This is a genomic window from Actinomadura sp. NTSP31, from assembly GCF_041951385.1.
Lineage (GTDB): Bacteria > Actinomycetota > Actinomycetes > Streptosporangiales > Streptosporangiaceae > Spirillospora > Spirillospora napierensis.
The window spans coordinates 55,368-112,353 of the sequence record NZ_JBGNUT010000015.1; the positions used below are offsets into that span (position 1 = coordinate 55,368).

The 56,986-nt window shown below is 72.6% G+C and carries 49 protein-coding genes; 29 read left to right on the top strand and 20 right to left on the bottom strand.

Going from position 1 to position 56,986, the window contains the following annotated elements:
- The first annotated feature begins 11 nt into the window (after window positions 1–11).
- Complete coding sequence (locus ACA514_RS25010) at window positions 12–926, top strand: tyrosine recombinase XerC (RefSeq protein ID WP_375043647.1); 915 nt, start codon at window positions 12–14, stop codon at window positions 924–926.
- A gap of 240 nt (window positions 927–1,166) precedes the next feature.
- Here ACA514_RS25010 and ACA514_RS25015 read toward each other — a convergent pair whose 3' ends face one another.
- The gene (locus ACA514_RS25015; protein ID WP_375043648.1) at window positions 1,167–1,883 is read right to left on the bottom strand and encodes a murein hydrolase activator EnvC family protein; all 717 of its coding nucleotides are present in this window, start codon (window positions 1,881–1,883) and stop codon (window positions 1,167–1,169) included.
- 400 nt (window positions 1,884–2,283) lie between these two features.
- Between ACA514_RS25015 and rpsB the strand changes: the two genes are divergently transcribed.
- The 5 genes from rpsB (at window position 2,284) to ACA514_RS25040 (ending at window position 6,733) form a co-directional block, all read left to right on the top strand.
- A complete protein-coding gene (rpsB, locus tag ACA514_RS25020) occupies window positions 2,284–3,288 on the top strand; it encodes a 30S ribosomal protein S2 (RefSeq protein WP_375043649.1) in 1,005 nt (334 codons plus the stop codon).
- A gap of 82 nt (window positions 3,289–3,370) precedes the next feature.
- On the top strand, window positions 3,371–4,207 hold the full coding sequence (gene tsf, locus ACA514_RS25025; protein WP_375043650.1) for a translation elongation factor Ts: 837 nt from the start codon (window positions 3,371–3,373) through the stop codon (window positions 4,205–4,207).
- 134 nt (window positions 4,208–4,341) lie between these two features.
- Window positions 4,342–5,043, top strand: coding sequence for a UMP kinase (gene pyrH / locus ACA514_RS25030; RefSeq protein ID WP_344278829.1), 702 nt, complete (start codon window positions 4,342–4,344; stop codon window positions 5,041–5,043).
- 50 nt (window positions 5,044–5,093) lie between these two features.
- On the top strand, window positions 5,094–5,651 hold the full coding sequence (gene frr / locus ACA514_RS25035) for a ribosome recycling factor (RefSeq protein WP_375043651.1): 558 nt from the start codon (window positions 5,094–5,096) through the stop codon (window positions 5,649–5,651).
- Window positions 5,652–5,707: 56 nt separating this feature from the next.
- Window positions 5,708–6,733 carry a phosphatidate cytidylyltransferase gene (locus tag ACA514_RS25040; protein ID WP_375043652.1) on the top strand — a complete coding sequence of 342 codons (1,026 nt, stop codon included), beginning with the start codon at window positions 5,708–5,710 and terminating at the stop codon, window positions 6,731–6,733.
- A 10-nt stretch (window positions 6,734–6,743) separates the two neighbouring features.
- Here ACA514_RS25040 and ACA514_RS25045 read toward each other — a convergent pair whose 3' ends face one another.
- Window positions 6,744–7,889 (bottom strand): suppressor of fused domain protein, encoded by a 1,146-nt coding sequence (locus tag ACA514_RS25045; protein ID WP_375043653.1) that lies wholly within the window; start codon window positions 7,887–7,889, stop codon window positions 6,744–6,746.
- Between the two features lie 129 nt (window positions 7,890–8,018).
- On the opposite strand from ACA514_RS25045, the gene rlmN reads away from it, so the two are divergent.
- The 3 genes from rlmN (at window position 8,019) to ACA514_RS25060 (ending at window position 10,667) form a co-directional block, all read left to right on the top strand.
- A complete protein-coding gene (gene rlmN / locus ACA514_RS25050) occupies window positions 8,019–9,167 on the top strand; it encodes a 23S rRNA (adenine(2503)-C(2))-methyltransferase RlmN (RefSeq protein ID WP_344278779.1) in 1,149 nt (382 codons plus the stop codon).
- A 66-nt stretch (window positions 9,168–9,233) separates the two neighbouring features.
- Window positions 9,234–9,734, top strand: a complete 501-nt coding sequence (locus tag ACA514_RS25055; protein WP_375043654.1) for a DivIVA domain-containing protein — start codon at window positions 9,234–9,236, stop codon at window positions 9,732–9,734.
- Window positions 9,735–9,851: 117 nt separating this feature from the next.
- Window positions 9,852–10,667 carry a DUF1963 domain-containing protein gene (locus ACA514_RS25060; RefSeq protein WP_375043655.1) on the top strand — a complete coding sequence of 272 codons (816 nt, stop codon included), beginning with the start codon at window positions 9,852–9,854 and terminating at the stop codon, window positions 10,665–10,667.
- Window positions 10,668–10,711: 44 nt separating this feature from the next.
- Here the strand turns inward: ACA514_RS25060 and ACA514_RS25065 are convergent, their stop codons facing one another.
- Entirely contained in the window at window positions 10,712–11,401 is a 690-nt protein-coding gene (locus ACA514_RS25065; RefSeq protein ID WP_375043656.1) for a hypothetical protein, read from the bottom strand.
- A gap of 49 nt (window positions 11,402–11,450) precedes the next feature.
- The gene (locus ACA514_RS25070) at window positions 11,451–12,128 is read right to left on the bottom strand and encodes an ATP-binding cassette domain-containing protein (RefSeq protein WP_375043657.1); all 678 of its coding nucleotides are present in this window, start codon (window positions 12,126–12,128) and stop codon (window positions 11,451–11,453) included.
- Window positions 12,129–12,262: 134 nt separating this feature from the next.
- Here ACA514_RS25070 and ACA514_RS25075 point away from each other — a divergent pair, with 134 nt between their 5' ends.
- On the top strand, window positions 12,263–12,703 hold the full coding sequence (locus tag ACA514_RS25075) for an HIT family protein (RefSeq protein WP_375043658.1): 441 nt from the start codon (window positions 12,263–12,265) through the stop codon (window positions 12,701–12,703).
- Window positions 12,704–12,880: 177 nt separating this feature from the next.
- On the opposite strand, the gene ACA514_RS25080 is transcribed toward ACA514_RS25075, so the two are convergent.
- Both ACA514_RS25080 and ACA514_RS25085 read right to left on the bottom strand, forming a co-directional pair.
- Complete coding sequence (locus tag ACA514_RS25080; RefSeq protein ID WP_375043659.1) at window positions 12,881–13,150, bottom strand: DUF1778 domain-containing protein; 270 nt, start codon at window positions 13,148–13,150, stop codon at window positions 12,881–12,883.
- Between the two features lie 115 nt (window positions 13,151–13,265).
- On the bottom strand, window positions 13,266–13,757 hold the full coding sequence (locus ACA514_RS25085; protein ID WP_344278800.1) for an Lrp/AsnC family transcriptional regulator: 492 nt from the start codon (window positions 13,755–13,757) through the stop codon (window positions 13,266–13,268).
- Window positions 13,758–13,921: 164 nt separating this feature from the next.
- Here ACA514_RS25085 and ACA514_RS25090 point away from each other — a divergent pair, with 164 nt between their 5' ends.
- The 6 genes from ACA514_RS25090 to ACA514_RS25115 all read left to right on the top strand — a co-directional run bounded on the left by ACA514_RS25090 (window position 13,922) and on the right by ACA514_RS25115 (window position 20,993).
- Window positions 13,922–15,355, top strand: coding sequence for a gamma-aminobutyraldehyde dehydrogenase (locus ACA514_RS25090; RefSeq protein WP_375043660.1), 1,434 nt, complete (start codon window positions 13,922–13,924; stop codon window positions 15,353–15,355).
- Between the two features lie 115 nt (window positions 15,356–15,470).
- Entirely contained in the window at window positions 15,471–16,622 is a 1,152-nt protein-coding gene (locus tag ACA514_RS25095; RefSeq protein ID WP_375043661.1) for an ABC transporter ATP-binding protein, read from the top strand.
- The gene (locus ACA514_RS25100) at window positions 16,619–17,863 is read left to right on the top strand and encodes a spermidine/putrescine ABC transporter substrate-binding protein (RefSeq protein WP_375043662.1); all 1,245 of its coding nucleotides are present in this window, start codon (window positions 16,619–16,621) and stop codon (window positions 17,861–17,863) included. The genes ACA514_RS25095 and ACA514_RS25100 overlap by 4 nt, the downstream gene beginning before the upstream one ends.
- A complete protein-coding gene (locus ACA514_RS25105) occupies window positions 17,863–18,732 on the top strand; it encodes an ABC transporter permease (RefSeq protein ID WP_375043663.1) in 870 nt (289 codons plus the stop codon). Before ACA514_RS25100 ends, ACA514_RS25105 begins: the two co-directional genes overlap by 1 nt.
- Complete coding sequence (locus ACA514_RS25110) at window positions 18,729–19,556, top strand: ABC transporter permease (RefSeq protein WP_375043664.1); 828 nt, start codon at window positions 18,729–18,731, stop codon at window positions 19,554–19,556. The genes ACA514_RS25105 and ACA514_RS25110 overlap by 4 nt, the downstream gene beginning before the upstream one ends.
- A gap of 18 nt (window positions 19,557–19,574) precedes the next feature.
- A complete protein-coding gene (locus ACA514_RS25115; protein WP_375043665.1) occupies window positions 19,575–20,993 on the top strand; it encodes an FAD-dependent oxidoreductase in 1,419 nt (472 codons plus the stop codon).
- Window positions 20,994–21,039: 46 nt separating this feature from the next.
- Here the strand turns inward: ACA514_RS25115 and ACA514_RS25120 are convergent, their stop codons facing one another.
- Window positions 21,040–21,543, bottom strand: a complete 504-nt coding sequence (locus ACA514_RS25120; RefSeq protein WP_375043813.1) for a PH domain-containing protein — start codon at window positions 21,541–21,543, stop codon at window positions 21,040–21,042.
- A gap of 161 nt (window positions 21,544–21,704) precedes the next feature.
- On the opposite strand from ACA514_RS25120, the gene ACA514_RS25125 reads away from it, so the two are divergent.
- Window positions 21,705–22,376, top strand: coding sequence for a hypothetical protein (locus ACA514_RS25125; protein WP_375043666.1), 672 nt, complete (start codon window positions 21,705–21,707; stop codon window positions 22,374–22,376).
- Here ACA514_RS25125 and ACA514_RS25130 read toward each other — a convergent pair.
- The 8 genes from ACA514_RS25130 to ACA514_RS25165 all read right to left on the bottom strand — a co-directional run bounded on the left by ACA514_RS25130 (window position 22,337) and on the right by ACA514_RS25165 (window position 33,359).
- Window positions 22,337–23,545 carry a hypothetical protein gene (locus tag ACA514_RS25130; protein ID WP_375043667.1) on the bottom strand — a complete coding sequence of 403 codons (1,209 nt, stop codon included), beginning with the start codon at window positions 23,543–23,545 and terminating at the stop codon, window positions 22,337–22,339. The genes ACA514_RS25125 and ACA514_RS25130 overlap by 40 nt on opposite strands.
- A gap of 166 nt (window positions 23,546–23,711) precedes the next feature.
- Window positions 23,712–24,584 (bottom strand): glutamate ABC transporter substrate-binding protein, encoded by an 873-nt coding sequence (locus ACA514_RS25135; RefSeq protein ID WP_375043668.1) that lies wholly within the window; start codon window positions 24,582–24,584, stop codon window positions 23,712–23,714.
- Window positions 24,585–24,604: 20 nt separating this feature from the next.
- Entirely contained in the window at window positions 24,605–26,146 is a 1,542-nt protein-coding gene (locus tag ACA514_RS25140; RefSeq protein ID WP_375043669.1) for a hypothetical protein, read from the bottom strand.
- On the bottom strand, window positions 26,143–26,934 hold the full coding sequence (locus tag ACA514_RS25145; protein ID WP_375043670.1) for an FHA domain-containing protein: 792 nt from the start codon (window positions 26,932–26,934) through the stop codon (window positions 26,143–26,145). Before ACA514_RS25145 ends, ACA514_RS25140 begins: the two co-directional genes overlap by 4 nt.
- Before the next feature lie 2 nt (window positions 26,935–26,936).
- Entirely contained in the window at window positions 26,937–28,292 is a 1,356-nt protein-coding gene (locus ACA514_RS25150; protein ID WP_375043671.1) for a VWA domain-containing protein, read from the bottom strand.
- Window positions 28,289–29,659: a protein phosphatase 2C domain-containing protein gene (locus tag ACA514_RS25155; protein WP_375043672.1), complete on the bottom strand. Its 1,371-nt coding sequence runs from the start codon at window positions 29,657–29,659 to the stop codon at window positions 28,289–28,291. The genes ACA514_RS25150 and ACA514_RS25155 overlap by 4 nt, the downstream gene beginning before the upstream one ends.
- Window positions 29,656–32,034 carry a tetratricopeptide repeat protein gene (locus tag ACA514_RS25160; RefSeq protein ID WP_375043673.1) on the bottom strand — a complete coding sequence of 793 codons (2,379 nt, stop codon included), beginning with the start codon at window positions 32,032–32,034 and terminating at the stop codon, window positions 29,656–29,658. Before ACA514_RS25160 ends, ACA514_RS25155 begins: the two co-directional genes overlap by 4 nt.
- Window positions 32,035–32,096: 62 nt before the next feature.
- The gene (locus tag ACA514_RS25165) at window positions 32,097–33,359 is read right to left on the bottom strand and encodes a hypothetical protein (protein ID WP_375043674.1); all 1,263 of its coding nucleotides are present in this window, start codon (window positions 33,357–33,359) and stop codon (window positions 32,097–32,099) included.
- A gap of 199 nt (window positions 33,360–33,558) precedes the next feature.
- On the opposite strand from ACA514_RS25165, the gene ACA514_RS25170 reads away from it, so the two are divergent.
- Entirely contained in the window at window positions 33,559–34,089 is a 531-nt protein-coding gene (locus tag ACA514_RS25170) for a helix-turn-helix transcriptional regulator (RefSeq protein WP_375043675.1), read from the top strand.
- A 169-nt stretch (window positions 34,090–34,258) separates the two neighbouring features.
- Here ACA514_RS25170 and ACA514_RS25175 read toward each other — a convergent pair whose 3' ends face one another.
- Window positions 34,259–35,140, bottom strand: coding sequence for a lysophospholipid acyltransferase family protein (locus ACA514_RS25175; RefSeq protein ID WP_375043676.1), 882 nt, complete (start codon window positions 35,138–35,140; stop codon window positions 34,259–34,261).
- Between the two features lie 151 nt (window positions 35,141–35,291).
- On the opposite strand from ACA514_RS25175, the gene ACA514_RS25180 reads away from it, so the two are divergent.
- Window positions 35,292–36,125: a TrmB family transcriptional regulator gene (locus ACA514_RS25180; RefSeq protein WP_375043677.1), complete on the top strand. Its 834-nt coding sequence runs from the start codon at window positions 35,292–35,294 to the stop codon at window positions 36,123–36,125.
- A 13-nt stretch (window positions 36,126–36,138) separates the two neighbouring features.
- On the opposite strand, the gene ACA514_RS25185 is transcribed toward ACA514_RS25180, so the two are convergent.
- The 3 genes from ACA514_RS25185 to ACA514_RS25195 form a co-directional block, all read right to left on the bottom strand.
- Window positions 36,139–37,257 carry a glutamate--cysteine ligase gene (locus ACA514_RS25185; protein ID WP_375043678.1) on the bottom strand — a complete coding sequence of 373 codons (1,119 nt, stop codon included), beginning with the start codon at window positions 37,255–37,257 and terminating at the stop codon, window positions 36,139–36,141.
- Window positions 37,258–37,406: 149 nt separating this feature from the next.
- Window positions 37,407–38,186 carry an alpha/beta fold hydrolase gene (locus ACA514_RS25190; protein WP_375043679.1) on the bottom strand — a complete coding sequence of 260 codons (780 nt, stop codon included), beginning with the start codon at window positions 38,184–38,186 and terminating at the stop codon, window positions 37,407–37,409.
- 81 nt (window positions 38,187–38,267) lie between these two features.
- Window positions 38,268–39,887, bottom strand: coding sequence for a PucR family transcriptional regulator (locus ACA514_RS25195; RefSeq protein ID WP_375043680.1), 1,620 nt, complete (start codon window positions 39,885–39,887; stop codon window positions 38,268–38,270).
- A gap of 171 nt (window positions 39,888–40,058) precedes the next feature.
- Between ACA514_RS25195 and ACA514_RS25200 the strand changes: the two genes are divergently transcribed.
- A complete protein-coding gene (locus tag ACA514_RS25200; RefSeq protein WP_375043681.1) occupies window positions 40,059–41,390 on the top strand; it encodes an aspartate aminotransferase family protein in 1,332 nt (443 codons plus the stop codon).
- On the top strand, window positions 41,390–42,895 hold the full coding sequence (locus ACA514_RS25205; protein WP_375043682.1) for a CoA-acylating methylmalonate-semialdehyde dehydrogenase: 1,506 nt from the start codon (window positions 41,390–41,392) through the stop codon (window positions 42,893–42,895). Before ACA514_RS25200 ends, ACA514_RS25205 begins: the two co-directional genes overlap by 1 nt.
- On the opposite strand, the gene ACA514_RS25210 is transcribed toward ACA514_RS25205, so the two are convergent.
- Window positions 42,831–44,381: a phospholipid carrier-dependent glycosyltransferase gene (locus ACA514_RS25210; RefSeq protein WP_375043683.1), complete on the bottom strand. Its 1,551-nt coding sequence runs from the start codon at window positions 44,379–44,381 to the stop codon at window positions 42,831–42,833. The genes ACA514_RS25205 and ACA514_RS25210 overlap by 65 nt on opposite strands.
- Window positions 44,382–44,741: 360 nt before the next feature.
- On the opposite strand from ACA514_RS25210, the gene ACA514_RS25215 reads away from it, so the two are divergent.
- From ACA514_RS25215 to ACA514_RS25250, 8 genes are all read left to right on the top strand, one after another.
- The gene (locus tag ACA514_RS25215; protein WP_375043684.1) at window positions 44,742–45,089 is read left to right on the top strand and encodes a hypothetical protein; all 348 of its coding nucleotides are present in this window, start codon (window positions 44,742–44,744) and stop codon (window positions 45,087–45,089) included.
- A 418-nt stretch (window positions 45,090–45,507) separates the two neighbouring features.
- Window positions 45,508–46,782, top strand: coding sequence for an extracellular solute-binding protein (locus tag ACA514_RS25220; protein ID WP_375043685.1), 1,275 nt, complete (start codon window positions 45,508–45,510; stop codon window positions 46,780–46,782).
- Between the two features lie 622 nt (window positions 46,783–47,404).
- Window positions 47,405–48,625 carry a 1-deoxy-D-xylulose-5-phosphate reductoisomerase gene (dxr, locus tag ACA514_RS25225; RefSeq protein WP_375043686.1) on the top strand — a complete coding sequence of 407 codons (1,221 nt, stop codon included), beginning with the start codon at window positions 47,405–47,407 and terminating at the stop codon, window positions 48,623–48,625.
- A gap of 108 nt (window positions 48,626–48,733) precedes the next feature.
- Window positions 48,734–49,933 carry an RIP metalloprotease gene (locus tag ACA514_RS25230; RefSeq protein WP_375043687.1) on the top strand — a complete coding sequence of 400 codons (1,200 nt, stop codon included), beginning with the start codon at window positions 48,734–48,736 and terminating at the stop codon, window positions 49,931–49,933.
- A gap of 109 nt (window positions 49,934–50,042) precedes the next feature.
- Window positions 50,043–51,236 (top strand): flavodoxin-dependent (E)-4-hydroxy-3-methylbut-2-enyl-diphosphate synthase, encoded by a 1,194-nt coding sequence (gene ispG / locus ACA514_RS25235; RefSeq protein ID WP_375043688.1) that lies wholly within the window; start codon window positions 50,043–50,045, stop codon window positions 51,234–51,236.
- A gap of 350 nt (window positions 51,237–51,586) precedes the next feature.
- Complete coding sequence (locus ACA514_RS25240; protein WP_375043689.1) at window positions 51,587–53,239, top strand: alpha/beta hydrolase; 1,653 nt, start codon at window positions 51,587–51,589, stop codon at window positions 53,237–53,239.
- Between the two features lie 297 nt (window positions 53,240–53,536).
- A complete protein-coding gene (locus tag ACA514_RS25245) occupies window positions 53,537–55,141 on the top strand; it encodes an alpha/beta fold hydrolase (RefSeq protein ID WP_375043690.1) in 1,605 nt (534 codons plus the stop codon).
- 139 nt (window positions 55,142–55,280) lie between these two features.
- Entirely contained in the window at window positions 55,281–56,876 is a 1,596-nt protein-coding gene (locus ACA514_RS25250; RefSeq protein ID WP_375043691.1) for an alpha/beta hydrolase, read from the top strand.
- The last annotated feature ends 110 nt before the right edge of the window (window positions 56,877–56,986 follow it).

Here is a 56,986-nt window from a genome sequence, read left to right on the forward strand (position 1 = left end):
AGCGTGGCCTTGTGGATCTGAACGAGGCCGTGGAGGAATTCGGACGGCACCTGCGCGCCGAACGCGGCGTCTCGCCGCACACGCTGCGCGCCTACCTCGGAGACCTGACGGACCTGTGCGCCTACGCGGCCGCCGTCGGGGTCACGGACCCGGCCGAGCTGGACGTGTCGCTCCTGCGCGCCTGGTTGGCCCGCCAACACGCCCTCGGGCGGGCGCGCGCCACCCTCGCCCGCCGGACGGCGGCGGTACGCGCGTTCACCCATCACCTTCACCGGCGCGGCCTTCTGCAGGACGATCCCGGCCTCCTGCTGGGCACGCCGAAGAAACGTCGCGACCTTCCCGGTGTGCTCAATCAGGACGACGCGGCGCGCCTTCTCGACACAATGGACGCCGAAGGCCCGATGGGGTTGCGCGACCTGGCCGTCCTAGAGGTCCTCTACGGGACGGGTGTACGAGTCAGTGAACTGTGCGGGCTCGACGTCGACGATGTGGACACCGGCCGCCGGACGATACGCGTTCTGGGCAAGGGGGACCGCGAGCGCACCGTCCCCGTCGGCGAACCGGCCCTGCGCGCCGTCCAGGACTGGCTCAGAGCGGGCCGCCCGGCGGTGGCGACCGGGAACAGCGGCCCGGCGCTGTTCCTCGGCGCCCGCGGTGGCCGCCTCCATCCGACGAGCGCCCGCCGGATCGTCCATTCCCGGATCTCCGAAGCGGGCCGGATGCCCGATCTCAGCCCCCACGGACTCCGGCACACCGCCGCAACGCACCTGCTGGAGGGCGGCGCGGACCTCCGCAGCGTCCAGGAGATCCTCGGCCACGCCTCCCTGCAGACCACCCAGCTCTACACCCACGTCTCGGCCGAACGCCTCAAGCAGGTCCACCGCCAGGCCCACCCCCGCGCCGCCCGAGACGACCAAGGCCCCTGAGCCCCCCAGCCCTCCCAGCCGCTGCGGATTCCGGTGGCCGCAGGCTCTCCCGCATGCGAGGTGACCTCCCATGCGGGGTGGCCTCCCCATGCGGGGTGGCCCCTCATGCGGGGTGGCCCCTCGTGCGGGGGTGACGTTCCACGCGGGGTGAGGCCCAAGCACGCGGGTAAGGCTCCCGGCCTGCGGGGGGGGTGAGGCTCCTGGCATGCAGGGCGGGGCGTCAGGCCGGTAGCGGGGTGGCTACGTGCGTTCTTGGCGGCGTTGCGGGGTGCGGCGCAGGCGGCGCTCGTGGGCGAGGTCGATCACGCCGGGCGGCGGACGGCGGGCGCGGACACGGGTCCGGGTGCGGCGCCAGGCGAACGACACGGAGTAGGCGAGGAGCAGACCCGTGACGGCGCCTCCGGTGGCCGTCGTCGCGTCGCGGAGGGTCATGGCCGGTTCGGGCGGCCGCTCGGGCGGGGCGTGGCGTTCGTGCTCCCGGGACGGCGCCGCGTGCGGCCACCGCGGGAGGAGCCGCACGTCCCGCCTGACCAGGCTCAGCGGATCAAGGTAGACGCGCCCCTTGCGCAGGCCCCAGTGCAGGCAGGAGGCCGGGCAGTGGGAGCGACCGCCCTCGAGGACGCCGATCGGGGAGCCCATGGCCACCTGGCGTCCGGCATGGACACTGGGGCGGACGGGCAGGTACGTCGTGCGCAGCGGTCCGTGGTCGACGGCGACGACGCCTCGTCCGGCCAGGCGACCGGCGTAGGACACGCGCCCGGCACCGGCGGCGTAGACCGGCTCGCCGGGACGTGCCGCGAGGTCGACCCCGCGGTGGCCGGGGCCCCACGGGACGGCCGGCGGGGAGAAGGCGCGCAGCACCCGCGGAGCGGGCGGCCCCAGGGGCCATCGCCAGGCGTTCACCCCCGGGGATCCAGCGGTGATCACGCAGGTGAGGAGCAGTGTGAGGAACGTCATGGCAGCGAGCCTGCCGCCCGGCGGGCCGGTCCGTCGAGAAGGTGCGCGAACTGTGGATAACCGCTCGGTCCGTTGATTCACGGGCGCGTCCGCGCCCTGATAATCTGTAGTCGTGCCCGGAAGGACACCGGCCAGGGCCAGGCCGTCGCCGATCCGCCGTCCGGCGGGGAGGCGTGAAGCCGCTCCGAGCGAGCGGAGAGGTCACGGATCCGGGGAACGTTCCGGATCACAGCCGTACGGGGTCATCCCGGCGGCTGATTTCACGCGTCCGCATGCCACCGAAGACACATGGTGGGGCGCCGCCCCTCGGTCCGTCGCTCCGGCGACGGTGGGGCGATGCCCGGACGCAGGGCGACAACCAAATGCGGCCCGTCAGGGCCAGAGAAGGAGAACACGGGCAATGGCACCCGTCGTCACCATGCGGCAGCTCCTGGAGAGCGGCGTCCACTTCGGCCACCAGACCCGCCGGTGGAACCCGAAGATGAAGCGCTTCATCCTCACCGAGCGCAACGGCATCTACATCATCGACCTGCAGCAGTCGCTGTCCTACATCGACCGGGCCTACGAGTTCGTCAAGGCCACGGTCGCCCACGGCGGCACGATCCTGTTCGTCGGCACGAAGAAGCAGGCTCAGGAGTCCATCGCCGAGCAGGCCACCCGCGTCGGCATGCCCTACGTGAACCAGCGCTGGCTGGGCGGCATGCTGACCAACTTCTCCACCGTCCACAAGCGGCTCACCCGGCTCAAGGAGCTGGAGGAGATCAACTACGACGACGTGGCCGGCTCCGGGATGACCAAGAAGGAGCTGCTCGGCCTGCGCCGCGAGAAGGACAAGCTGGAGCGCACCCTCGGCGGTATCCGCGACATGGCGAAGGTTCCGAGCGCCATCTGGATCGTGGACACCAAGAAGGAGCACATCGCGGTCAACGAGGCCAAGAAGCTCGGCATCCCGGTCGTGGCGATCCTCGACACCAACTGCGACCCCGACGAGGTCGACTACCCGGTCCCGGGCAACGACGACGCCATCCGCAGCGTCAGCCTGCTGACCCGCGTCGTCGCCGACTCCGTGGCCGACGGCCTCCTCGCGCGCGCGGGCGCCGCGTCCGGCGGCGACGAGAAGCCCGCCGAGGGCGCCGCCTCCGGTGCCGCCGAGCCGCTGGCCGAGTGGGAGCGCGAGCTGCTGGAGAACAAGCAGGCCGAGGCCGCCGCCGCTCCGGCGGAGGAGCCCGCCGCCGAGGCGTCCGCCGAGACTCCCGAGGCGCCCGCCGAGGCCTCCGCCGAGACCCCCGAGGCCCCCGCCGAGGCCCCAGAGGCGTCCGCCGAGGCCCCGGCCGAGGCTCCCGCCGAGGCGGCGGAGGGCACCGAGGCTCCGGCCGAGACCCCCGCCGAGGGCCAGCAGGCTTGATCCCCGGTCCCGGCGGCGTCGCGAGGACGCCGCCGGGACCGTCGCGGGTCCACGACCAACGACGAGAGAAGCGAAGAGAGCGATGGCGAACTTCACCGCCGCTGACGTCAAGCGGCTTCGCGAGCTGACCGGCTCCGGCATGATGGCCGTAAAGAACGCCCTCACCGAGGCGGACGGCGACTTCGAGAAGGCCACCGAGCTGCTGCGCCTCAAGGGCGCCAAGGACGTCGGCAAGCGCGCCGAGCGCACCGCGGCCAACGGCCTGGTCGCCGAGCACTTCAACGGCTCGGGCGACGGCTCGCTGCTGGAGCTGAACTGCGAGACCGACTTCGTCGCCAAGAACGCCCAGTTCATCGAGCTGGCGGACCGGCTGGTCCAGTTCGCGGCGGGCAGCGGCGCGGCGGACGCGGCGGCGCTGCTCGGCGCCGAGATCGAGCCCGGCACGACCGTCCAGGCCCTGATCGAGGAGAACAGCGCCAAGATCGGCGAGAAGCTGGAGCTGCGCCGCTTCGCCCACTTCCAGGGCGCCTACGTGGCCAGCTACCTGCACAAGTCCGACCCGTCCCTGCCGCCGACCACCGGCGTGCTGGTCGAGCTGGACAAGGAGAACCCCGAGGTCGCCAAGGACGTCGCCCAGCAGATCGCGGCGATGGCCCCCAAGTACCTCGACCGCGAGGAGATCCCGGCCGAGACGGTCGAGAAGGAGCGGGCGCTCGCCGAGCAGCTCACCCGCGACGAGGGCAAGCCCGAGCAGGCCATCCCGAAGATCGTCGAGGGCCGGGTGAACGCCTACTTCCGCGACTTCGTGCTGCTGGAGCAGGCGTTCGTGAAGGACGGCAAGAAGACCATCGCGAAGGTCCTCGACGAGGCCGGCGTGAAGGTCGTGCGCTTCGCCCGGTTCAAGGTCGGGCAGGCGTAGGGGCACTCTGGAGACGGGGACCCGAGATTCAGCGACGCAACGAGGAGGCCGCCGACGTGCCGGAGAAGACCACCACTAGCGCGACGGCGGCCTCGTCGTCCGGGCGGCACGCGCCGCGCGCGGGCTGGAAGCGGGTGCTGCTGAAGCTCTCGGGCGAGGCGTTCGCCGGAGGCGACCCGCTCGGCATCGACCCCGAGGTCGTGCAGCACGTGGCGGAGGCCATCTCCGAGGCCGTCCGCGACGGCGTGCAGGTCGCGGTGGTGTGCGGCGGCGGGAACATGTTCCGCGGCGCCGTCATGGCCGAGCGCGGCATGGACCGCGGCCGCGCCGACTACATGGGCATGATCGGGACCGTCATCAACTGCCTGGCGCTGCAGGACTTCCTGGAGAAGCTCGGGCTCGACACCCGGGTGCAGACCGCCATCACCATGAGCCAGGTGGCCGAGCCGTACATTCCGCGGCGGGCGATCCGGCACCTGGAGAAGGGCCGGGTCGTCATCTTCGGCGCGGGGCTCGGGCAGCCGTTCTTCTCCACCGACACCACCGCCGCGCAGCGCGCGCTGGAGATCGGTGCGGAGGCCGTCCTGAAGGCCACTCAGGTGGACGGCGTCTACGACGCGGATCCCCGTAAGAGTCCAGAGGCGGTCAAGTTCGACCGATTGGATTACGGTGAGGTTCTACAGCGGGGTCTGAAGGTCATGGACGCCACGGCCATCAGTCTCTGCATGGACAACGCGCTCCCCATCGTGGTCTTCGACCTCATGGGGCAGGGCAACATCGTCCGGGCCGTCCGGGGTGAGAAGATCGGCACGCTGGTCAGCCCGGCACAGGGCTGACCGCGGCCCGGAACGCGGTGCAGGGCCGACCAGATGACATGGGAGTCACAGTGATCGACGAGACCCTCCTCGAAGCCGAGGAGAAGATGGAGAAGGCGGTCGCGGTCGCCAAGGAGGACTTCCAGGCCATCCGCACCGGCCGCGTCACCCCCGCCATGTTCAACAAGATCACCGCGGAGTACTACGGCACGCCGACGCCGGTCAACCAGCTGGCGTCGTTCACGCTGCCGGAGCCGCGGATGGTCATCGTCCAGGTCTTCGACAAGTCCTCCATGCAGGCGGTGGAGAGGGCGATCCGGGACAGCGACCTCGGCGTCAACCCCACCAACGACGGCAACGTCATCCGGGTGGTCTTCCCCGACCTGTCGGAGGAGCGCCGCAGGGACTTCATCAAGGTCGCCGGCACCAAGGCCGAGGACAGCAAGATCTCCATCCGCAACATCCGGCGGCGCGCCAAGGACACCCTCGACAAGCTCGCCAAGGACGGCGAGGTCGGCGAGGACGAGGTGCGGCGTGCGGAGAAGGAGCTCGACGACACCACGCACAGGTACGTGGCGCAGATCGACGAGCTGCTCGAGCACAAGAAGGCCGAACTGCTCGAAGTGTGATGGGACTCGACGACGCCGGGGGGCCCGCGGGCTCCCCGGATGAGCCGGAGGTCGACATGCCCGGCCCACCCCCGGGAGAAGCTCTGGACTCGCCCTCCGGCGAGGCGCCGGACGCCCCTGCCGAGAACGCCGCCGCCGCCGACGACGACGCCGCGGACGCCGTGCCCTCGGGAGCGACGGCCGCTCCGGACGCGCGCCCGGAAACCGCGGAGGAGCCGCCCGCGGACCCCCCGGAGGGCTCGCCGGACGACGCGTCCGCTGCCGGGCGTGAAAGCAGGACCGGCCGGAACCTGCCGATGGCCATCGGAGTGGGCGTCGCGCTGGGCGCCCTGGTGCTGCTGTCCCTGTACACGGTCAAGGCGATCTTCCTTGCCGTGATGGTGGTCTTCCTGTTCCTCGGCATGCGGGAGCTGACGGACGCGTTCAAGTCGCGCGGCGTCAGGGTCCCCTTCATCCCGCTGGCCACGGGAATGGTGGCCACACCGGTCGTCTCGTACGTGTGGGGGCCGACGGCCACGGTCGCGGCCGTGTCGCTCACCGTGCTGTCCCTGCTGCTGATCCGGATGGCGGAGGGCGCGGACGGCTACGTCAGGGACGTCACCGCCGGCTCGTTCGTGGCCGGGTACCTGGTGCTGATGGGCGGGATCGTCGCCCTCCTCATGAAGCCGGGCGACGGGGACGACCGCACCGTCATCTTCATCGCCACCACGGTCGCCAGCGACATCGGCGGCTACTTCGCCGGCACGTTCCTCGGCAGGCACAAGCTCGCCCCCACGATCAGTCCGAAGAAGACGTGGGAGGGCGTCACCGGCTCCGCGATCACCTGCATGATCGTCGGCGGCTGGCTGGTGTGGTGGCTGCTGGACGGCGGCCACGCCTGGCAGGGCGCGCTGGTCGGCCTCGCCGCCGTGGTGACCGCGACCGGCGGCGACCTCATCGAGTCGATGGTCAAGCGGGACCTCGGCATCAAGGACATGGGGACGCTCCTGCCGGGCCACGGCGGGGTCATGGACCGCCTCGACTCGCTGGTCGCGACGGCTCCCGTGGTGTGGCTCCTGCTGGAGCTGTTCGTCCCCAGCTAGACGTAGGGCGCTAGGAGACGATCCAGGAGCGGCCCTGCTGCGCCAGGCGCCGGATGAGCGCGTCCGAGCCCTCGCTCTTGGCGTAGCGGTGCTCCTCGCCGGTGATGGGGACGAGCCACAGCCACCGGACGGGATCGCCGTCCACGGACAGTCCGGTGAGGGCGGGCACGGCCGGACCATTCAGCCGGCCCGGGTCCTCCAGGAGGAGCACCCCTTCCCACTCGCCCTCATCGTTGCCGAGAGGGAACGTGCGGGCCTCGTGGTACCACTTCACCACGTCGCCTGGCGCGAACCATGTCACCGACCGCCACGGGTACTGGGCGAGCCACGGGAAGATGCTTCCCGCACGCTGGCTCTGAAGGGTGCTCGCCACGGCGAGCTCTATGCGGGCGTAGGGAGCGACGTCGTCCTCGTACAGCTCCACGGTGGGCATCCGCTGGCGGCTCATCCCGACCGAGCTGAGGATGGTGAAGTCGCGGTCGCCGCGCGCAGGGCGCTCCGTCACCCCGACGGTGGGGGACGGGGACGTGCGGCCTCCCGAGAGCTGGCGCCCCACGTCGTGCCAGTAGTGGCCACCCGGGCCGAGGCGCTGCAGCAGGTGGCCGAGGACGGACTGCTGGAACTGCGCCCACGAGCCGTCGGCGCGGCACATCTTCCAGTGCTCGCGGGCCCGCTCGATGCGCGGGCCGAACTCCGCGATCTCCTCGTCGATGGGGAAGGCGAACGGGCTCTGCGCCGTGGCGTCGCGCGCGTAGCCGGGGATGCCGCGGGCCATGTCCGACCATCCCGGGATCACGAACAACGGGTCGCCGGCCTCCAGGACGGCGACGCCGTCGCCCTCCTCGAACCACACCACCTCCAGGGTGGAGCCGTCCAGCGCCTCGCGCCCCTGCGGATGGGCGACGTGCGATTCCGGCAGGAGCGGCGCGCTGCCCGCCTCCAGCCGCGGCCGGTCCAGCGAGGCCGGGGCCGTGCGGTGGTTGGCGACCCAGACCGCGCCGATCACCGAGTCCCGCGCGTCCCGCAGGTAGGCCACGGTCACCGCGCCGTCGGACTCGACGACGAGCCTGCGGCTGCCGTACGGGCTGGCCTCGGCGTGCACGATCGTGGCGGCGGGGCCCCTGGGCGATGCGGTGCCCCTACGCAAAACCGACATGATCGAGACCTTAGTCGCAGACAAGGTCATGTGCAGCGATGTCGCAACCCGCGGGACGGTCGCGCGGAAAAGGATTGGGCACCGCGCGCGGACGAGGCATCGGCAGGTGTTTGCGACACTGGAAGCACCATGTCTGCCACCACCGAGCCCGCCACCGCGGGCGCCGCGCCCAAGAAGACCCCGGCGAAGCTCGTCTTCGCCGCACCGCGGCGCGGCAAGCCGCCCCGGCACCTGGCCGACCTCACGCAGGCCGAGCGCCGCGAGGCGGTCGCGGAACTGGGCGAGAAGCCCTTCCGGGCCGACCAGCTGTCGCGGCACTACTTCGCCCGCCTCGTCGACGATCCGGCGAAGATGACCGATCTGCCGGCGGCCGTGCGGGACCGGCTCGTGTCCGAGCTGCTGCCCTCCCTGCTCACCCCGGTGCGCGAGCTGGACTGCGACGGCGGCAGGACGCTGAAGACGGTCTGGAAGGCGTTCGACGGCGTCCTGTTCGAGTCGGTGCTGATGCGCTACCCGGACAGGGCCACGATGTGCGTCTCGTCCCAGGCCGGCTGCGGCATGAACTGCCCGTTCTGCGCCACGGGGCAGGCGGGTCTCACCCGTAACCTCTCCACGGCCGAGATAGTGGAACAGGTCGCGGCGGGTGCGCGCGCAATGGCGCGCGGGCGGATCCCCGGTGGGCCCGGGCGCGTCTCCAACATCGTCTTCATGGGCATGGGGGAGCCGCTCGCGAACTACAAGGCCGTTATCGGCGCGGTACGCCGCATTACCGACCCGGCACCCGCCGGTCTGGGGATCTCCCAGCGTTCGGTCACGGTTTCCACGGTCGGCCTGGTCCCGGCCATCGAGAAGCTCGCGGCTGAGGACATGTCGGTGCGGCTCGCGGTGTCCTTGCACGCCCCTGATGACGAGCTGCGCGACGACCTCGTCCCGATCAACAACCGGTGGAAGGTCGCCGAGGTCCTGGACGCCGCGTGGGCCTACGCCGAGCGCAGCGGGCGCCGCATCTCGATCGAGTACGCCCTCATCAAGGACGTCAACGACCAGGCCTGGCGGGCCGATCTTCTCGGCAGGCTCTTGCGCGGCCACCTCGTACACGTCAATCTGATCCCGTTGAATCCGACGCCGGGGTCCAAGTGGACCGCCTCGCGGCCGGAGGACGAGCGCGAGTTCGTCCGCCGCCTGGAGGCCCACGGGGTCCCGGTCACGGTGCGCGACACTCGGGGCAGGGAGATCGACGGGGCCTGCGGGCAGCTGGCCGCGGCGACGAAGGACTGAGCGCGCCGGCGGCGCCCCTGGGCCCCGCGGGCGCGGGCACGAGGGTTGAGGAGCACGGTGGCGCTGATGAGCACGCGGCTGCCGGTGGCGTTGCGAGGCTACGACCGGACCCAGGTGGACGGTCTCCTCGAGCGGATCTCGGGCGCGCTGAACGGCGGGCCCCCGGTGTCGGCCGACGAGGTGCGGACGGTGCGCTTCGACGTCGTCTTGCGCGGCTACGACCGCCGGGCGGTGGACGAGCTGGTGCGGGAGTGCATCAGGGAACTGCAGAGCAAGGCGCCGATCGCCGAGCGTCCCGGCCGCCCACGGGCCAACCCCGGATGGCTGATCAACTGGATCCAGAACGCCCGGTTCGCCGGCTCGGGCGTGCGCGGCGGGTACGACGTCCGGGACGTCGACGCGTTCCTCGACCGCGTCGTCTCCGGGCTGCGCGGCGTGGCGCCGCCGGTGACGGCCCGCGACGTCCGGGAGAGCGCGTTCCGCGTCGTCCGGCTGGGACCGGGCTACGACGAGCAGGAGGTCGACCGGTTCCTCACCCAGCTCGCCGGTGCCCTCGAAGGCCGCTGACGCCGCGCCAGGCCGCTGACGCCGCGCCCGACCGTTGACGCCGCGCCCCGCCGCGGAGTTATCCACATTTTCGCCGCGGGGTGGTGACCGGGACCGGGGCGCAGCAGGCTTCGGGGCATGGACGACTTCGACGCGCAACGCCGGCGGCTGGGCTCCTTCCTCGGCCTGCTGTTCACCACCGAGATCATCTCGGCCCTGCTGTCCCTGGCCCGGCCTGCGGTGCGGCTCGGCGCCGCCGGGGAGGTCCCGGTCACGCTCGGCGGCGCCCCGGTGCTGCCCGCCGCCACGGCCTGGCCGGTCTGGAGGGGCCGCCCGCTGGACTTCCTCGGCGCCGTCGACTTCACCGAACTCACCGCCTGGGGAGAGATCCCCGGGATCCCTCGTGGCGGCACCGCCGCCTTCTACTACGCGAGCGGCACGCCGCGCCCGTGGGGCGACGCGTCCGGCCAGCGGGACGGCTGGCGCGTTTTCACCGGTGATCTGCACCGCGCCGAACCACCGCCCGGCGCCCTGTCCTACCCACCGGCGGACTTGCGCGCAGCCCCGTTCCTGTCCCTGCCGTCACCGCAGGAGGCGGTCATACGACGCCTCGAACGGGTCCACCGCGGTTTCCTGGCGGAGTACGAGCAGTTGCACGCGGTCTGGTCCACGCAGGCAATGCCCGCGCACCAGCTGGGCGGGTGGCCCGACCTCGTCCAGCGGCCGATCGGTCCGGACTGCCTGTACGCCTCCACGGGCCGCCCGCTCGAGACCCTCGAAACCCCGGAGCTGTCACCGGACGAGCAGGCGGCCGTGGACGACTGGCGCCTTCTGCTCCAGCTCGACTCCGATCACCGCCTCGGCTGGTACTGGGGCGACCCGGGCCGCGTCTACTTCTGCTCTCGCCGGGACGACCCTTTGGAGCGGGCATGGCTGACCGTCCAAGCGGCCTGACATCCCGGAGGGCCGTCCATCCCGGTCGCCGGTGCGGGGAGGGATCAGCGACGGAGACGGATGGTGATCACGTACGCCGTGCAGACGACGGCCGACCAGAGGGCGAGATGGAGCACGAGACCGGGGAAGTCCGAGATGAAGGTGTCGGGGCCGTCGTGCGCGGACCGCAGCCACTCGATCATCGGCACGGAGAGCCAGGACAGCCGGCCGAGGCCCAGCAGCAGTACGGCCGTCGCGCCGCCCAGCAGCGCCAGAAGCGACGCTCCGGGGTCTGGGATGACCGCCCGGCTTGTCCAGGCGCCGAGCAGCGTGCCCGCGAGTGCGACCGGCACGCTCAGCGCGCACCCGGCCAGGATCGATCGCCCCGGCGCCTCCACGAGCAGCGCCTGCACGAGAGGAACTGCCAAGACGACGGCGCCCAGGCAGAGGTTCACCGTGTAGGCGGCGAGCAGGCCGGCCCACGTGGGCGTCCAACGGTGGCGTGCCGCCGTGGCCGACAGCGCCCGCTGCTCGTCCGGCTGCGTGTCCAGCAGGGCACGCGCCGTCCAGGCCCACACCGGGAACATGAACGCCGCCACGTCCCCGAAGGCGCCGACGGCCAGCGCGGTGCGCTCCGGGCCGCTCGGTCCTTGGAGCAGCACGAGCACTATGACCAGCGCGACGACGATCACCGGATGCAGGACGCGCAGCGAACGCACGTACCCCGCCACCTGGAACCGCGCGAGCGCGATCATCGATCCTCCGCGCGGTCGGCGAGTGCGGCGGTCCTGCTGCACGAGGTGGTCATGGGCCGGGTCTCCGGACGGTGTAGCCGTCGGCACGGAGCTTGGTCTCCACGGTGTCGGCGTCGTTCTCGGGCACCACGACCTCGAGCACCGTGACCCTCGGCGTGTCAGGGTCCTCGCCGGGGGCGAGGCGGGTCACGGTGCCGCCCGAGACCTGGAGCCGGCCGATGCCCGGAAGGGCTTCGATGCAGCGCTGGTGGTCGCTGATGACCACGGTGGCGCCGTCGGCGGCGCGACCGGCGATCAGTTCCGGCAGGGTGTCGCGGGTCGCGGTGTCCAGGCCGGCGAAGGGCTCGTCCAGGATCAGGAGCCCCGGATCGCCCATGAGCGCCTGGGCCAGCCCGACCTTCTGCGCGCTGCCCTTGGACAGCTCCAGCAACCGCACATCGAGGAGGTGCTCGAAACCGAGACGTCCGGCCCACGTCCCGATCACGTCCTCGGGTACCCGCCTGATGGCGGCCATGTGGGCGAGGTAGGCGCGGACCGTGAAGGGCTGGTCCACCGGGAAGCGCTCGGGCGCGTACCCGACCCGGCTCGGCCGGTCCCGCACCGCACCCCTGCGGGGCGTGCGCAGACCGGCGATGAGGCGAAGGAGCGTGGACTTGCCTGCCCCGTTCCGGCCGGTCACCTCGGTGACGCTGCCCGCCGGGAGGGAGAGCGTGACGTCCCTGAGCACCCAGGGACCCCTCCGGTGATAGCGGAAGGCGACATCGTCGAGCCGCATAGGACACGAAGGGTAGCGGCGGAAACCTAAGCACGCCGTTAGGGAGGAGGCTGCGCGGGCGGGCCGGGGGCGGCAGAATGCCGCGCATGGCTGACTCCGCGTCCGGCAGGACCTGCGTCTTCTGCGAGATCGTGAAAGGGGAGCGTCCCGCGCACATCGTCCTCGACGTCCCGGACGCGCTGGCGTTCCTCGACACCCGGCCGCTCTTCAAGGGGCACACCCTGCTGGTGCCGCGGACGCACTACGAGACCCTGCCGGACCTGCCCGCCGAACTGCTCGGGCCGTTCTTCGGGCACGCGCAGCGGCTCGCCGCGGCCATGGAGTCGGTGCTGGGCGCGGCCGGATCATTCGTGGCCATGAACAACCGCATCAGCCAGAGCGTCCCGCACGTGCACGTCCACGTCGTCCCCCGCAACCGCAAGGACGGCCTGAGGGGATTCTTCTGGCCGCGCCAGAAGTACGACTCCGACACCGAAGCCGCCGACTACGCCACCCGCCTCGCCACCGGCCTCCGTGAGCCGGCCTGAAGTGGAGCCGGCTCGGGCTGGGAGCGGTGCGATGGGGGCCTCGGGCCGCACGCGAGGTGCAGGGGCTTCGGGCCGCACGTGGTGCGGGGGCTTCGGGCCGCGCGCGAGGTGGGGGGCTTCGGGCCGCACGCGGGGCGTGGTCAGACGTCCCGCGTGCGGGGCGGGAAGCGGGCGCGGTCAGGGCAGGGCTAGGAGGAGGGCCACGTAGGGTTCGGCCGGCGCGGTGTCGGGTGGTGTGTCCGGGGTGGCGGCGCGGACGGCGGCGGCGTGCTCGTAGAGGTCGCGTTCGGCGCGGTCGAGAGCGGCGGACAGGACGTAGTCGGCGACGTTCCAGCCGATCAGTTCGGCGGCCTTGCGGATGGCGAGGAGCTGCTCGGCGGATGTGCTCAGGACGATGTGGTCGTCGGCTTCGGAGGCGGGAAGGTCCTGGCGGACCGACTCAGACATGGCCGGTCTCCTTCCTTGCGGCATCTCAAAGTACGCCGGGAGGGGTTGCCGGGACATCCTCAATCGGGACGAGAATCGACGGATGGCGGGCGATGGCGGACGGCGGCGCGCGGCCTCAGCGGGTGCCCCAGGAGTAGGTCTGTTTCCGCAGCTTGAGGTAGACGAAGCTCTCGGTCGAGACGACTCCGCGGACGGCCCGGATCCGGCCGAGCAGCTCCAGCAGCCGCTCGTCGTCCTCGCAGACCAGCTCGAGCAGGATGTCGAACGAGCCGGCGGCGATGACGACGTAGTCGATCTCGTCGAGGGCGGCGAGCTCGTCGGCGATCGTCTCCAGGTCGCCCTCGCACTTGACGCCGATCATCATCTGCCGGGAGAAGCCGAGCATCAGCGGGTCGGTCACGCCGACGATCTGCATGACGCCGGCGTCGAGGAGCTTCTGCACCCGCTGCCGGACGGCGGCCTCGGACAGCCCGACGGCCTTCCCGATGGCGGCGTAGGAGCGGCGGCCGTCCTGCTGGAGCTGCTCGATGATCTGCTTGGCGGTCGCGTCGAGCTGGACGGCCGGCCGGGCCGGCCCCCGGCGGGCGGGAGGGCGCTCCTCCGTCATCGTAGGTACTCCTAGCTGCGGCATCGAGGGTGTGAGGCGGTTGGACCAAGTGAATCAGTCGTGAAACTGGATCGTAACAACGGAATCACTTGTGTTGGTCGAGAACCTCTGTCAGGGTCAGGCCAACAGGACAGTTCGGGCGGCGGCGCCCAGGAAGGAACGAGATGAGCGGCGAACGGCTGCGCAACTTTATCGGTGGCGAATACGTGGACGCCAAGGACGGGCGGACGCTGGAGGTGGTCGACCCCAGCACCGGCGAGGCGTACGCGCAGGCGCCGGTGTCCGGCGCCGAGGACGTCGACGCCGCGTTCCGCGCCGCCGCGGAGGCGTTCCCCGCCTGGCGGGACGCGACGCCCGGCGAGCGCAGCCTGGCGATGCTCCGGTTCGCGGACGCGGTCGAGGCGCGGGGGCGCGAGCTGGTCGAGGCGGAGAGCCGCGACACCGGCAAGCCCGTCCAGCTGACCATGGAGGAGGAGCTGCCGCCGATGGTGGACAACCTCCGCTTCTTCGCGGGGGCGTCCCGGGTCCTGGAGGGCAAGGCGACCGGCGAGTACCTGGCGGACCACACCTCGTCCATCCGGCGCGAGCCGATCGGGGTCTGCGCGCAGGTGACGCCGTGGAACTACCCGATGATGATGGCGGTCTGGAAGATCGGGCCGGCGCTGGCGACGGGCAACACCGTGGTGCTCAAGCCGTCGGACACGACCCCGGTCAGCACGCTGATGCTGGCGGAGATCGCCGCGGAGTTCCTGCCGCCGGGCGTGTTCAACGTGATCTGCGGCGACCGCGACACCGGCCGCGCGCTGGTGGAGCACCCGACGCCGCAGATGGTGTCGATCACCGGCAGCGTGCGGGCGGGCATGGAGGTCGCCGCGGCCGCCGCGAAGGACCTCAAGAAGGTGCACCTGGAGCTCGGCGGCAAGGCGCCCGTCGTGGTGTTCGACGACGCGGACGTGGAGTCGGCGGCGCAGGGCATCGCCGAGGCCGGCTACTTCAACGCCGGGCAGGACTGCACCGCGGCGACGCGGGTGCTGGTCGCGGACCGGCTGCACGACGAGTTCACCGCCGCCCTCACCGAGGCCGCGCGCGGCACCGTGGTCGGCCCGCCGAGCAACACCGACGCCTTCTACGGCCCGGTGAACAGCGCCGCGCAGCTGGAGCGCGTCCAGGGCTTCATCGACCGGGTCCCGGCGCACGCGGAGGTGCTGGCCGGCGGTTCGCGGTCCGGCGACACCGGCTACTTCTTCGAGCCCACGGTCGTCGGCGGGCTCCGCCAGGACGACGAGATCGTGCAGAACGAGGTGTTCGGCCCGGTCATCACCGTCCAGCGCTTCTCCGACGAGGCGCAGGCGATCGAGTGGGCGAACGGCGTCCGGTACGGCCTGGCGGCCAGCGTGTGGACGCAGAACCACGGGCGCGCGATGCGCATGAGCAAGGCACTGGACTTCGGGGCGGTGTGGGTGAACACCCACATCCCGTTCGTCTCGGAGATGCCGCACGGGGGCTTCAAGCACTCGGGCTACGGCAAGGACATGTCGATGTACGGAATCGAGGACTACACCCGCGTCAAGCACGTCATGCACTACATCGGCGCCTGACGGACCCACCGCGGCGGTGGGCGGGCCGGCGTCCGTCCTCTGGACGGGCGCCGGCCGGCGCGGGGGCGCCGCCGCGCTGGTCGGGCGCCACGAGCTCGTGAAGGAAACCCAGCCCATGACCGAAACCCAGCCCGCCCCGGCGCGCGACGACCCGGGTCGCGCAGTTCCCGCCATCGAGCTCACGGGAGTCGAGAAGACCTACCACGCCTACGGCGAGGCCGTCCCGGCCGTCCGCGGCGTGGACCTGGAGATCGGGCAGGGGGAGTTCTTCTCCCTGCTCGGCCCGTCCGGATGCGGCAAGACCACCACCATGCGCATGATCGCCGGCTTCGAGGAGCCGACGGGCGGCGAGATCTACCTGCACGGACGCAGCGTCACCGGCGTGCCCGCCAACCGCCGCGACGTCAACATGGTGTTCCAGTCGTACGCGCTGTTCCCGCACATGAACGTGTTCGACAACGTCGCGTTCGGGCTGCGCCGGCGCGGCGTCGCCAAGGCCGACGTCAAGGCGCGGGTCGGCGAGATGCTGGAGATCGTCGACCTGACGGGGCGGGAGCGGCGCCGCCCCGCCGAGCTGTCGGGCGGCCAGCAGCAGCGCGTGGCGCTGGCCCGCGCGCTGGTCAACCGGCCGCGCGCGCTCCTGCTGGACGAGCCGCTCGGCGCGCTGGACCTGAAGCTGCGGCAGGCGATGCAGGTCGAGCTGAAGCGGATCCAGCGGGAGGTCGGCATCACGTTCGTGTACGTGACGCACGACCAGGGCGAGGCGCTGACGATGTCGGACCGGATCGCGGTGATGAGCGACGGGCTGATCGAGCAGCTCGGCTCGCCGCGGGAGATCTACGAGCATCCGGCGACGCGGTTCGTGGCCGGGTTCATCGGGACGTCCAACCTGCTCGGCGGCGAGGTCGCCGAGGTGTCGGGGGGCGTCGCGGTGATCTCCTACGGGCCGGACGGGCGGATCGAGGTGCCGGTGCGGGACGGGCCGGCGGTCGCGGCGGGGGAGCGGCTGGAGCTGACGGTCCGGCCGGAGAAGATCGGCATCGGGGCCGGCAAGCCGGCGGACGACCTGTGCGGCGTGCGCGGCACCGTCACCGAGGTCGTCTACCTCGGGACCTCGACGAACTACAACGTCACCACCTCCACCGGGGCGGACGTGGTCGTGTTCATGCAGAACGCCACCGGCGCCGACGACATCGCCGTCCGCGGGGACGGCGTCTGGCTGTCGTGGGACCCGCGCCACTCGTACGCCATAGGAGCCCCCCAGTGACGAACATCGACCCCGCGTTCCTGCGCGGACTGACCCGTCCCCGGCTGGCACGTTCCACCCCGTCCCGCCGGGACGTCCTGCGGCTGATGGGCGCGGCGGGCGCCGGCCTGGCCCTGTCGGCCTGCGGCGTGAAGGGGCAGGGCGGCAAGGGCAAGGTCACCCAGAACGACGTGCAGAAGTACTGGTCGGGCAAGGCCAGGACCGGCAAGCTCAACTGGGCGAACTGGCCGGGCTACATGGAGGACGACCACGCGACCATCAAGGCCTTCGAGAAGGCCACCGGCATCAAGGTGGACTACAAGGAGGTCATCCAGGAGATGGGCCCCTGGTTCGGCAAGATCCAGGCGCCGCTGGCGGCGGGCCAGTCGATCGGCTTCGACCTGATGGTCATGACGAACGGGATCCAGCTGGAGCAGGCGCGGCAACTCGGCTACCTGGCGCCGCTGGACCAGTCGCGGCTGAAGAACTTCCAGGCCAACGCCGGGGCGACGTTCAAGAACCCGTCGTACGACCCCGGCAACGCGTTCACGGTCCCGTACGAGTCGGGCATCACCGGGATCGCGTACAACACCAAGTACGTCAAGGAGGAGATCACCAGCATCGCGCAGCTGTTCGACCCGAAGTACAAGGGGCGGGTCGGCATGATGGGCGACTCGCAGGAGCTGGGGAACTTCGGGATGTTCCTGCTCGGCATCGACCCGGAGAAGTCGACTCCGGACGACTGGCAGAAGGCCGCGGCGAAGCTGCGCGAGCAGCGCGACAAGGGGATCGTCCGCAAGTACTACAACCAGGACTACGTCGACGCCGTCAGCAAGGGCGACGTGTGGATGACGATGGCGTGGTCGGGTGACGTGTACAGCATGACCAGTCCGGACGTGCGGTTCGCCATCCCGAAGGAGGGCGGCACCATCTGGACCGACAACATGTGCATCCCCAAGACCGCGAGCAGCCCGGTCGACGCCATCACGCTGATGGACTGGCTGTACGTCCCGGAGAACAACGCGCCGCTGACCGAGTTCGTCAACTACATCACGCCCGTCCCGGGGGTGAAGCAGGTCATCGCGGCGGACGCGGCGAAGGCCACCGGTGACGACAAGAAGGACCTGACCCGGCTCAGCACGAGCCCGCTGGTGTTCCCGTCCGACGCCGACATGCAGCGGCTGCGGCACTACCGGCGCCTCACGCAGGCGGAGGTGGCGCAGTACCAGAAGATCTTCGAGCCCATCGCCAAGGGGTCGTGATGGCCCGCCGGTCCAGGGGCGGCGCGTCGACGCCGTACCTGATGATCCTGCCGAGCGGGCTGTGGATGCTGGCGTTCTTCATCATCCCGATCGTGCTGATGGTGTCGCTGTCGCTGCAGACGGGCAACCTCATCGACGGCTTCCAGCAGACGTTCCACTGGCAGAACTACACCGACAGCCTGAACACCTACGGCGACAAGGTGGTGCGGTCGCTCTGGTACGGGCTGCTGGCGACGATCCTGTGCATCGCGCTCGCGTATCCGGCGGCGTACTGGATCGCCTTCCGCGGCGGGCGGCACAAGTCGACGTACCTGTTCCTTCTGCTGCTGCCGTACTTCGTGTCGTTCATCCTGCGGACGGTGTCGTGGAAGCTGGTGCTGACCGACAACGGGCCGATCCTGGGGCCGCTGCGCGACCATGGCATCCTGCCGTCCGATTTCCACGTCCTGGACACCGGCGTCGCGGTGGTGTCGGGGCTGACCTACAACTTCCTGCCGTTCATGGTGCTGCCCATCTACGTGGCGCTGGAGCGGATCGACGAGCGCGTGGTGGAGGCGGCCTACGACCTGTACGCGAGCCGCACGCAGGCGTTCGCGCGGGTCGTGCTGCCGCTGTCGCTGCCCGGCGTGTTCGCCGGCGTCATCATGACGTTCGTGCCGGTGTCGTCGGACTACGTCAACGCCGAGGTGCTGGGCGGGCCGCAGAACACCATGATCGGCAATGTGATCCAGACGGAGTACTTCGACAACAGCGCCTACCCGGTGGCGTCCGCGCTGTCGTTCGCGCTGATGGCGATCCTCCTCGTCGGCATCTTCGTCTACGCGCGGTCGCTCGGCACACAGGACGTTCTGGAGGCGGCGGGACGATGACGGCACTCGCACCCACCCGGACGGCGCGTCCGGCGCCGCCGCGCCGGCGCCGCCGGATCGCCGGGCTGCACCTCTACACGCTGCTGCTGATCGCTTGGCTGATCCTGCCGATCGCGATCATGATCCTGTTCGGCTTCAACGACACCCACAGCAAGCAGAACTTCCAGTGGCAGGGCTTCACCCTCAAGTGGTACGTCCACCTGTTCGACAAGGAGGACCTGACCACCGCGGTGATCAACTCGCTGACGATCGCGGTGCTCAGCACCGCCATCACCACGGTGATCGGGACGTTCGCCGGCATCGCGCTCGGCCGGTACCGGTTCCGCGGCAAGGGCGCGACGAACCTGGTGCTGTTCATGGCGATCTCCTGCCCGGAGATCGTGATGGGCGCGTCGCTGCTGTCGATGTTCGTCACGTTCAACCTGCCGCGCGGCTACCTGACGATCCTGCTCGCGCACGTGATGTTCTCCATCGCGTTCGTGGCCGTGACGGTGCGGGCGCGGGTGGTCGGCCTCGACCCGGCGGTGGAGGAGGCCGCGCAGGACCTCGGGGCCGGGCCGTGGACCCGGTTCCGGCTGATCACGCTGCCGATGATCATGCCCGGGGTGGTGGCGGGGGCGCTGCTGGCGTTCGTGCTGTCCATCGACGACTTCGTCATCACCAACTTCACCAGCGGCTCCACCATCACGTTCCCGCTGTGGATCTACGGCTCCACCCGGACGGGGACGCCGCCGCAGGTCAACGTGATGGGGACGATCATCTTCGGGGTCGGCGTGGTGATCGCGGTGGTGTCGGTGCGGCGCAGCATCCGCGCGTCCCGCTGAGCCCGCCGGGATGGTCCCGTGAACGTGCTGGAGTCGCTCGCGGAGGCGCAGCCCGCGCCGTACTGGCTCGACGCCGCCGCCGGCGCCGCCCGGCCCGAGCCGGGGGAGGCGCCGGCGGGGGAGCACACGTGCGACCTCGCCGTGGTCGGCGGCGGCTACGGCGGCCTGTGGACGGCCCTGCTCGCCAAGGAGCGCGACCCGTCCCTGAACGTCGTCGTGCTGGAGGCCGGGCGGGTGGGGTCGGCCGCGTCCGGGCGCAACGGCGGCTTCTGCGCGGCGAGCCTCACCCACGGCCTGGAGAACGGCGCCGACCGCTGGCCGGACGAGATGCACACGCTCGAACGGCTCGGCTGGGACAACCTGCGCGCCATCGGCGCGACCCTCACCCGCTACGGCATCGACGCCGAATGGGAGCCGACCGGGGAGATGACCGTCGCGACGCGGGAATGGCAGGTCCCGGCGCTGGAGCGGGAGGCGGAGAAGGCGTACGAGCTCGGCTGGCAGCCGATCCTGCTCGGCCCGGAGGCCGTCCGCAAGGAGGTCGCCTCGCCCACCTACCTCGCCGGTCTCTGGGACCGCGACGCCGTCGCCATGGTGCATCCCGCCAAGCTCGCCTTCGGGCTGGCCGCCGCGTGCCGGTCCCTCGGCGTCCGGATCCACGAGAACACGCGGGTGACCGGACTGCGCTCGGACGCCCGGAGGCTGCGGCTGAGCGTCGCGCACGGGTCGGTGACGGCCCGGCGCGTCGCACTCGCGACCGGCGCGTTCCCGCCCCTGCTACGGCGCATGCGCGGCTTCCTCGTCCCGGTGTACGACTACGCGCTGGTCACCGAGTCGCTCACCCCGGCGCAGCGGGAGGCCGTCGGCTGGAAGCACCGGCAGGGCCTCGGGGACGGCGCGAACCAGTTCCACTACTACCGGCTGACGGCGGACGACCGGATCCTGTGGGGCGGATACGACGCCGTCTACCACTACGGGAACGGCCTGCGTCCGGACCTGGAGAACCGCCCCGCCACGTTCGCCGCCCTGGCGCGGCACTTCTTCGCCACCTTTCCCCAGCTCGAAGGCATCCGCTTCACCCACGCCTGGGGCGGCGTCATCGACACGTGCAGCCGCTTCTGCGCGTTCTACGGGACGGCCTATGACCGCAGGCTCGCCTACGCGGCGGGCTACACCGGCCTCGGGGTCGGTGCGACCCGCTTCGGCGCTGACGTCATGCTCGACCTGCTCTGCATCGGCCTGGCGCCCGGCGAGGAGACCGAACGCACCCGGCTGGCGATGGTGCGCTCCAAGCCCGTGCCGTTCCCGCCCGAGCCGTTCAGGTACGGCGTCATCGAACTCACCCGGCGGGAGATGGCCCGCGCCGACCGCAACGACGGCCGCCGCGGCCTCTGGCTCCGCACCCTCGACCGCCTCGGCGTCGGCTTCGACTCCTGAGGAAGGGCGGCCCCGTCTCCGACGGGGCGCCGCGGAGGGGCCGGGCTCAGTCGGGGGCCTCATCGGTGGCGCCGAAGATGACGGACGAGACCTCGAGGTAAAGCTGTTCCGGGTAGGGCATGTAGCCGACGTTGCGCAGCGCCTGCTTCTGCCCGGCGGACTCCAGGATGAACTCGCCGTAGCCGAGCATCCGGCCGGCGACGGACCGCTCCAGCGCGATGTCGGTGACCTTCGCCAGCGGCATCATCGCCACGGTGCGGTTCAGCACGCCGCTGATCAGCATCACCCGGTGCTCGGTGACCAGGAAGAACTGGATGGACCAGGCCGCGACCTTCCAGACCAGGTAGCCGAGCGTCGGCAGCCACACCAACCAGACCCAGACGATCCCGGTGACGGCGGAGACCGCCCCGCAGGCGATGAGGGTGGCGACGACGATGACGGCGGGCAGCAGGAGCACCGCCGGATGCCTGCGCACCGCGATAACCCGTCCCTCGTAGGACATCAGGTACCTGTCGACGGTCCGCGACTTGGAGTCGCGGTAGACCATCATGTCCTGCAGATTCACGGCGGCGTCCTCGTCATGATCCGGTGTCTCCAACCGTAGCCCACCGGGGGCCCGCGATGCAGGGACCGCGGGGTGAGGGGGCCGGGGGTGCGGGGAACGGGGGATTGGCCTTGTGCGGGTCGGGCGGGCGGCTGATGATGTTGGTCATGGACGGCGTGCGCGACCCCGGGGAGCAGCCGCAGGAGGGCCGCGCGGGCGTCCCCCGACCGCAGGGAGGGCTGCCTCCCGACGTCATGGGGCGCCCGATCTGGCGGCTGCTGCTGCGCGGGCTCGGCGTGTACCTGCCGGCGTGGCGGGCGCCCGCCACGGTGCTGCGGGTCCCCGGCGGCGCGACCGGGTTCGGCCCGCCCGCGTTCCTGGACGGCGACGCCGGTTTCGGGCTGCAGATCCCCGACCGGCGCAGGGGGCTGGAGCCCGACCGGGAGATCTACGTGCGGGGGCGGGAGAACCCGAGCTTCGGCATCGTGATGGCGGGTCCGGCCGAGGCGATCGGCAGCCGGGTCGTGGACGCGGCGGTGCTGATGCGGTTCGCGCGGCGGCTGACCTTCGAGGAGCTGTTCGACACCGGCGACGCCGACTCGGTGCCGTACGCGGTGCGCGGGGCGCGGGCGGTGGAGAACGTGGTGTTCCTCGACCGGGCCGCCGGCGTCGGGCTGTGCGCGGAGGTCGAGCCGGTGACGCGTGCCGTGCACTGCCCGCTGTACGTGCGGATCGGCGGTCCGCCGGAGCGGACCGTGCGGGTCTACGGCGTCGACGCCGCCCCGGGCGAGGGCGCGGTCTACGGGGTGGAGGACCAGGCGGTCAGGTCCCACAGCTGATGGGACGGCAGCCGCCGCAGCCGTTCCGTGGCGGAGGACGGGTCCCAGAACACCTCGTCGCTCTCCAGCTCCAGTGACTGGGCGGCGGTCAGCACCGCGCACAGCAGCTCGTCGCGGGTGCGGACGGCCATCAGCGGCCCGATCTGCGCCACGGCGCCCGAACACTCCGAGAGGGTGCGCAGCAGCGCCTTGAGGGCCTCCTCGTCCTCCGGGGCGCGCGGGGGCTCCACGCCGGGCGGCAGGCCGGGCTCGACGCGGGCCAGGCCGCCGCGCCGGTCGCCGCCGTTCGCGGTGAGGCCGTTGCGCGGCGCCGCGCTGCCGGCCGAGATGAGCAGGGCGCTGAACGCGCCGGCGAGGTCCTCGGCGGCCTGCCCGCCGAGGAAGTAGCGGCGCCGCTCGGCGGAGCCGGGCGCCGTGCCGTCGGTGCCCTCGGCGGTGCGGAACCGGACGTTCAGCCGGCTGGCCCGCACGCACCGCTCGTACATCTCGGTGAGGATGTCCTCGAGCTGGTCGTCGCGCGTCCACAGCCGCCCGGTCGCGGTGACGGACGCCCCGCCGGGGTGCGCGCGCGGCCGTCCGGTCAGCGCGGCGGTGACGGTGTCGTCCAGCTCGCCCTCGGTGTACTGGAGCAGCTCGGTGACGACGTCCTCGACGTCCTCCAGCGTGCGGGTGAGGGTGCGCTGCAGTTCGAGGATCTCCTCGCCGCCGCGCTCCAGTTCGGCGAGCCGGTCCAGCGCGCCATCGACCTGCCCCGCCACGGCGGCCGCGCCGGTGCCGGTGACCGAGCGCACCGACGTCTCGATCTCGGTGAGCTTGCGGCGCAGCGCGGTGAGCGTGATCCGCTGCTGCTCCAGGTCGTGCAGCCGGCCGGCCTGGACGCGCAGGTGCTCGTCGGCCTGGTGGACGCGCCCGGCCAGCTCCTCGACCTGCTCGTTGTTGTGCCGCAGCCGGCCGTCCAGCGCCGGCAGCACGTCCTGCTTGACCCGCGACAGCTCGGCGGTGAGCTGCTCGCCGACCGTGACCAGCACGTTGTTCTGCTTGGTGACCTGCTCGTTCAGCTCGTCGACGCGGTGGGTGAACGCGTTCGCCTGGTTGCGGGTCTGGCGGCCCGCGTAGAGTTCCAGCGCTCCGACCACGACGCACAGCACCACCAGGACGACCGTCGTCATGGCACTCCTCGGGCGGGGCGGTTCCTACCGGAATGGGTTTTGATCGCGACCATAACTTACGATCACGCGCGCCGACCGGAACTTACGTAACCGACTGATCTCAGTGACCGTCCGGTCTCATCCGCCCTTCACGCCACGCGATCGACGCCGTTGCGTGCTCATGCCGTCACGATTCGTCACAGCCCTCGAATTGGGGCACGGTCGTGGTGACCTTCAGGCCCGCCGGGTCGAACCATTTGTGCAGGAGCCGGGGCGCGGTGCCGTCCTGGTACATCCCGGTGATCGCCTTGTTCACGGCCTCGCAGCCGTCCACGTCGTCCTTGCGCAGGCCGATGCCGTACGGCTCGTCCGAGAACGGGGCGTTGACGATCTTCACCTTGTGGCCCTGCCGGGCGGCCTGCGCGGCCAGGCCCGCCAGGATCAGGTCGTCGGTCGAGACGGCGTCGAGCCGGTCGGCGGTGAGCCCGTCGAGGCAGGCGGCGTACCCCTGCTGCCCGCCGACGTCGGCGGGCCGCGCGGCGACGCCCATCTCGTCGTGGACGCGCGGGAACGACACCGACCCGGCGACCCGGCACAGCCGTTTCCCGGCGAGGCCGTGGACGTTCTTCACGGCGGACGCGTCGGACGCCCGCACGAGCACGTCCTGGTGTGCGACGTAGTACGGGCCGGCGAACGCGACGTCCAGCTTCCGCTCGGGCGTGATGGAGTAGCTGGCGACGACGAGGTCGACCTTGCCGTCCTTGATCAGGGCCTCGCGGGTTTTGGAGGTCACCGGCGCGAAGCGGACGTGCGAGCCGGTGACGCCGAGCCGCCTGGCGACCTCCGTGGCGATGTCGACGTCGAAGCCCGCGTAGGTGCCGCCGGCCCGCGACCCCACGCCCGGCTGGTCGGTGTTGACGCCGATCGTCAGCTCGTCCTTGTCCGCGACGGACGACTCGCCCGCGTCGGCGATCCCGCACGCGGCCGCCGACAGCGCCGTCCCGGCGGCCAGCAGCGCCGCCGCCGCGCGCCGGGCGCGCAGGTTCCGCCGGATGCCCATGGTCCTCATTCCGCGCGCTCTCATCTCTGCCACCGGTACTCGGCCAGCCGCGGACGCACCCCGAGGAGCGCGAGCACGACGATGACGACGCCCGCGACGGGCAGCACCGCGTACCAGCCGCGCGTGCCGTGCTCGCCGTCCTTGATCGCCTCGCCGAAGGCGGTGTGGTGGATGCCGATCAGGGCCTGCATGTCCTTGTCGTACCGGGCGAAGTCGGCGGTGGCCGCGCCGCGTGCCGCGATGGCCTGCTCGCGCTGCCCGCCGTCGGCGAGCTTCCGCATCCGGTCGTCGTTGAGCTGGACCTTCTGGTAGTCGGCCAGCACGCGCCCGAGTGCGGCGTCGGTGTTCACGGGCCTGGCGAGGTCCTCGACCCGGTTGGCCTCCGCGCCGAGGAAGCCGAGGAAGGGCGCGCGTCCGTTCCCGGCGGACAGCCCCTTCTGCACGGCCGCGTTGTACTCCTCGAGGTTCCCGGCCTTCAGGTACAGGATGGTCTGCGACTTCTTCAGGTAGACCTGCTCGTAGGTGTCGGCGCGGTCCGGGTCGAGCAGGAAGCGCGTCTCGTCGGCGTTCGCGCTGTTGCCGATCGCGCGCGCCCTCGACAGCGACAGGATCGGGTCGAAGCCCTGCTCCTTCGCCCTGCGCAGGTCGTCGGCCTGCCCGGAGAGCATCGCGGCGCAGCCGGCGACGAGGACGAGCGCGCCGAGCGTGGCGACCGCCAGCGCCGGGTTCAGCAGCCGCCGGAAGCGCCGCGCCAGGTACACCTGGAGCGCGAGCAGGACGGCCAGCAGCACGACCCCGGCGGCGATGACCCACAGCGCGCCCGTCCGGACGTCGGACCGCTTGTCCTCGTAGGTGTGCCGGACGAGGGTGCCGTTGTCGAGCGTGAGGTTGTACGCCTTGGGCAGCAGGTCGAGCTTCATCATGTCGGTCGCCTGCCGGTACACCTCCAGCACCGGCTGCGGCGGCCGTCCCGACGCGCGGCCGGACTGCCGGTCGAGCAGCAGCGCCTGCGAGGCGAGCCGCTCGTAGCGGCCGAGCCCGTCCAGCAGTTCGCGGGCCGTGTTGTCCTCGGTGGTCTCGTCGGCCAGCTTCGCGGCCTTCAGGAGGGCGTCGCCGGCCTTCTGCCGGTCCTGGTCGTAGCGGGCCAGCGCCTGGTCGCGCCCGCCGCCTGCCGCGCCGCCCGCGAGCAGCGCGTTGGCGAGTTGGGCGTCCATGTCCGACAACTGGAAGTACATGTCGCCGGTCGCGACGACCTGCGGGCCGGCGTCGTGCCCGATGACCCGCACGCCGTCGCGGGCGTCGCCGACCGCAGCCCACGCGACCGCGAGCACGACTACGAGCACCACGGCGACCGCCGCGGTCAGCGCCCGGATCCGGCTGGCGACGGTGCGGGGCAGGGCCCGCGCGATCCCCGCCGGCTCCGCGCCGTCCGCGCGCCGCGGCCGCCGTCCGGACGGCCCCTCGGGCGGGGAGGCCGCGCCGCCGGCGGGCGCGGCGGCCCCGGCGGGACGCCCGGACGGTGGGCCCGGCGGACCCGCCGGCGCCTGCTGGACGGCCGTCATATCGCCTCGTCTCTGGTGAGCGTGATGGTGGTCCAGGCGCCGACGTGGATGCGGTCGCCCGCGGACACCGGGACCTCCACGTTCAGCGGGATCGGATCGGTGGAGCCGTTCAGGCACGTCCGGTTCGTGGAGCCGGGGTCGACGAGCGTCCAGGTGCCGTTGGGCTTGGCCAGCAGCACCGCGTGCACGTGCGAGACGCCCGGGTCCTCCGGCGGCTCGCGCAGGTCGATCTCGGGCGGGGACGCCTGCGCCGAGCTCCGCCGGCCGATGCGGATCTGCCGGCCCTGGAGCGGGATCCGCCGCTCCGGCGCGTACGGCGGGAAGGCCAGCGACGCCGAGTCCGGCCCCTCTTCGGCGATGACCGCGTTGTAGTAGTCGTGGTCGGCCACCACCACGGCCGTCCAGCCCACCGCGCCCGGGACGGGAGGCGCCGGGACGGGCGGTGCCGGCACGGGCGGGGCCGGTACCGGTGGCGCGGGCACGGGCGGTGCCGGGACGGGCGGTGCGGGTACCGGTGGTGCCGGTACCGGTGGCGCGGGGACCGGCGAGGAGGGCGGGGTCGGCCTGCCGCCGCCGATCGCGAAGTCGTATCCGCAGATTTCGCAGAACCGGTCGGTGCCGCGTTCGCCGCAGTCCGGGCACGTCCGTTCGCCGCCCGCTCCGGGCGACGGCGCGGCGGGCGACGCGGCGGGCGCACCGCCGCTGGGCGGGGTTCCGCCGATGAGCTCGCCGCACTCGTCGCAGTAGTCCGCGGCCTGGGAGGTGTGTCCGTTGGGGCAGATCGCCATGCTCAGCCCTCGCCCCGCCGCGTCGTGACGGTCTCGTCCTTGCGGGTCGTCGGGGTCCCGGCCCCGCGGGTCCGGACGGTCTTGGTGGACCGGGTGTCGAGCGTCATCTCGTCCGCCTTGTCCACGTCCCGCCGCAGCCGGACCGTGCCGGTGGCCACGTCGACGACGTCCACGACCCGGCGCAGCAGCGAGGTGATCTCCTCGTTGCCGGCCTGGTCGGCCAGCACCACCGCGCGGCCGAGCCGCGCCGTCGCGGTGTCGGTGTCGCCCTTGGCGCGGGCCTCGAGGCCCTCCTGGATGGCCTGCGCCAGCTCCGCCTGGCCGGTGTAGTCGGCGACCCGCGGGTTGATCTTGGTGGAGAGCGCCTCGTCGTCGGTCCACTGCGCGAGCACGTTGCCGGTCGCCAGGACCCGCGCCTCCTCACCGGGCGCCCCCGGCACGACCAGCTTCACCCACGCGGCGCGCACCTCCTTGCCGACCTCGCCGGGCGGCACCTCCACGCAGACGTGGTAGTCGCGGCTCTCCGCGCCCCAGGCGCCGAGCGGGTAGTCGCCCGCCTGCGGCGCGGACTCCACGCGCTTGTCGCTCAGGTCGTCGACGGACGGCATGACCTGCTTGACGAACTTCAGCGACGCGGTCTTCGGCGTCCACACGCGTAGCGCCACGTCCGCGACGGCCTTGCCCATCGCCGCCTCCGTCATCGCCCGGAAGTCGGCCGCGAGGTCGTTGGTGTCGCGGATGAACTCGACGCTGCCGAGCAGCGCGGAGGCGATCCGGCGCAGCTCGGCGACCTCCCAGTCGGTGCCGATGCCGCGGCAGTCGCAGACGAACCGGCCCGCGCAGCGCGCCAGCGCGGCGTTCAGCTGCTCGGGCGTCTCGTGCTGGTTCTTGCCGTCGGTCAGCAGGATCGCCTGCCGGACGGCGCCCTGGCGGGCGTCGAAGATCTCGTCGGCGAGCCGCAGCCACGAACCGATCGCGGTGCCGCCGGACGCCTTCAGCCGCTTCAGCTCCTGCCTGGCCCGCTGCCGGTTCCCCTCCGTTGCCTTGACCAGGCCCGGCTGCTGCGGGAAGACCATCGACGCCGCGTTGGAACCGGAGATGATCGCGAAGTCGACGCCGTCGCGCAGGGTGTCGACCGCGGTCTGCGCGGCGGCGACCGCCGCGCGCAGCTTGCTGTCCGGATAGGACATCGAGCCGGACGTGTCGATGATGATCACCACGGCGGCGTCCACCGCGGACGGCGCCGGCAGCGCCGGGCCGGTCGCCTCGACGGACACGACGGCGTGCACCTCGCGGCCGCCCGCGGGCAGGTACTTGTTCTGGTCGACCTTGACGGTGAATTGCGGCTGCTCGCTCATCGGTGCTGCTCCGTGCTCTCGGGGTGCGTGCGCGGGGGGACTTTGGGAGCGGGGAAGGGGATCACCGCGACGGTGATGTTGTCGCGCCCGCCGGCGTCCAGGGCGTGCCGGACGAGCGCCCGCGCGGCGCCCAGCGGGTCGGCGGCCGGGTCGGGCCGCCCGCCGTCCGCGGAGCCGTCCGGAGAGCCGTCCGCCGGATCGGGCGTGGAGCCGCCCGGGCCGCCGAGCAGGGCCGCCAGGTCGGCGGCGGCGGGGAAGTAGTTCCACAGGCCGTCGCTGCACACCAGCAGCGTGCCGGGACCCGCCGGGCGGAACGTCGCGACGTGCGGCCGGACCTCGCCCGCGTCCGCGCCCAGCCAGGCGGTGATGACGTGCGCGTTCGGGTGCGCCTCCGCCTCCGCCTCGGTCAGCGCGCCCTGCGCCACCATGATCGCGGCCCAGGAGTCGTCCTCGGTGAGCTGCCGGGACGCGCCCAGCTCGGCCATGTCGCCGGTGCTCGGCTCGGTGTCGCCGGGGTCGGCGCCGTCCGGGCCGGTCTCCTCCGGCTGCGTGTCCTCCTCGCCGGCGTCGGCCGTCGGGCCCTCCTCGGCGGACAGCCAGTAGGCGCGGCTGTCGCCGACCCACCCGACCGTCAGCGTCCCGCCGCGCGTCACCGCCGACACGTAGGTGCACGACGGCGCCTCCGACGGGGACGCGGCGAGCGCCGCCACCGCCCCGGCCGCCTTCAGCGCGGCCGTGCGGGTCGCGTCCTCGGGGTCCGCGCCGGCGTCCAGCAGCGCCGCCAGCTCGGCCGCGCCGGTGTCGGCCGCCGCGCGGGACGCCTCGTCCGGACGCTGCGACGAGCCGACCCCGTCCGACACGACCGCCACGATGCCGGCGGCGTGCGCGGCGAGGGCCAGCGCGTCCTCGTTGCGGCTGTAGCGCTTGCCGCGGTCGCTGGCCCCGGCGGCCGCGAGCGCGCCCGAGCCGTCCGCCCCGGACCCGTCCCCGCCAGCCGCCGCCGGAAGACCGACCTCCACATGGTCGCGCTCCGCGGGCTGCCGCAGGCCGCACCGCTCGCAGTAGCCGTCCGCGTCAATCGCCGCGCCGCCGCATTCCGGGCAGGGGCGCGCGTCGCCGGCGCCCGTGCGGCGCCGCGCGAGGGAGGCGGAGCTCTGCCGTATCGTCGCGCCCTCCCGGGGCGGCACGCCGCTCTCGCCGGGGCCGTCGGGCGGCGGGTCGCCGAGCTTGTGCCCGCAGTTCTCGCAGAACACGTAGCCCGGGTAGACGATCTCCTTGCACGCGGGGCAGGTCGGCTCGGCCGGCTTGGCCGCGGCGTCGTCGAAGCCGGGGCCGAGGCCGGCGCCGGCGGTGGGGTCGTCGGTCACAGGAGCGTCCTCGGGCGTACGGCGTTGGCGGAGTCGATGAGCAGCCGGGACTCGTCCCGGTCCCGGGAGCGGCGCGCCAGCTCCCGGTAGGTGCGTTCCAGCCGGCGCCGCAGCGTGGTCTCCTCCAGCGGCTCGCCCATCAGCGCGCCGCCCCGCGCGCCGTTGCCGGTACCGGCGGGCAGCCAGCCGAGGGCGGCCTCCAGGATCTCGGCGGCGAGCCTGTCGCGCCGCGCGTCGTCCAGGTCCAGGCCGGTCAGCCGCTCGCCCGCCGCGACCAGCTCGGCCGCCGTCAGCTCCGCCGGCGCGCGGCCGCGCACCGCCGTCGCCACCGCCGCGACCTGCGCGGGCACGTACCGGATGGAGATCTTCGGCACCGCGTCCAGCGCCGCGACGGCCTGCGCCCGGCCGCCCGCGGCCAGATGCACCCGGGCCAGCCCGAAGGCCGCGGTGAGGTAGCCGTGGTCGGTCCGCCACACCAGCTCGAACAGCCGGACGGCGTCGTCCGGCGCGGAGTGCTCGCGGCAGTAGGCCAGCGCGAGCTTCGGCGCCGCCTCGCCGGGCAGCAGCCCGTACAGCCGGTCGAAGCGCGGCTCGGCCTCCGCCGTCCGCTCCGCGGCGAGCAGCGACACCGCGCGGTACCAGTCGACCCGCCAGTCACCGGGACGGCTCAGGGCGACCTCGTCCAGCAGCGCCGCCGCCTCGTCCGGCGCGCCCGTCTCGATCTTCACGCGGGCGAGCGCCAGCAGCACCTCGGGCGTGCGCTCCGGCGCGTTCTCCAGCACCGGGCCGAGCTGCTCGTCGTCCAGCGCGGTCAGCCCCGCCAGGAACGCGGCGGCCGGGTCCGAGCCGTCCACCAGCGGCACCGGCAGCGCCGACGCCGCGATCCGCGGCGGGACGGGCGGCAGCGCGGACTCGGCGGACAGGTCGCCCGCCATCCACGGATCGAACCGCTCCGGGCCGAACAGGGCGGACGGCGCCGGACGCGGCGCGCCCTCCTGCGCCGCCACCACCTCGCGCAGCACGCCGGTCAGCTGCTCGGCCATCTCCGCGGCGTCCTGGAACCGCTCGGCCGGATCCTTGTGGGCCGCCCGCCGCAGGAACCGGTCGTAGGACTCGAACTCCTGGAGCAGCGGCACCTCGTCGCGCGGCGGAAGGCCGTCGACATAGGCGCGGGTGTAGCCCTTGAACGGGAAGCTCAGCACGGCCAGCGCGCGCCCGACCGTGTAGAGGTCGGAGCTGACCGACGGGCCCAGGTCGGCGATCTCGGGCGCCTGGTAACCGATCGTGCCGTAGATGGCGCCGTCCGGGTCGTCCAGCCGCCGCACCCCGCCGAGGTCGATGAGCTTCAGCTCCTCCTCGGACTGGATGACGTTGTCCGGCTTGAAGTCGCAGTAGATCAGGCCGTTGGCGTGCAGGTAGTCGAACGCGCGCAGGACCTCCAGGCCGTAGGCGATGGCCTGCGGCAGCGGCAGGTGCTTCTCGCCGGTGGGCTGCGGCTGCTCCAGCAGGATGTCCTTGAGCGACTGCCCGCCGACGTACTGCATGACGATGTAGTCGTCGCCCTCGTGCTCGACGAAGTTGTAGATCTTGACGATGTTGGGGTGGTCGACCGCGGCGAGGTAGGCGCGCTCGGCCTCCGCCGCGATCCTGGCGTCGGCGTCGCCGGTGTCGAGCAGGCCCTTGAGCACCACCCACCGGTTGCTGACCCGCTCGTCCTGCGCCAGGTAGATCCAGCCGAGGCCGCCGTGCGCGATGCAGCCGAGCACCCGGTACTGGTTCGCGACCAGGTCGCCGGGGCTGAGCTTGGGGGTGAAGGAGAACCCGGTACCGCACTTCGGGCAGAACCCCTCGGTGCGGCCCGGCCGGTCGGCGCGGCCGCGGCCCACCGGCTCACCGCAGTTGGAGCAGAACCGCTTGCCCTCCGCGACCTGCGGGTCGCTCATCACCGCCGACGACGGGTCCCGGTAGGCGATGCGCGGTACCTCCACGAGGCCGGCGCCCAGCATCCCGCGCCGTCCGGACGACCGCGACGAGCCGGTGCGCGTGCTGCCCGTCCTTGCCGTCCCGCTCGTTCCCGTGGTGCCGGACGAGGCCGACGCCTGGTCCGGGGCGGAGCCGCACTCGTCGCAGTAGCCGTCGACGACCGTCCCGGAGCAGCCCGGCTGGCGGCACTTGTCGTCGGGCGGCGCGGACGCGGCGGGCGACGCCTGCGGAGCCTGGACGTCCGGGGCGGAGCCGCATTCGTCGCAGTAGCCGTCCACGATCGTGCCCGCGCATCCCGGCTGCGCGCAGGCGCCGGACGCGGAGGAGGACGCGGCGGAACCGGACGCCGGCGAACCGGGCGTGGCGGACGGGCTCGGCGATGCGGGCGGCATGCCGCATATGACGCAGTAACCGTCCTCGACGGTTCCGCCGCACCCCGCCACAGTGCACTGGCTCAACGTTCCGCTCCCTTCACCCGCGAGGTAATGGCCTGCTGGTACTCCGAAAGCGTCACGGTCGCCTTCCGCAGGTCGCACGGCGAGGTCCAGAGCAGCTCGCGGGCCCGCTCGTAGAGCGCGGCGAGCCCGGCGTCCTCGGCGCCGCCGAGCCGCCCGGCCTTCGCCCGGTACGCCTCCAGCCGTCCGCGCAGTTCCTCGCGCCGGTCCAGCAGGCCCCGGATCACCTCGACGTCCCGCCGGGCCTGCTCCAGGGCGCCGTTCATCGCGCGTTCCAGGTCCGCGACCCGGCCGGCCAGCTCGTTCCACCCGCCGTGCCCCGCCGCCGCCCGCACGCCCGCGCCGTGCGGCGCGCGGCCGACGGCCGCGAGCCGGTCGGCCAGCGTGGCGGACATGTCGGGCAGGTCCGGCAGCACCGGGGAGGCGATCTTGGCCAGGACCTCGCCGCGGACCCGGCGCGCCTCGTCCTCCGCGGCGCGCAGCGCGTTCAGGGCCGCCTGGATTCCCGCGATCCGGTCGGCGAAGCCGTCGCGCAGCCGGTGCGCCTCCTCCAGGCCGCGCCGCACGTCCGCCAGCGCGGTCCGCAGCGCGTCCAGGCGGCTCGTGTCGGGGCGCCCGGCGTCCGCGAGCGCGAGCGGATCGCCGCGCACGAGCGCCGCCACCGTCCGCAGCTCCGTGGTCAGCCGGTCCAGGTCGGGGTCCGTCCCGCCCAGCGAGGCCAGCAGATCGGTGGCGGCGCGCTGCTCGGCCTCGACCTCGGCGAGCCGCGACAGCAGCGCCGACCAGACGGCGTCGAGCGCGGCGACGGTCTTCACGACGTCCTCGTACAGCGGCGTCATCCGCGCCACGACCGCCCGCAGGGTCAGCCTCTCGCCGCCGTGGGCGGCCAGCAGCGTCCGGCGTTCGAGCGGGACCTCCTCGGCGGGCAGCTCGACCGACGGGCCGGTCAGCAGCCGGGTCAGCTCGGCGAGCTGCGCCTGGCCCGGCCGCGAATGCCGGGCGCGCAGCTGCTCCGCCTCGCCGAGCGTCCGACCGTAAAGGTCGAACAGCGCCCAGATCTCCGCCGTCCGCGACCGCACCTCGGTTTGCACGCGGCGCGTCGCGCCGTCCAGGGCGGCGCCGTCCAGCAACCGGTACCCCGGATGCCCCTCCAGGTCGAGCAGGGCCGTACTGATGCGCTCCTTCTCGTCGCGCAGAAGCGCCAGCGTCCGGTCGGCCTCGTCCCGGTCCAACGGGGGCCGGGCCGCCCGTGCGTCGCTCACCGCCCGTCCGCGATCATGTGTTCGCCCCCGATTCCCCCGAATAGAGCACGTATCGGGGCACAGTGTTCCCCATGCGCGGTGGGCATCTCAAGCACGCGGGCGATCAGGCCGCGTCCCGCCGCCCGCCGTGCGTCAAGTGACGCTTTCCGGGCGTGCCGGGGCACTGCAAAATGTCAGTGTTCGAACGTATGATCGAACCATGGCGAACGTTGCGACGCACCTTCGGACCACCCCCGCGCACGACGCGGCCGCCGGCACCGTGCTCACCGCCGCCGAGATCGCGGCCCTCGCGCTCTCGCTGGCGCACCTCGGCGCCGGCCCGCAGGCCACCACCGCCCGCCGCGCCCTGCGCGCCCTCCTCGACCCCGCCGCGCCCGTCGACCACCACGACGTGGTCGCCGCGACCGTGGCCACCCTCACCGCGCCCCTGGACGCCTCCACCGCCGACCGCGCCCGCGTCATCGCCGCGGCCATCACCGAGCACCGCGTCGTCCGGCTCTGCTACGGCGACGCCGGCGCGAACGTGACGATCCGCGAGGTCGAGCCCGTCACCTGCCTCGTCCACCGCGACCACTGGTACCTCGTCGGCTGGTGCCGGATGCGGCGGGGCGTCCGCGCCTTCCGCTTCGACCGCATCCTCGCCGTCGAGTCCACCGGCCTCCCCGCCCGCCCCCGCCGCGCCGACCGCTACCTGCCCTTTCAGTCCAGGGCCCTTGGCGTCAGGCGCTAGGGCGCCTTCCTTCGGCGGGCCCTGCGGCGATCGCTGCATCGCTCCGACTCGCCCTGGGGGCTCGCTGCGCGATCAGGTTCTCGCAAGCTCGAACCTGGCTTCGCACGCGATCGCAACGTCGCGGTCGCGTGCGGGGCCGGGGGTCGGGCTCGCGGGCGGCGGCTGCCGGTTAGCGCAGTAGGCGGCGGGGGGTGCGGACGGCGTGGCCGATGAGACGGCCCGCCCTGCGGGACAGGCGGCCCGCGGGAGTGCGGGACGGGTCGTCGCGCTGCTCGGCGCGCAGGCCGCGGACGATCTCCTCGACGGCCTTGCGCGTCAGGTCGCGCACCTCGGTGACCGCCCGGTCGTCGTCGGCGCGGCCGGCCCACAGGGACGTGTCGATCGGCTCTCCGAAACCGAAGTAGAGCCGCTGCGGGCGCGGGATCGGCGTCGGCCCGATGCCGCGCGACACCGGCATCAGCACGTCGTCGCGCATCCCGCGCTCGCCGAGCACGGCGCGGGCCAGCGGCCGGACCGGCGCCAGCAGCGGGCTGCCCGCGTCCAGCACGGGGGTGAACATCTCCTCCACGCCGACCGAGCCGAACGGGACGATCGGGCAGCCCGCCTCCACGGCGAGGCGGGCGAAGCCCAGCCGGCCCTCCCACTGGAGCCGGTACCGGTCGGCGCGGTGGCGGGTGGCCTCCCGGGCCCCGCCGGGGAACACCACGACGATCTGCCCGTCCCGCAGCAGGGCGCGGCAGTTGTCGCGGGTCCCGTCCACCGAGCCGCCCATGTCCATCGCCGTGCGCCAGCCCGGGATCCGCCAGTGCGCGTGGTCGGCCAGCGACCGCACCCACACCCCGCGCCGCCGGTGGATCTCGAAGAAGATCAGCGGCGCGTCGACGACCCCGTACACCGTGTGGTTGCCGACCAGCAGCGCGGGCCCGGTCCGGGGCACGTTCTCCAGGCCGTGGAAGACCGGCGAGGTGTACGCGCGCCACGGTTCCAGCGCCAGGTTCGCGGCGCGGATCAGCGCGGCGGACGGGGGAGTCCAGTCGAGAGGGGAGGCCATGGCGCCGATCGTATGGGAGGCCGACCAGCGGCCCTGACAGAAGGGTCAGTGAACGCTTACAGCAGCGCTGCGTCGTGCAAGTGGTGGTCCATGGGCGGATTGTGGCATCGTGCGCCGTGTTCGGGGCGGTCGAAGAACTAGCATTGCGGCGGTGAGCGCGCGGGACGTCCTTGAGCATCTGCAGCGGCTCGGCATGTCCGGATACGAGGCCAAGGCGTACGTGGCCCTCGTCGGGGCGGGCAGGCCGGTCAACGGGTACGAGGTGGCGAAGCGGTCCGGGGTGCCGCGCAGCACGGTGTACGAGACGCTCGGCAAGCTGGTGGCGCGGGGCGCGGCGTACGAGCTGCGGGGGTCGTCGGACGCGACCGAGTACCTGCCGCTGCCGCCGGAGGCGCTGCTGGACCGGATGCGGCGGGAGTTCGACGGGTCGGTCGCGGTGCTGCGGTCGGCGCTGCCCGCGGTCGCCGCCGCGCCCGAGGGGCATCTCATCCACGGCCTGAAGGACGCCGAGGCCATGCTGGACCGGGCCGAGGACGTGGTGGCGGGGGCCCGGCGCGACCTGTTCATGTCCGTGTGGCCGGAGGAGACGCGGCGGCTGCGGGAGGTGGTCGTGGACGCCGCCGAGCGGGACGTCGAGGTGTCGGTCGTCTCGTTCGGGGAGGACGCGGACCCCTTCGGCGGGGACGGCACGGGATACGTCTACCAGCACCGCTACTCCGCGCCCGAGGCCGTCCTCGAAGACCTCGGCTACCGGCTGCTGGTGGTCGTCGGGGACCGGCGGGAGGCCGTGGTGGGCGGCTTCGGCGAGGGCGCGGCGTGGGGCATCTACACGGCGGACCCGGCGGTCGCCCTGATGGCGGCGGAGTACGTCCGGCAGGACATCGCGCTGCAGATCCTCGCGGAGCGCGTCGGCGGCGGCGAGCTGGACCGCCTGTTCGCCACCGACCCTGGCCTCCTCCGCCTCTTGGGCCGCGGCCGCGGCTGAGCGGCGGCGCCACTCAGACGGCGGCGGTGTGGGCGATGGCGTCGGAGACGACGGCCGTCACGTCGCGTGTCCGGGCGTAGACGGCGCGTTGCAGCTGGGCGCCGTTGCCGCGGTCGAGGAGGCCGTGCAGCAGCCGGGTGGCGGCCTCCAGATCGCCCATGCGTTCGAGCGCCGGGCCGAGGTGCTCCAGGAGCGCGCGGACGACTTCGCGGACGGGCGCGGCGCGGCGGGTCGCGGGGTGCACGAGGTCCGCGCGGAGCCCGGACCGCCCGGCCCGCCACATCGCCAGCCGCATCAGGTCGGCGCGGACCGGGTCGGGCGGCTCCCCGGCGTGCCACGCCTCGGCGGCGGTGTCGACCAGGGCGCGGACCAGCGCGGCCATCAGCACGGCGTCGTCGGCCCGCAGGCACACGTCCGGGACGCGGATCTCGACGGTGGGGTAGTGCCGGGACAGCCGGGCGTCGTAGTAGATCATCCCCTCGTCGACCAGCGCGCCGGTGGCCAGCAGGGCCTCGACGGCCGCCCGGTAGGCCGCGGCGGAGCCGAACAGCTCGGTCGGGCCGCTGGACGGCCAGCGCCCCCAGACCTGGTAGCGCCAGCTGTCGTAGCCGGTGTCGCTGCCCTGCCAGAACGGCGAGTTGGCGCTGAGGGCCAGCAGCGCCGGCAGCCAGGGCCGGATCCGGTCGAGGACGGCGACGCCCTCGTCCGGCGACTCGACGCCGACGTGCACGTGGCAGCCGCAGGTGAGCTGCTCGTCGGTGGTGGCGCCGTAGGCGTCCGACATCCGCCGGTAGCGGTGCGAGGGGGACAGCGACGGCCGGACGGTCACCGGTGAGGTCGCCAGCGCGGCGACCGCGGCCCCGGCGCCCGCCGCGGCCTGCGCCGCCGCCTGCCGCGCCGACCTGACGTGCGCGGACACCTCGTCCAGGGTGCGGCAGACCGGTGTGCAGATCTCCAGCTGCTCGCGCTGCAGCTCGCATTCCAGCGGTTCGGACCGCCTGCCGCCGTTGAACAGCACTTCTTCGTGGCACTGGGCGTACTGCACGACGGAGCCGGAGACGGCCTGCGGCGCACCGCTGGCGGGGTCGACGAGGAGGAGCTCCTCTTCCACCCCGAAGGTGCGTATGCCCACCGAACTGCGAAGTGTCACCAGATAGTTGTGCCCTCACCGCCCTGAAGTACCTCCTCCGGGTGACACCAGGATGGCCGGAGGTGGCGCGAATAATGCCCACGATCGACCTGGCCGCGATCAACGCGGCCGGATGTGGAGGAAATGCGCCCTTACGGGGCCAGCCACGTGCGCAGCAGCGCGCCCGTCTCGTCCAGGCGGTCGATGTAGAGCATGTGGCCGGAGTCGATCTCGGTGATCGTCAGCCCCGGGCCGAGGCCCGCGCGGCAGTCCACCACGAACTCCGGCCGCACGAGGTCGGCGAGCGTCGCGATCACCAGGTGGGTCGGCAGGTCGGCGGGCGGGGGCACGTGGGGGCGCGCCATCTCCGAGTACGCCGTCACGATCGCGGCCGGCTCGTACCGCCAGCGCGTCCGCCCGCCCGGGCCGTGCTGCAGGTGCTCGCCGACCTCGTCGTTCACGGCCTCGTCGGACGCCCCGGACCAGCGGGCCACCAGCGACGCCCGCGCCTCGACGGCGTCCGCGAACGACACCTCCGCCATGTACCCGCGCGCGTTCTTCGCCGCCTCCGCCGGGTCCAGCCCGATCGCCGGGTCCAGCAGGACGAGCCGCCGCACCCGGTGCGGGGCCAGCCGCGCCAGATGCACCGCGATCATGCCGCCGTAGGAGTGCCCCACCAGGTCGGCCTGGTCGAGGCCCTCGGTGTCCATGACCGCGAGGACGTCCTCGACGTGCTGCTCCACCCCCCACGGCGGCTCGTGCGGCGAGCGCCCGTGCCCGCGCAGGTCGGGCGCCAGGGTGTAGCGGTCCGCCAGATGACGCTCGGCCGTCCGCCGCCACCGGGCCCCGTGCCCCGTGATGCCGTGCAGCGCGACCAGCGGCGCCCCCGATGGATCCCCGAACCGATGAACATGCAACGCCGCGTCCGTCATGCCGAAAAGCGTAAACGGCGCCCCACGCTCCGGCCTACCGTTCGCCGATCGCCTCCCGCCGATCTGCGGCCTCCGCGCTGGTCAGGGACGTTCCCAGCGGACGGAGCTGAGGGCGAGCAGCGCGACGTGGAAGGAGACGCAGGACTCGACGTCGTCGAGGTCGGCGTCCAGGACGCGCTCGATGCGGCGGAGGCGCTCGTAGAAGGCGGGGCGCGACAGGTGGGCCTGCTGGGCGGCGACGGCCTTGTTGCGCCCGGACTCCAGGTACAGCTCCAGGATGCGGGTGAGGTCGCTGCCGCGCTGCGCGTCGTACTCCAGCAGCGGGCCGAGTTCGCGCTCGACGAACGTCTGGACGCGGGCGTCGTCGCGCAGCAGGTGCAGCAGGCCGCGCAGCCGCAGGTCGGGCAGCCGGTAGAACAGCCGTCCGCCGGAGCCGCGGGCGGCGACGTCGGCGACCTGCTCGGCCTCCAGGAACGAGCGGCGGACGTCCCGGATCGTCTCCACCACGGATCCGGCGGCCATCACGGTGTCGCCGCCGGACTGCTTGCGGATCCGGTTGGCGACCTCGGTGAGGACGGTCTCGGCGTCGGCGCGCGCCGGCAGCGAGGCGAGGACGCCGACGCGGGCCTGCGGGCCGCCCTCGTCCAGCACGCCGACGAGGGCGGCGAGGCGGGCGTCCTTGCAGGCGGCGGCGGCCGTCTCGGCCAGCGCGGACAGCTCGCCGACGGGCGGCGCGGACGACGTCGGGCCGCGGTGCCGCAGCACGGCGCCGAGCAGCCGCCGGCCGGACAGCGGGACGCCCAGGGCGCGGGCGCGGGCGGCGGCCTCCTGCGGGTCGGAGTAGGCGTGCGCGAGGATCCGGGCGATGATCGTCCCGTGCGCCTGCCGCTCGACGCTCTCGGCGTGCCGGTCCAGCAGCCGGCCGAGCGCGAGGGTGGTGGCGGCCCGCTCGATCAGCACGGTCTCGCGCGGCGACGGCGGCGAGCCGAGCACGATGATCAGCCGTCCCCAGTCCTCGCCGCGCGCGCCGACCGCGGTGACGAGCCAGCCGGACGCGGCGTCGTAGCCGGTGCGGGTGCCGGGCCGGACGGCCCGCGAGCGGGTCTCCCAGGCCGACAGCAGCTCGGCGGGGTCGAGGCCGTCGGCGTCGGCGGCCAGCACCCGGTGCGACAGGTTCTCCAGCACGACCGGGTGCCCGCCGATCGCGGCGACCTGCCGGACGACCTCGTCGGTGGAGGCGCCCTCGACCGACAGCTGGGTGAAGATCTCGTGCAGCTGCTCGGAGGCGCGCAGCTCGGCGAACTGCTCCTGGACGATCCGGGCGTGCACGGATTCGGTGATGTCGACGAACGCCGGCTCGTGCGCCAGCACGATCACCGGGAGGCCGAGGTCCTCGGCGGCGGCGAGCAGGGCGGGCGGCAGCCGGCTGGCGTACCGCCGGCCGAGCTCGATCATCAGGCCGCTGACGCCGACGTCGGCGAGGTCGGCGATGTAGGCGCGCAGCCGGTCCGGCTCGTCGGGCAGCGCGATGCCGGTGGTGAGCACCAGCTCGCCGCCGTGCAGCAGGTGCGCGATGTCGGTGACCTCGGCGACGTGCACCCAGCGGACGAGGTTGCCGGTGCGGTCGGCGCCCGCGACGACGCGCGGCTGGCCGCGGCGGACCGCGTCGAGCTGGAGGACGTCGTCGAGTGTGGGCAGCATCGCCCGCGATGATATCCGACAGCCTGTCAACGGCGATGGCACCGATCTTTACAGGGTGTAGCCGGGCGGGGAGGCGCCCGGCCGGGCGGTGTTCCACTCCGTCAACCGGCGGGCCGGTGTCGTGACACTCTGCCGCTGGCCCCGCGGTTCCGCCCGAACGACACTTGGGCCATGTCGGAACACGCGAACCTGCTCCGGCGCCACAGGGCGGTCATGCCGTCCTGGATGGCGCTCAACTACCAGGACCCCATCGAGATCGTCGGCGGCAAGGGAAACCGCGTGACCGACGCCGAGGGCAACGGCTACCTCGACTTCTTCACGGGCATCCTCACCAACATGATCGGGTACGACGTGCCCGAGGTGCGGGAGGCGGTGGAGCGGCAGCTCGCCACCGGCGTCGTGCACACCTCCACCGCCTACCTGCTGCGCGGCCAGGTCGAGCTGGCCGAGAAGATCGCCCGGCTGTCCGGCATCCCGGACGCCAAGGTGTTCTTCGCCAACTCCGGCACGGAGGCGAACGAGACGGCGCTGCTGCTGGCCGCGTACGCGCGCCGCAGCGACCAGGTCCTCGCGATGCGGCAGAGCTACCACGGCCGCTCGTTCGGCGCGACGGGCATCACCGGCAACCGGGCGTGGACGAACCTGTCCTACTCGCCGCTGAACGTGCACTTCCTGCACGGCACGGACCGGCACCTCCCGCAGTTCGCCGGCATGTCGGACGAGGCGTACATCGACGCGTGCGTGCAGGACCTGCGGCACGTCCTGGCGACCGCGACCGGCGGCGACGTCGCGGCGCTGATCGCGGAGCCGATCCAGGGCGTCGGCGGGTTCACGATGGCGCCGGACGGGCTGTTCGCCGCCTACAAGGAGGTCCTGGACGAGGCGGGCATCCTGTTCGTCTCCGACGAGGTGCAGACGGGGTGGGGCCGCACGGGCCAGGGCTTCTGGGGCATCGACAGCCACGGCGTGACGCCCGACATGATGACCTTCGCCAAGGGCCTCGGGAACGGGTTCGCGGTCGGCGGCGTCGTCGCGCGCGGCGATCTGATGGACGCGCTGCACGCCGTCGGGCTCTCCACCTTCGGCGGCAACCCGGTCTCGATGGCGGCGGCGAACGCGACGCTCGACTACGTGCTGGACCACGATCTGCAGGCGAACGCGGCGAAGCAGGGCCGGACGATCATCGGGGGGCTGCGCGAGGCGTCGTCGCGGTTCCCGGTCGTCAAGGACGTCCGCGGCAAGGGCCTGATGTTCGCGATCGAGTTGGCGGACCCGGAGACCGGCGAGCCGAGCCCGCCGCTGGCCGCCGCGCTGATGGAGGCGGCCCGCGAGCGGGGGCTGCTGGTCGGCAAGGGCGGCCTGTACGGCAACGTGGTGCGCATGGCACCGCCCCTCACCCTGACCGGCGCCGAGGCCCTCGAAGGCCTGGGCGTCCTGATCGCCTCGCTGGAGTCCGTGACGGCGGACGCCGCCGTGAAGACCGCAACCGGAAAGACCGCCTGATGACCGAAAGCAAGCACGTCACCCACTGGATCGGCGGCAAGCCCTTCGACGGGGACGCCGCCCGGCGCGGCGAGATCTACGAGCCCGCGACCGGACGCGTCGCCGGGCACGTCGACTTCGCCTCTGCCGGCGAAGTGGACGCGGCCGTGGCCGCCGCGAAGGCCGCGTTCCCCGGCTGGCGGGACGCCTCCCTCTCCAAGCGGACGTCCGTGCTGTTCCGGTTCCGCGAGCTGATGGCCGCGCACCGCGACGAACTGGCCGCGCTGATCTCCGCCGAGCACGGCAAGGTGCGGTCGGACGCGGCCGGCGAGGTCGCGCGCGGCCTGGAGGTCGTGGAGTTCGCCTGCGGCATCCCGCACCTTCTCAAGGGCGGGTTCTCGGAGAACGTGTCGACGAGGGTGGACGCCTACTCGATCCTGCAGCCGCTCGGGGTCGTGGCCGGGATCACCCCGTTCAACTTCCCGGCGATGGTGCCGATGTGGATGTTCCCGGTCGCGATCGCGTGCGGGAACACGTTCGTGCTCAAGCCGTCGGAGAAGGACCCGTCGGCGTCGGTGCGGATGGCCGAGCTGTGGGCTGAGGCAGGCTTGCCGGACGGGGTGTTCAACGTCGTCCACGGCGACAAGGCGGCGGTGGACGGCCTGCTGCACCACCCGGACGTCAAGGCGGTCAGCTTCGTCGGCTCCACGCCGATCGCGAGGTACATCTACGAGACGGCCGCGGCGAACGGCAAGCGCGTGCAGGCGCTCGGCGGCGCGAAGAACCACATGCTGGTGCTGCCGGACGCCGACCTGGACCTCGCCGCGGACGCGGCGGTGTCGGCGGGCTTCGGCTCGGCGGGGGAGCGCTGCATGGCGATCTCCGTCGTGGTGGCCGTCGACCCGGTCGGCGACGAGCTGATGGCGAAGATCCGCGAGCGGGTCGCGAAGCTCAGGATCGGCCCGGGCGACCACCCCGAGTCGGAGATGGGCCCGCTGGTGACGAAGGCGCACCGCGACAAGGTCGCCTCGTACCTGGAGTCCGGGGTCGCGCAGGGCGCCACGCTCGCGATCGACGGCCGCGAGACCCCCGTCCTCGGCGGCGGCGGGGACGGCTTCTGGCTCGGCCCGACCGTCCTCGACCACGTCACCCCGGAGATGGACGCCTACAAGGACGAGATCTTCGGCCCGGTGCTCGCGGTCGTGCGGGCCGGCTCGTACGAGGAGGCCATGGAGCTGATCTCCGCGAACCCGTACGGCAACGGCACCGCGATCTTCACCAACGACGGCGGGGCGGCGCGCCGCTTCCAGAACGAGGTGGAGGTCGGCATGGTCGGGATCAACGTCCCGATCCCGGTGCCGATGGCGTACTACTCGTTCGGCGGCTGGAAGGACTCGCTGTTCGGCGACAGCCACGCGCACGGCATGGAGGGCGTGCACTTCTACACGCGCACCAAGGCCGTCACGGCACGCTGGCTCGATCCGTCTCACGGCGGCGTGAACCTCGGCTTCCCCACCAACGGCTGACGGTCTCGGCGCCCGTGCGGCCGGCGTCCGCGCGGCCGGTGTCCTTGCCGTCCGCGCGGGCGCGTATCGCCGACAGGCCGAGGCCGACGGCGAAGCAGGCGAACGGCACAGCGGGCACCACATAGCGGTAGTCGAAGTCCGCGCTGGCGATGGGGAACAGCAGCAGCGTCGCCGCCGTCCCCCACACCAGTAGGACCTCGCGTCGCCGTCGGCGGGCGGCCGCGACGGCGACGACGCCGAGCCCGAAGACGGCGCCGATCGCCGGTCCCGGCAGGAACCAGTGCCTCTGGTAGCCGACCATGCGGTCCGCGTAGGGCTGGACGACCTCGCTCGGCGTGCCCGTCCGGCCGTAGTGCATCGCGTCCGCCAGCACCGTGCCCGGGTGGCCGGTCCTGGTGGCGTAGGCCAGCCCGCTGGGGAAGAGCTGCGGCCGGTCGGGGAAGTGGTACAGCCGCTCGGTCGTGGCGTTCGGGTAGTGGTACCGGCGCGGGCTGAACGCGCGGCCGATGCCGTCGCCGATCGCCTGGAGGTAGTCGCCGGGCTGCGCGAGGATCGCCCGGACGGAGAACGCCCGCAGTGTCGAGTTGGCCTCCGGGGACACCACGGGCGTCAGCAGTTCGCGTGGCGGGATGTCGCTGCGCCAGATCAGGTGGCCGGGCGCGTCGTTCTCGGCCTTGGTCGCCGGGTCCAGGCAGAGCGCCGCCTGGTCGGGCGGCGGGTGCATCTTCGCGCAGTCGGCGAACCCGGCCGTCCGCCCCCACAGGTAGATGCCGTCGGACGTGGTGAGCGCGTAGGTGCCGCGCTCGGCGTGGAACCACAGCGCGTAGGCGGCGATCGGGACCGCGGCGGCCGCGCCGAACGCCAGCGCGGGACGCCACCCGCGCCGCCACAGCAGCAGGCAGAGCAGCGCGACCGGGATCAGCGGCGCGCCCGCCGACCGGACGAGGACCGCGTAGCCGAGCAGGAGGCCCGCGGCCAGGGCCGTCCACCAGGCCGGGCCCTTCCCGTCGCGGACGCGCCAGAGCAGCAGCGTCAGCGCGGCCGCGATCAGGAACATGAACAGCGTCTCGGACATCAGCAGGTGTTCGAGTTCGACCTGGTACGCGTCGTACAGCACGGGCAGCGTGACGAGGGCGGACGCCCAGGCGGGCAGTCCGGCGCGGCACAGCACCGCGTACGCCATCACCGCGATCGCCAGTCCCATGAGGTGCTGGACGACCACGACGGCGGTCAGGCTGTGCAGCGGCTCCAGCAGCCGCAGCACGAACGAGTAGCCGAGGGTCTTGCTCGGGGACGGCGTGGGCCGCAGCGCGTAGCCGACGTAGAAGTACGAGTCGCCGGTGAACCACAGCCCGTGCGGGTAGGCGAGCGTCGCCGTCCAGCGCAGCGCGGCACCGCCCGCGAGCGCGAGGGCGAACGGCGCGTGGCGGAGATATCGATGAAACGCCCAGATAGCAACAAATGGCGCAAAAAGCCTTGACGGCACGCGTGACCGCCCTCGCGGTGCTCGATGTCGGAACGCGGGAGGGGATCACGCTAGCCGGGCCCCGTGACGCGCCGGTGAACGCGGGGTTGCGCCCGGTGATCCCGCCCCGGCCGCGCGGCGCGAACCGCCAGGCCCGGCCGGGCGTCCGGTACTTTCCCACGCCCGTCGATTTCCGTCGTTGATTTCCGTCCGGACGGTACGGACGAATAATGGCTACACCCATTGACTGTGTCTGTGACGGGCGACACAATCGCACTGTCTTAATAAAAAGGGGCGAAATTAAAAGTCAGGCTCCGGAGTCAGAACCGGGATCCGGTGTCCGGTGACCGGTGGGGACGGGACGAGCAGGAGAGCCGCGCTATGACCGCTGACGACCATGCCGCGGAGGTCGACGCGCTCGGAAGGCGATTTCCGGGCTGGACGATCTGGTTCGGACCGTTCACCCGCCACTGGTGGGCGCTGCCTCCGCGCGGAACGGGCGCCGGCGACTTCCTGGAGGCCGACAACCCGCAGACCCTCATCGCACGGATAGAGGTGGTCGAGCACACCCCACCCAGGCGTCCCCTGATCGGCGACGGCCCCAGGCCGTCCCGCGACCCCCGGCAGAGCGCGCGGCGTCCCTCGAATCTCCTCCGTCTCGAGGGCGTCACACCGCCGCCGCTCAGCCGGGCGCCGGTGATCGCGTGGCCAGGCAGCACTGCAAGGTGATCCGCTGTTCCCCAACCTCGCCACGTCCACCGGCTGCGCCGCGGCCCCGGGAAGGGCGGCAGCCCGCGCCACATCCCTCTCCAGCAACCTCCGTGTGGCGCGGACACCGGCACCCGCCGCCCTCCCGGGGCCGTGTCGTTTCCGTGTACGGGCTTCCGTATGCGGAAACGGGAATGGCTCCGAGAATGGTTCCGCATAGCCGAATCAGCCGGGCTTGCGGAGTGGGGAAGACGAGTCGCGATCACGTGTAAGCCCGGTGACGGCCGCGGTGACTCGGAAGAATAGGCGCAGAAAACCGGCGAATGGCTTGCGGACGGCCGCCGGCACCGTCGCGAATGGCGGTGGCGGCACCCGCTCGCCGACGTCCCGGACAGGGGCGGCCGCCGCCCCGCGGTGCCGGAGACGCTACGCTGCGCCGATGGGGCCGTCCGCGACGGGAGACGGCGCCGCGGAGGGGATCGGGAGCGACATGCGGCGGAGGGCCGGCCGGGCGGCGGACGGCGGGAGGCGGGCCGGGCGGCTGACGGCCCTGGCGGCGGCCACGCTGCTGGCGGGCGCGGGCCTCGGCGCATGCAGCGAGGAGAACCCCGAACCGGTCGGCGTCGCCAAGGTGGCGAGCACCCTCGGCCCCGGCGAGGGCACCCTCAACCTCCTCGCGCTGCCGGGCTCGGTGGAGAGCGGCACCACCGACCCGCGGGTCGACTGGGTCGCCCCCTTCCAGGAGCGGACCGGCTGCAAGGTCGGCGTGAAGCTGGTCAAGACCCCGCAGGAGATGGCCGACCTCATGCACGACAAGGACCGCCGTTACGACGGGGTCGCCGCGCCGCCGGAGGTCGCCGGCCGGCTCATCGCCGACCACCAGGTCACCGCGGTCAACACCAGCCTCGTGGACGGCTACAAGAAGCTGGAGCCGAAGCTGCGGGGGCTGCTGCGGCAGGACGGCGAGTACTACGGCGTCCCGTACGTGTGGGGCGCGAACCTGCTCATGTACGACACCAGGGCCGTCCAGCCGCCGGCGAGCTGGGCCGCGCTGTTCGACCCCGGGCAGGCCCGCCGCTACTCCGGCAGGCTGATCGTGCGCGACAGCCCGCTGTCGATCGCCGAGGCCGCCCTCTACCTCAAGGGCCACGACCGCAAGCTCAAGATCGGCGACCCCTACTCGCTGACCACCCGGCAGCTCGCCGCCGCGGGCCGGGTGCTCGCCAGGCAGCGCCCGCACGTGCTGGCGTACGCCGCCCAGCCCGCCGAGACGATCAGCGCGTTCGCCGGGGGAGCGGCCGTGCTCGGCGAGGCCGGCCCCTACGAGGTCGACGTGCTGGACCGCGCCGCCAAGCCCGTCCAGGCCGCCGCGCCCGCCGAGGGCGTCACCGGCTGGATGGACGCCTGGATGATCGGCGCCCGCGTCCAGCACCCCAACTGCATGTACCAGTGGCTGCAGTGGACCGCGTCCCCGGACGTGCAGCAGCAGGTGGCCGAGTGGACCGGCGTCGCCCCGGCCAACCCGCAGGCGTGCTCCGGCGACCGGCTCCGGGCGGGCTTCTGCACGGCCTTCCACGTCGGCGACCGCGACTACATCGACAAGATCATGTTCGCGCACGCGCCGACCCGCGCCTGCGGCGGCAGGTCCAAGAAGACCGACTGCACCGACTACGCCGAGTGGACCACGACCTGGATCGAGTCCACCAAGGCGTGACGCGGAAGGCCGGCGTGACACGGACCGCCGGGGAGGCCGTCAGATGTCTCTCCGGCGCGCCCGACCGCCCCCAGCCGGGCGCGCCTCTCGGGTGGTCCCGGGCGTCCCCCCGAAGGCCCGGGTCACCCTTCTCCCTGGAGAGACCTCCACGACGACGGCGTCCAGGGCCGTCGCCCGCGCCGGGACCGGCTCCCCGACCGGCCGCGCGGCGTTCGTGAGCGGCTCCCTGGGGCCCCGCGGCGTGCGGGGCGCCGGCGGGGCGGGTGCGCAGTCGTCGCACGCGAACACCCCGGACGAGTCCGGCAGGCGGCCGACGCGTACGCGCGGCCGGGGCCACTTCTTGCGGCAGACGACGCAGGCGTCGCCGAGGCGCTGAGCGGGGCTCAGCGCTCCCGGGTCGAACGTCGGCTCGCCCGTCCGGTCCATGTCCCCTCCCCCTGGCGGGAGTCGAATCACGTCACTCCTTTATAGGTGGGACCGGGTGTTGTGCCTGCTAGCGAAGGTGAAAAGGGCGGCAAAGGCTCACGTGTCCGGCCGTCCTTTCATGATCATCACTGGGCATCGGCGGCCGGCCGGGGGATCGGCGGACGCCCGCCGGGCGATGTCCGACAATGGTGCGGTGATGTCTCCTTCAGGCGCCGCCGCGCCCGCCGCACGCGAACTGGTCGTCCTCGGCTCCACCGGCTCCATCGGAACCCAGGCCCTCGACGTCGTCCGCCGCAACCCCGACCGGTTCCGGATCGCGGGCCTCGCGGCCGGCGGCGGGCGGGTCGGGCTGCTGGCCGAGCAGGCGCTGGAGTTCCGCCCGGAGGTCGTCGCGGTGGCCAAGGCGTCCGCCGCGCAGGAGCTCCAGCTCGCGTTCTACGCCGAGGCCAAGCGGCGCGGCTACGCCGCCGGCGAGTACGCCATCCCGAAGATCGTCGCCGGCCCGGACGCGGTCGCCGAGGTCGCGGCGTGGCCGTGCGACGTGGTGCTGAACGGGGTGACGGGCGCGCTCGGCCTGGCCTCCACCCTCGCCGCGCTCGACGCGGGACGCACGCTCGCGCTCGCGAACAAGGAGTCGCTCATCATCGGCGGGCCGCTGGTGAAGGAGCGGGCGCGGCCGGGGCAGATCGTCCCGGTCGACTCCGAGCACTCGGCGCTCGCCCAGTGCCTGCGCGGCGGCCGGGCGGCGGAGGTGCGGCGGCTGGTGCTGACCGCCAGCGGCGGCCCGTTCCGCGGCCGGGCCCGCGCCGAGCTGTCCGACGTCACGCCCGAGCAGGCGCTGAACCACCCGACCTGGGACATGGGCCCGGTCGTCACCATCAACTCCGCGACCCTGGTGAACAAGGGGCTGGAGGTCATCGAGGCGCACCTGCTGTTCGACGTCCCGATGGACCGGATCGAGGTGATGGTGCACCCGCAGTCGTTCATCCACTCGATGGTGGAGTTCGCCGACGGGTCGACGATGGCGCAGGTCAGCCCGCCCGACATGCGGCTGCCCATCGCGCTCGGCATCGACTGGCCGGACCGCGTCCCCGATGCCGCGCCCGGCGTCGACTGGACGAGGGCGCACACCTGGGAGCTGTTCCCGCTCGACCACGACGCGTTCCCGGCCGTCGCGCTCGCCCGCCGCGCCGGCGAGCTGGGCGGGACCGTCCCGGCCGTTTACAACGCGGCCAACGAGGAATGTGTGGAGGCGTTCCGCGCCGGACGGCTCCCGTTCCTGGGGATAGTCGACACGATCACGCGGGTAATGGAGGAACACGGGACCGGAACGCCCGGTGACCTCGCATTGGACGATGTGCTGGCCGCCGACGGCTGGGCCCGCGCACGGACAAGGGAAATCACAGGGCTCGACTGACCCCGGCGGAGCCGGCCGGGGGGCGCGGGGGACGGTCCCCCGCGGCGGAACCGGCCGGGGCGCGGGGGAGTTCCCCTCGGGCGGCACTGACCCCGGGAGGGGGATCGGATGGCCTTCGCCTTGGGCGCGGTGGCGTTCGTCATCGCGCTGCTGGTGTCGGTGATGCTGCACGAGGGCGGGCACCTGCTCACCGCCAAGCGGTTCGGGATGAAGGCCACCCAGTACTTCGTCGGGTTCGGCCCGACGCTGTGGTCGCGCACCCGCGGCGAGACCGAGTACGGGGTCAAGGCGATCCCGCTCGGCGGCTTCGTGAAGATCATCGGTTACACGCCGCTGGAGGAGGTCGACGAGGCCGACCGGCCGCGCGCGTTCTACCGGCAGCCCGCCGGGCGGCGCGCGATCGTCATCGCGGCGGGCGTCGCGGTGAACTTCGTGTTCGCGTTCGTGCTGCTGATGGCGATGGCGATGACGGTCGGCGTCCGCCAGGCCGGCTCGGTGACCACGACCGTCGACCAGGTCAGCTCCTGCGTCCCGGCCCGGCTGCAGGACGACTGCGGCGCCGGCCGCCCGGCGTCCCCGGCGCGGGCCGCCGGGCTGCGCGCGGGCGACCGGGTCGTCTCCTTCGACGGCACGGCCGTGGCGGACTGGGAGCAGCTGCGCGACGCGATCGACAGGGCCGAACCGGGGGAGACCGTCCCGATCGTCGTCCAGCGCACCGGCGCCGCGCGCCCGGTGACGCTGCGGATCCGGCTCGCGGACGTCGGCGGGGAGCCGTTCGTCGGCATGTCCGCGCGGGTCGTCGGGGCCGGCTATGAGCGGACGGGCCCGCTCAACGCCGCCGTGTTCGCCGGGCGCGGCATCGGCCGGACCGTGCGGAGCATGGGGCAGATCGTGGTGGACCTGCCGTCGGCCGTCCCGAAGCTGTTCACCCCCGAGCGGCAGAGCTCGCCCGGCGGCCAGGTCGGCAGCGTCGTCGGCGCGACGGAGGTGTCGGGGCAGATCTTCTCCTCGCACAGCTCCGTCCGCGACAAGGTCGCTCTCTATCTGTCGCTGGTCATCTCGGTGAACATCTTCCTGGGGGCGCTCAACGTGGTGCCGCTGCTGCCGCTGGACGGCGGGCACCTCGCGGTGGTCGCCTACGAGCGGCTGCGGGTGCGCTTCAACGGGATCAGGGGACGCCCGGATCCCGGTACGGTCGACATGACCAAGCTCATGCCCTTGACGTATCTGGCGGTGCTGGTGCTCGTGGGGCTCGGCGTCCTGCTGATCCTCGCCGACCTGGTCAACCCCCTGCAGATGCCGCAATGAGCGGGAGGTTTACCGAACGTGGCCGAGCGGTCACACTATTGCATGCCGGTCGCTGTCACGTCGGCCATGCGGGGCGCCTAGGCTGGGTAAAGCGAGTCAGAGGAGAGGGATGAGCGTTTCACTGGGAATTCCGACGATCCGCGGTGAGGGCGACGGACAGGGGGCGCAGGGGTCGATCGCGCCGCGCCGCAGGTCGCGCCAGATCATGGTCGGGAGCGTGCCGGTCGGCGGCGACGCCCCCGTGTCGGTGCAGTCCATGACCACGACCCTCACCGCCGACGTCAACGCCACGCTGCAGCAGATCGCGGAGCTGACCGCGTCGGGGTGCCAGATCGTCCGGGTGGCGGTGCCGTCGCAGGACGACGCCGAGGCGCTGCCGGCCATCGCCAGGAAGTCCCCGATCCCCGTCATCGCCGACATCCACTTCCAGCCCAAGTACGTGTTCGCGGCGATCGACGCGGGCTGCGCGGCGGTCCGGGTCAACCCCGGCAACATCAAGAAGTTCGACGACAAGGTCGGCGAGATCGCGCGCGCCGCGCAGGACGCGGGCGTGCCGATCCGGATCGGCGTCAACGCCGGCTCGCTGGACAAGCGGCTGCTGGAGAAGTACGGCAAGGCCACCCCGGACGCGCTGGTCGAGTCGGCGCTGTGGGAGTGCTCGCTGTTCGAGGAGCACGGCTTCCGCGACATCAAGATCTCGGTCAAGCACAACGACCCCGTCGTGATGGTCCAGGCCTACCGCAAGCTCGCCGCCGCCTGCGAGTACCCGCTGCACCTCGGCGTCACCGAGGCCGGGCCCGCCTTCCAGGGCACGGTGAAGTCCGCGGTGGCGTTCGGCGCGCTGCTGGCCGAGGGGATCGGCGACACGATCCGGGTGTCGCTGTCGGCGCCTCCGGTCGAGGAGGTCAAGGTCGGCACGGCGATCCTGGAGTCGCTCGGGCTGCGGCAGCGCGGCCTGGAGATCGTGTCGTGCCCGTCGTGCGGGCGCGCGCAGGTGGACGTCTACACGCTGGCCGAGCAGGTCACCGCGGGCCTGAAGGACTTCCCGGTGCCGCTGCGCGTCGCGGTGATGGGCTGCGTCGTGAACGGCCCCGGCGAGGCGCGGGAGGCCGACCTCGGCGTCGCGTCCGGCAACGGCAAGGGCCAGATCTTCGTCAAGGGCGAGGTCGTCAAGACCGTGCCGGAGGCGCAGATCGTGGAGACCCTGATCGAGGAGGCCATGCGCATCGCCGACGACATGGGGATCGAGGTCGGCGAGGACGGGTCGGTGTCCGGCCCGGGCGCGCAGGTGGTGGTGAGCTGACGCCGCACTCGGCGCCGGCGGGACGCCGGGGCCGGCAGGTGAGTTGACGGCCGTGTAGGCGGTCGGGACGGACCCAAAAGGGTCCTCGGGCGATGAGCCCGGGGGCCCTTTTCCACGTTGTGGCCGGTGGCCGCGGGTCCGGCGGGCGCGTCCCGGGCGGGCGCCGGCGGGTCGCCCTGCAGAATGCCCGGAACTGCGACGTTCGGGCGGATCACAAAGTTCCGCGAATCTTGTCACGATTCCGCATCTGGTCACGACAAGCCCTGTTGTCGGACTTGTCCGCAGGACAACAATCTTCACTTGTTTACCCAAATGTCCGACTCATTGGAGTCGGCAGATGAGGGGGATGTGTGAAGAGGACTGTCGTCGTGGCCGCGGTGGCCGGGCTCGGGCTGACCGGGCTCGGCACCGCGAGCGCACAGGCCGCGGGCCCGTCAGCGGCCACGGGGTTCGACCCCGCCGCGGTGACGTGGCACGCCTGCCCGGCGGACTTCGTCCAGCAGGTCCACGACCTGTACGACGGGCTCTACCCGGTCTCCAAGATCGTGCAGTGCGGCGAGCTGAAGGTGCCGCTGGACTACACCAGGCCGAACGGCACGAAGATCACCCTGCAGCTGACCCGCACCCCGCACACCGGCACGGGCGCCGCCAAGGGCGACATGGTGGTGAACCCGGGCGGACCGGGCGGCGGCGGCGCGCTGTTCGGCCCGCGCGTGTTCGCGCAGAACTCCGCCGCGGTGAAGGACGCCTACAACGTCATCGGGTTCGACCCGCGCGGCGTCGGGATGAGCGTCCCGTCGCTGAGCTGCGACCCGAACTACACCAACGCCCCCCGCCCCGACTACGGCACCGGTGACCGCGCCTCGGTCTCCGTCTGGCTGAAGAAGTCGAAGGCGTACACGGACGCGTGCAGGAAGGCCGACAAGATCGGCCTGCTGAACCACATCAAGACGACCGACTCCGTCCGCGACATGGAGTCGATCCGCAAGGCGCTGAGCGACAAGAAGCTCGACTACTACGGCGCCTCGTACGGCACCTACCTCGGCTCGGTCTACGCGACGATGTTCCCGAAGACCGTGGGCCGGATGGTGCTGGACGGCAACGTCGGCCCGTCGGACGTGTGGTACGACGCCAACCTGAACCAGGACGTCCAGTTCGACAAGAACATGGACTACTACTTCGGGTGGATCGCCAAGTACGACTCCGTCTACCACCTGGGCACGACGCAGCAGGCCGTGCGCTCGTTCTTCTACAAGCTGCGCGCCACGCTCAAGACCAAGCCGGTGTACTACACCGACCCGGACAGCGGCCAGAAGTTCGCCGTCGGCCCGGACGAGCTCACCGACGTGATCCAGAACGCCGCCTACCGGCGCAGCCAGTCGCTGTGGAACGGCTACGCGGTGGGCCTCGGCGCCTACAAGACCGGTGACACCGCGACGTTCGTGGGCACCTTCGGCGCGCAGACGACCGGCGGTGCGGACGACAACGAGTTCGCCGTCTACAACGCCGTGCAGTGCACCGACGTCCAGTGGCCGACGAGCTGGGCGAAGTGGGAGCGCGACAACGTCAAGATCAACAAGGAGCACCCGTTCCTCACCTGGGGCAACGTGTGGTTCAACGCGCCGTGCCTGACCTGGCCCGCCAAGGCCGGCACGCCGGTGAACGTCGGGCGCAACCCCGCGCTGCCGCGCAACATCCTGCAGTTCGAGGGCAGCGAGGACGCGGCGACGCCGCTCGCCGGCACGCTCGACATGCACCGCCGGCTGAAGGGCTCGCAGCTGGTGATCCAGGACGGCGACCGCACGCACTGCATCGTGCACCGCGGTTCGGCGGCCGTGGACGCCATCTTCGACCGGTACTTCCTGACCGGGGAGCGTCCGGGCCGTTCGGTCACGCACGTCCCGCAGCTCGGCGACCCGGTGCCGCCGGCGCAGGCGTCCGCCAAGTCGCTGTCCACGACGGTGACGAAGGCGGCTCGGCTGAGCGACGACGTCATCCGCTGAACCCCGTGACCGGCTGATCCATCAGGCCGGGCCGTGGAACGGCAGAGGAGGGCCCCGGGGAGCGATCCCCGGGGCCCTCTTCGCGCGCCGCGCAGGGGTCGCGCGCCAGGGCCGTCGACATCACGAACAGTCGTGGATCTTGTCACGATTTCATATCTGGTCACGATGGGCTCTCCCGCCATATCGCCCAGAAACGCCACAATCTCCACGCAATCCACGCATCCGCTCTGCATCGGCGCTGCTCCCCCCTCCGAGCCCGACCGGGGCTCCGGAGCCGCCGATTCCCAAGGGGGTCAAGTGAAGAGGATCGTCATCGCCACGGCCGCGGCGGCCGTGGCGGCGGGCGGCGGCACCGTGGCCGCCGTCTCCGCGAACGCCGCCGCCGGCCCGTCGGCCGCGGCCCCGGTCGCGGCGAGCGGGATCAACTGGGGCAAGTGCGAGGTCAGCGGCCCGGACGACCCGATGAACAAGGCCGAATGCGCCCAGGTCCAGGTGCCGCTCGACTACGCCAAGCCGAACGGCCGCAAGATCTCCATCGCGGTGTCGCGCTACAAGCACACCGACGAGAAGAACTACCAGGGCGTGCTGTTCGTCAACCCGGGCGGACCCGGCGGCACCGGCATCGAGTACGCGCCCGCCCTGGCCCGCTGGATGGGCGGCGTCGGCCACGCCGCCACCGCCGCCAAGTACGACATCATTGGCTTCGACCCGCGCGGCGTCGGCTCCAGCCAGCCCGCGCTGACCTGCGACAAGACCTGGTACGACCCGATCCGGCCCGACTACGTGCCGCACTCGGCCAAGGACGAGGCCGTCTGGAAGGCCAAGGCGAAGAAGTACGCGCAGGACTGCCAGCGCAAGTTCGGCTGGATGCTGCCGCACATGCGCACCACCGACGCCGCCCGCGACGTCGACACCATCCGCGGCGCGCTCGGCCAGCAGAAGATCAGCTGGTACGGCTTCTCCTACGGCACCTACTTCGGCGCCACCTACGCCACGCTGTTCCCGAACCGCGTGAAGCACATGGTGCTGGACGGCAACGTCAACCCGAAGACGGTCTGGTACGACGCCCAGCTCGAGCAGGACAAGGCGTTCGAGCGGAACATGAAGTCCTGGTGGGCGTGGACCGGCAAGTGGGACTCGGTCTACCACCTCGGCACGTCCGAGAAGGCCGTCGAGGCCAAGTACTACGCCGTGCGCGCCGCCGCGAAGAAGTCCCCGATCGGCGGCAAGATCGGCCCGGACGAGCTCGACGACATCGTCCTGACCGCCGGCTACAACACCGGCTACTACATCCCGTTCGCGCAGGCCCTGTCGGACTGGGTGAACAACAAGGACGCCTCCGGCCTGCTCGACTGGCTGAACACCGGCGGCGAGGACAACGACTTCGCCGTCTACAACGCCGTCCAGGCGGCCGACGCCAAGTGGCCGCGGAACTGGAACAAGTGGCACGACGACGCGGCCAAGCTCTACAAGGAGGGCTACCGCTTCAACACCTGGAGCAACGTCTGGTTCAACGCGCCCATCGCGTACTGGCCGTTCCAGGGCGGCCCCGCCCTCAAGCTGAAGGCGAGCAAGGGCCTGCCGGGCATGCTGCTCGTGCAGTCGTCGCAGGACGCCGCGACCCCGGTCGCCGGCGGCTACAACATGCACAAGGTGTTCCCGTCCTCGCGGCTCGTCCTCGAGGTCGGCGGCAAGACCCACGCCAACACGCTGAACGGCAACGCGTGCCTGGACGACAAGGTCGCCGCCTACCTCGACAGCGGGGCGCTGCCGAAGAGCAGCAAGGGCGCGGACGCCTACTGCAACGCCCTCCCGGCGCTGAACGACCCGAACCCGACGGCGATGACGGCCAAGGCCGCCGGCGCCGTCGCGGGCAAGGACCTGCCGGTCGGCCGTCCGTAACGCCCCGGTTCACCGCGTGATGCTCGCGGCGCGCCCGTCCCTCCACCGGACGGGTGCGCCGCGAGATCCGTTTTCGCCGGGAATCGCGCGAACCCGGAGGTTCCCGCGGCGCGCGGGCGCGCGCCGGTAGAAAGCGGGAGTGCTGAACCACGCTGGAAGAAGGGCCGTCGCCGCGACGGCCGTCGCGGCGGCCGCGCTCGGCGGCACCGCCGGAGCGCCCGCGACCGCCGCCCCCGGACGGCCCGGTCCCGACCCCGCTCCCCGGCCCTCCGGGCTCGCCTGGCACGCCTGCCCCGCCAAGGACCCGGTCGAGGGCGGCCGCCTGAAGGGCCTGCAGTGCGCGACGCTGCGCGTCCCGCTGGACTACGCCCGCCCGGACGGCGAGCAGATCACCCTCGCGCTGTCGCGGGTGCGGCACACCGCGAAGAAGAGCCAGGGCGTCGTGCTGCTCAACCGGGGCGGCCCCGGCGCACACGGCCGCGACCTCGCGGGCGTCTTCCACGCGGCGATGCCGAAGAGCGTCGCCGCGTCCTACGACTGGATCGGCTTCGACCCGCGCGGCGTCGGCGCCAGCAGGCCCGCGCTGGTCTGCGACAAGAGCTACCAGGATCCCGGGCGCGCCCGCCCCGACACCATCCCGGAGAACGCCGCGGCGGAGCGCGCCTGGAAGAAGCGCGCCCAGGCCTACGCGGACGACTGCGCGAAGAAGTACGGCAAGGTCCTGCCGCACATGGGGACGGCCGACTGGGTGCGCGACATGGACGCGATCCGGCGGGCGCTGCACCAGCAGAAGATCAACTACTTCGGCTACTCGTACGGCACCTACCTCGGCGCGGTGTACGCCTCGACCTACCCCGGGCGCGTCCGCCGCATGGTCCTCGACAGCGTGGTCAAGCCCAGCGGCGTCTGGTACGGCGACAACCTCGACCAGAACGTGGCGTTCGAGAAGCGGATCAAGGCGTTCTTCGGCTGGGCGGCCCGGCACCACGCGATCTACCGGCTCGGGAAGACCGGCGACCGGGTCGCCGCCGCCTACGCCCGCGCCCGCGCCGCGCTCAAGGCCAAGCCGATCGACGGCAAGTTCGGCCCGGACGAGCTGGACGACCTGTTCCTCGCCGACGGCTACGGCGACTACGGCTGGCCCGCGCACGCCGCCGCGCTGTCGGCGTACGCCGTCCGGCACGACCCGGGCCCGCTGCGCAGGGCCTGGCAGCCGCCGACCTGGCTGGACCAGAACAACTACGCCGTCTACAACGCCGTCCAGTGCCGCGACGCCGCCTGGCCCCGCGACTGGGAACGCTGGCACGCCGACAGCCGGCGGCTCTATCGCGCCGGCTACAAGTTCGAGACCTGGAGCAACACCTGGTACAACGCGCCCTGCGCGTTCTGGGGCGCACCGGGCGGGCCGCCGCCCGCGGTGGGGGCCCGCGGGCCGCTCGCCCCGATGCTGCTGGTGCAGGCCACCGAGGACGCTGCCACGCCCTATCCGGGCGCGCTGGAGACCCACCGGCTGTTCCCCACGTCCCGGCTGCTCGCGCAGGTCGGAGGCGGCAACCACGGGGTGTCGCTGTCGGGCGACCGCTGCGTCGACCGCGCCGTCGCCGCCTACCTGGGCAGGGGCGCCCTTCCGGCGGACAAGCCGGGCCCCGACGCCACCTGCAGGGCCCCGGCGCCGCCGCAGCCCAAGCCCGTGAAGAAGAAGCGCGGCCGGTCGCACCACGCCGCCGGCCGGTGAAACGCCCGCGAACCGGCCGGTAGGGAGCCGGTGGAGGTGGCAGGGCCGGGGACGGCATAGGCTTGTCGGCGTGGTGCTGACAGTGCTGTACGCCGCGCCGGCCGCCGCCG

Bases quoted from the DNA above. Each gene is read 5' to 3' on its own strand.
- ACA514_RS25015 (WP_375043648.1), bottom strand. From the start codon at position 1,883: ATGACGTTCCTCACACTGCTCCTCACCTGCGTGATCACCGCTGGATCC.
- rpsB (WP_375043649.1), top strand. From the start codon at position 2,284: ATGGCACCCGTCGTCACCATGCGGCAGCTCCTGGAGAGCGGCGTCCAC.
- tsf (WP_375043650.1), top strand. From the start codon at position 3,371: ATGGCGAACTTCACCGCCGCTGACGTCAAGCGGCTTCGCGAGCTGACC.
- ACA514_RS25040 (WP_375043652.1), top strand. From the start codon at position 5,708: ATGCCCGGCCCACCCCCGGGAGAAGCTCTGGACTCGCCCTCCGGCGAG.
- ACA514_RS25045 (WP_375043653.1), bottom strand. From the start codon at position 7,889: ATGTCGGTTTTGCGTAGGGGCACCGCATCGCCCAGGGGCCCCGCCGCC.
- rlmN (WP_344278779.1), top strand. From the start codon at position 8,019: ATGTCTGCCACCACCGAGCCCGCCACCGCGGGCGCCGCGCCCAAGAAG.
- ACA514_RS25055 (WP_375043654.1), top strand. From the start codon at position 9,234: ATGAGCACGCGGCTGCCGGTGGCGTTGCGAGGCTACGACCGGACCCAG.
- ACA514_RS25060 (WP_375043655.1), top strand. From the start codon at position 9,852: ATGGACGACTTCGACGCGCAACGCCGGCGGCTGGGCTCCTTCCTCGGC.
- ACA514_RS25065 (WP_375043656.1), bottom strand. From the start codon at position 11,401: ATGATCGCGCTCGCGCGGTTCCAGGTGGCGGGGTACGTGCGTTCGCTG.
- ACA514_RS25075 (WP_375043658.1), top strand. From the start codon at position 12,263: ATGGCTGACTCCGCGTCCGGCAGGACCTGCGTCTTCTGCGAGATCGTG.
- ACA514_RS25080 (WP_375043659.1), bottom strand. From the start codon at position 13,150: ATGTCTGAGTCGGTCCGCCAGGACCTTCCCGCCTCCGAAGCCGACGAC.
- ACA514_RS25085 (WP_344278800.1), bottom strand. From the start codon at position 13,757: ATGACGGAGGAGCGCCCTCCCGCCCGCCGGGGGCCGGCCCGGCCGGCC.
- ACA514_RS25090 (WP_375043660.1), top strand. From the start codon at position 13,922: ATGAGCGGCGAACGGCTGCGCAACTTTATCGGTGGCGAATACGTGGAC.
- ACA514_RS25095 (WP_375043661.1), top strand. From the start codon at position 15,471: ATGACCGAAACCCAGCCCGCCCCGGCGCGCGACGACCCGGGTCGCGCA.
- ACA514_RS25105 (WP_375043663.1), top strand. From the start codon at position 17,863: ATGGCCCGCCGGTCCAGGGGCGGCGCGTCGACGCCGTACCTGATGATC.
- ACA514_RS25110 (WP_375043664.1), top strand. From the start codon at position 18,729: ATGACGGCACTCGCACCCACCCGGACGGCGCGTCCGGCGCCGCCGCGC.
- ACA514_RS25120 (WP_375043813.1), bottom strand. From the start codon at position 21,543: ATGATGGTCTACCGCGACTCCAAGTCGCGGACCGTCGACAGGTACCTG.
- ACA514_RS25125 (WP_375043666.1), top strand. From the start codon at position 21,705: ATGGACGGCGTGCGCGACCCCGGGGAGCAGCCGCAGGAGGGCCGCGCG.
- ACA514_RS25130 (WP_375043667.1), bottom strand. From the start codon at position 23,545: ATGACGACGGTCGTCCTGGTGGTGCTGTGCGTCGTGGTCGGAGCGCTG.
- ACA514_RS25135 (WP_375043668.1), bottom strand. From the start codon at position 24,584: ATGGGCATCCGGCGGAACCTGCGCGCCCGGCGCGCGGCGGCGGCGCTG.
- ACA514_RS25140 (WP_375043669.1), bottom strand. From the start codon at position 26,146: ATGACGGCCGTCCAGCAGGCGCCGGCGGGTCCGCCGGGCCCACCGTCC.
- ACA514_RS25145 (WP_375043670.1), bottom strand. From the start codon at position 26,934: ATGGCGATCTGCCCCAACGGACACACCTCCCAGGCCGCGGACTACTGC.
- ACA514_RS25150 (WP_375043671.1), bottom strand. From the start codon at position 28,292: ATGAGCGAGCAGCCGCAATTCACCGTCAAGGTCGACCAGAACAAGTAC.
- ACA514_RS25160 (WP_375043673.1), bottom strand. From the start codon at position 32,034: ATGCCGCCCGCATCGCCGAGCCCGTCCGCCACGCCCGGTTCGCCGGCG.
- ACA514_RS25170 (WP_375043675.1), top strand. From the start codon at position 33,559: ATGGCGAACGTTGCGACGCACCTTCGGACCACCCCCGCGCACGACGCG.
- ACA514_RS25175 (WP_375043676.1), bottom strand. From the start codon at position 35,140: ATGGCCTCCCCTCTCGACTGGACTCCCCCGTCCGCCGCGCTGATCCGC.
- ACA514_RS25190 (WP_375043679.1), bottom strand. From the start codon at position 38,186: ATGACGGACGCGGCGTTGCATGTTCATCGGTTCGGGGATCCATCGGGG.
- ACA514_RS25195 (WP_375043680.1), bottom strand. From the start codon at position 39,887: ATGCTGCCCACACTCGACGACGTCCTCCAGCTCGACGCGGTCCGCCGC.
- ACA514_RS25200 (WP_375043681.1), top strand. From the start codon at position 40,059: ATGTCGGAACACGCGAACCTGCTCCGGCGCCACAGGGCGGTCATGCCG.
- ACA514_RS25205 (WP_375043682.1), top strand. From the start codon at position 41,390: ATGACCGAAAGCAAGCACGTCACCCACTGGATCGGCGGCAAGCCCTTC.
- ACA514_RS25215 (WP_375043684.1), top strand. From the start codon at position 44,742: ATGACCGCTGACGACCATGCCGCGGAGGTCGACGCGCTCGGAAGGCGA.
- ACA514_RS25220 (WP_375043685.1), top strand. From the start codon at position 45,508: ATGGGGCCGTCCGCGACGGGAGACGGCGCCGCGGAGGGGATCGGGAGC.
- dxr (WP_375043686.1), top strand. From the start codon at position 47,405: ATGTCTCCTTCAGGCGCCGCCGCGCCCGCCGCACGCGAACTGGTCGTC.
- ACA514_RS25230 (WP_375043687.1), top strand. From the start codon at position 48,734: ATGGCCTTCGCCTTGGGCGCGGTGGCGTTCGTCATCGCGCTGCTGGTG.
- ispG (WP_375043688.1), top strand. From the start codon at position 50,043: ATGAGCGTTTCACTGGGAATTCCGACGATCCGCGGTGAGGGCGACGGA.